The sequence below is a fragment of the Acidovorax delafieldii 2AN genome (assembly GCF_000175235.1).
Classification (GTDB): Bacteria; Pseudomonadota; Gammaproteobacteria; order Burkholderiales; family Burkholderiaceae_C; genus Acidovorax; species Acidovorax delafieldii_B.
In genome coordinates, this window is sequence record NZ_ACQT01000013.1 from 1 (window position 1) to 47,530 (window position 47,530).

The 47,530-nt window shown below is 60.3% G+C and carries 51 protein-coding genes, 1 tRNA gene and 6 pseudogenes; 43 read left to right on the plus strand and 15 right to left on the minus strand.

The annotated features are described in order from the left end of the window. Positions 1–343 precede the first annotated feature (343 nt). Positions 344–1,213, plus strand: a complete 870-nt coding sequence (ubiA, locus tag ACDELDRAFT_RS03800; RefSeq protein ID WP_005793609.1) for a 4-hydroxybenzoate octaprenyltransferase — start codon at positions 344–346, stop codon at positions 1,211–1,213. 62 nt (positions 1,214–1,275) lie between these two features. Here ubiA and proC read toward each other — a convergent pair whose 3' ends face one another. From proC to ACDELDRAFT_RS03815, 3 genes are all read right to left on the minus strand, one after another. Then, positions 1,276–2,124 carry a pyrroline-5-carboxylate reductase gene (gene proC / locus ACDELDRAFT_RS03805; protein WP_005793611.1) on the minus strand — a complete coding sequence of 283 codons (849 nt, stop codon included), beginning with the start codon at positions 2,122–2,124 and terminating at the stop codon, positions 1,276–1,278. Positions 2,125–2,708: 584 nt separating this feature from the next. Beyond that, entirely contained in the window at positions 2,709–4,202 is a 1,494-nt protein-coding gene (glpK, locus tag ACDELDRAFT_RS03810) for a glycerol kinase GlpK (RefSeq protein WP_005793613.1), read from the minus strand. A 331-nt stretch (positions 4,203–4,533) separates the two neighbouring features. After that, the gene (locus ACDELDRAFT_RS03815) at positions 4,534–5,298 is read right to left on the minus strand and encodes a DeoR/GlpR family DNA-binding transcription regulator (protein WP_005793615.1); all 765 of its coding nucleotides are present in this window, start codon (positions 5,296–5,298) and stop codon (positions 4,534–4,536) included. A gap of 183 nt (positions 5,299–5,481) precedes the next feature. Here ACDELDRAFT_RS03815 and ACDELDRAFT_RS03820 point away from each other — a divergent pair, with 183 nt between their 5' ends. The 31 genes from ACDELDRAFT_RS03820 (at position 5,482) to ACDELDRAFT_RS03970 (ending at position 29,290) form a co-directional block, all read left to right on the plus strand. Further along, positions 5,482–6,561 (plus strand): ABC transporter ATP-binding protein, encoded by a 1,080-nt coding sequence (locus tag ACDELDRAFT_RS03820; protein WP_005793616.1) that lies wholly within the window; start codon positions 5,482–5,484, stop codon positions 6,559–6,561. Continuing rightward, positions 6,562–7,638: an ABC transporter ATP-binding protein gene (locus tag ACDELDRAFT_RS03825; RefSeq protein WP_005793617.1), complete on the plus strand. Its 1,077-nt coding sequence runs from the start codon at positions 6,562–6,564 to the stop codon at positions 7,636–7,638. A gap of 85 nt (positions 7,639–7,723) precedes the next feature. Then, positions 7,724–8,620 (plus strand): carbohydrate ABC transporter permease, encoded by an 897-nt coding sequence (locus tag ACDELDRAFT_RS03830; RefSeq protein ID WP_005793619.1) that lies wholly within the window; start codon positions 7,724–7,726, stop codon positions 8,618–8,620. Continuing rightward, positions 8,613–9,425 carry a carbohydrate ABC transporter permease gene (locus ACDELDRAFT_RS03835; protein ID WP_005793620.1) on the plus strand — a complete coding sequence of 271 codons (813 nt, stop codon included), beginning with the start codon at positions 8,613–8,615 and terminating at the stop codon, positions 9,423–9,425. The genes ACDELDRAFT_RS03830 and ACDELDRAFT_RS03835 overlap by 8 nt, the downstream gene beginning before the upstream one ends. Before the next feature lie 135 nt (positions 9,426–9,560). Next, complete coding sequence (locus ACDELDRAFT_RS03840) at positions 9,561–9,869, plus strand: DUF2160 domain-containing protein (protein ID WP_005793622.1); 309 nt, start codon at positions 9,561–9,563, stop codon at positions 9,867–9,869. Between the two features lie 101 nt (positions 9,870–9,970). Beyond that, positions 9,971–11,701: an ABC transporter substrate-binding protein gene (locus tag ACDELDRAFT_RS03845; RefSeq protein ID WP_005793624.1), complete on the plus strand. Its 1,731-nt coding sequence runs from the start codon at positions 9,971–9,973 to the stop codon at positions 11,699–11,701. 186 nt (positions 11,702–11,887) lie between these two features. Beyond that, positions 11,888–13,483, plus strand: coding sequence for a glycerol-3-phosphate dehydrogenase/oxidase (locus ACDELDRAFT_RS03850; RefSeq protein ID WP_005793625.1), 1,596 nt, complete (start codon positions 11,888–11,890; stop codon positions 13,481–13,483). A gap of 190 nt (positions 13,484–13,673) precedes the next feature. After that, the gene (rplN, locus tag ACDELDRAFT_RS03855) at positions 13,674–14,042 is read left to right on the plus strand and encodes a 50S ribosomal protein L14 (protein ID WP_005793627.1); all 369 of its coding nucleotides are present in this window, start codon (positions 13,674–13,676) and stop codon (positions 14,040–14,042) included. A 9-nt stretch (positions 14,043–14,051) separates the two neighbouring features. Continuing rightward, positions 14,052–14,372 (plus strand): 50S ribosomal protein L24, encoded by a 321-nt coding sequence (rplX, locus tag ACDELDRAFT_RS03860; protein WP_005793629.1) that lies wholly within the window; start codon positions 14,052–14,054, stop codon positions 14,370–14,372. A 9-nt stretch (positions 14,373–14,381) separates the two neighbouring features. Further along, positions 14,382–14,921: a 50S ribosomal protein L5 gene (gene rplE, locus ACDELDRAFT_RS03865; protein WP_005793632.1), complete on the plus strand. Its 540-nt coding sequence runs from the start codon at positions 14,382–14,384 to the stop codon at positions 14,919–14,921. 8 nt (positions 14,922–14,929) lie between these two features. Then, positions 14,930–15,235: a 30S ribosomal protein S14 gene (rpsN, locus tag ACDELDRAFT_RS03870; RefSeq protein WP_005793633.1), complete on the plus strand. Its 306-nt coding sequence runs from the start codon at positions 14,930–14,932 to the stop codon at positions 15,233–15,235. Between the two features lie 20 nt (positions 15,236–15,255). Continuing rightward, the gene (gene rpsH, locus ACDELDRAFT_RS03875; RefSeq protein WP_005793636.1) at positions 15,256–15,651 is read left to right on the plus strand and encodes a 30S ribosomal protein S8; all 396 of its coding nucleotides are present in this window, start codon (positions 15,256–15,258) and stop codon (positions 15,649–15,651) included. Between the two features lie 24 nt (positions 15,652–15,675). Next, on the plus strand, positions 15,676–16,209 hold the full coding sequence (gene rplF, locus ACDELDRAFT_RS03880; RefSeq protein ID WP_005793637.1) for a 50S ribosomal protein L6: 534 nt from the start codon (positions 15,676–15,678) through the stop codon (positions 16,207–16,209). 11 nt (positions 16,210–16,220) lie between these two features. After that, positions 16,221–16,586 (plus strand): 50S ribosomal protein L18, encoded by a 366-nt coding sequence (rplR, locus tag ACDELDRAFT_RS03885; protein WP_005793639.1) that lies wholly within the window; start codon positions 16,221–16,223, stop codon positions 16,584–16,586. Positions 16,587–16,603: 17 nt separating this feature from the next. Beyond that, positions 16,604–17,122, plus strand: a complete 519-nt coding sequence (rpsE, locus tag ACDELDRAFT_RS03890; protein ID WP_005793642.1) for a 30S ribosomal protein S5 — start codon at positions 16,604–16,606, stop codon at positions 17,120–17,122. Positions 17,123–17,136: 14 nt separating this feature from the next. Continuing rightward, entirely contained in the window at positions 17,137–17,319 is a 183-nt protein-coding gene (rpmD, locus tag ACDELDRAFT_RS03895; RefSeq protein ID WP_005793644.1) for a 50S ribosomal protein L30, read from the plus strand. Positions 17,320–17,329: 10 nt separating this feature from the next. Continuing rightward, positions 17,330–17,761: a 50S ribosomal protein L15 gene (gene rplO, locus ACDELDRAFT_RS03900; protein ID WP_005793646.1), complete on the plus strand. Its 432-nt coding sequence runs from the start codon at positions 17,330–17,332 to the stop codon at positions 17,759–17,761. Positions 17,762–17,785: 24 nt separating this feature from the next. Beyond that, positions 17,786–19,105 carry a preprotein translocase subunit SecY gene (gene secY, locus ACDELDRAFT_RS03905; protein ID WP_005793648.1) on the plus strand — a complete coding sequence of 440 codons (1,320 nt, stop codon included), beginning with the start codon at positions 17,786–17,788 and terminating at the stop codon, positions 19,103–19,105. 138 nt (positions 19,106–19,243) lie between these two features. Beyond that, a complete protein-coding gene (gene rpmJ, locus ACDELDRAFT_RS03910) occupies positions 19,244–19,357 on the plus strand; it encodes a 50S ribosomal protein L36 (RefSeq protein WP_005793651.1) in 114 nt (37 codons plus the stop codon). Between the two features lie 23 nt (positions 19,358–19,380). Continuing rightward, positions 19,381–19,746: a 30S ribosomal protein S13 gene (gene rpsM, locus ACDELDRAFT_RS03915; protein WP_005793659.1), complete on the plus strand. Its 366-nt coding sequence runs from the start codon at positions 19,381–19,383 to the stop codon at positions 19,744–19,746. Positions 19,747–19,762: 16 nt separating this feature from the next. Next, entirely contained in the window at positions 19,763–20,167 is a 405-nt protein-coding gene (gene rpsK, locus ACDELDRAFT_RS03920) for a 30S ribosomal protein S11 (protein ID WP_005793662.1), read from the plus strand. 89 nt (positions 20,168–20,256) lie between these two features. Continuing rightward, a complete protein-coding gene (rpsD, locus tag ACDELDRAFT_RS03925; protein ID WP_005793664.1) occupies positions 20,257–20,880 on the plus strand; it encodes a 30S ribosomal protein S4 in 624 nt (207 codons plus the stop codon). Positions 20,881–20,992: 112 nt separating this feature from the next. Continuing rightward, complete coding sequence (locus tag ACDELDRAFT_RS03930; RefSeq protein ID WP_005793666.1) at positions 20,993–21,985, plus strand: DNA-directed RNA polymerase subunit alpha; 993 nt, start codon at positions 20,993–20,995, stop codon at positions 21,983–21,985. A 162-nt stretch (positions 21,986–22,147) separates the two neighbouring features. Then, a complete protein-coding gene (gene rplQ, locus ACDELDRAFT_RS03935) occupies positions 22,148–22,540 on the plus strand; it encodes a 50S ribosomal protein L17 (RefSeq protein WP_005793668.1) in 393 nt (130 codons plus the stop codon). A 22-nt stretch (positions 22,541–22,562) separates the two neighbouring features. Then, a tRNA-Met gene (locus tag ACDELDRAFT_RS03940) sits at positions 22,563–22,639 on the plus strand. A 367-nt stretch (positions 22,640–23,006) separates the two neighbouring features. Beyond that, complete coding sequence (locus tag ACDELDRAFT_RS03945) at positions 23,007–23,189, plus strand: hypothetical protein (RefSeq protein ID WP_040328026.1); 183 nt, start codon at positions 23,007–23,009, stop codon at positions 23,187–23,189. 453 nt (positions 23,190–23,642) lie between these two features. Continuing rightward, positions 23,643–24,170 (plus strand): HAD domain-containing protein, encoded by a 528-nt coding sequence (locus ACDELDRAFT_RS03950; protein WP_005793669.1) that lies wholly within the window; start codon positions 23,643–23,645, stop codon positions 24,168–24,170. Between the two features lie 661 nt (positions 24,171–24,831). Beyond that, on the plus strand, positions 24,832–26,943 hold the full coding sequence (locus tag ACDELDRAFT_RS03955) for an AAA family ATPase (protein WP_005793671.1): 2,112 nt from the start codon (positions 24,832–24,834) through the stop codon (positions 26,941–26,943). Positions 26,944–27,583: 640 nt separating this feature from the next. Then, positions 27,584–27,973, plus strand: a complete 390-nt coding sequence (locus tag ACDELDRAFT_RS03960) for a TIR domain-containing protein (RefSeq protein WP_005793675.1) — start codon at positions 27,584–27,586, stop codon at positions 27,971–27,973. Continuing rightward, positions 27,973–28,503: a RipA family octameric membrane protein gene (locus tag ACDELDRAFT_RS03965; protein ID WP_005793677.1), complete on the plus strand. Its 531-nt coding sequence runs from the start codon at positions 27,973–27,975 to the stop codon at positions 28,501–28,503. The genes ACDELDRAFT_RS03960 and ACDELDRAFT_RS03965 overlap by 1 nt, the downstream gene beginning before the upstream one ends. A gap of 4 nt (positions 28,504–28,507) precedes the next feature. Then, a complete protein-coding gene (locus tag ACDELDRAFT_RS03970; RefSeq protein ID WP_005793679.1) occupies positions 28,508–29,290 on the plus strand; it encodes a DUF4062 domain-containing protein in 783 nt (260 codons plus the stop codon). A gap of 29 nt (positions 29,291–29,319) precedes the next feature. On the opposite strand, the gene ACDELDRAFT_RS03975 is transcribed toward ACDELDRAFT_RS03970, so the two are convergent. Beyond that, complete coding sequence (locus tag ACDELDRAFT_RS03975) at positions 29,320–29,760, minus strand: transposase (protein WP_198403209.1); 441 nt, start codon at positions 29,758–29,760, stop codon at positions 29,320–29,322. A gap of 167 nt (positions 29,761–29,927) precedes the next feature. Here ACDELDRAFT_RS03975 and ACDELDRAFT_RS03980 point away from each other — a divergent pair, with 167 nt between their 5' ends. Beyond that, a complete protein-coding gene (locus tag ACDELDRAFT_RS03980; RefSeq protein WP_005793682.1) occupies positions 29,928–30,203 on the plus strand; it encodes a hypothetical protein in 276 nt (91 codons plus the stop codon). Between the two features lie 47 nt (positions 30,204–30,250). Here ACDELDRAFT_RS03980 and ACDELDRAFT_RS03985 read toward each other — a convergent pair. Continuing rightward, positions 30,251–30,700 (minus strand): annotated as a pseudogene (locus ACDELDRAFT_RS03985) (type I restriction enzyme endonuclease domain-containing protein); the annotation flags it as partial. Positions 30,701–30,723: 23 nt separating this feature from the next. On the opposite strand from ACDELDRAFT_RS03985, the gene ACDELDRAFT_RS03990 reads away from it, so the two are divergent. Both ACDELDRAFT_RS03990 and ACDELDRAFT_RS03995 read left to right on the plus strand, forming a co-directional pair. Beyond that, positions 30,724–31,137, plus strand: coding sequence for an ATP-binding protein (locus ACDELDRAFT_RS03990; RefSeq protein ID WP_005793687.1), 414 nt, complete (start codon positions 30,724–30,726; stop codon positions 31,135–31,137). 420 nt (positions 31,138–31,557) lie between these two features. Next, positions 31,558–31,908: a DUF4148 domain-containing protein gene (locus tag ACDELDRAFT_RS03995; RefSeq protein ID WP_005793691.1), complete on the plus strand. Its 351-nt coding sequence runs from the start codon at positions 31,558–31,560 to the stop codon at positions 31,906–31,908. Between the two features lie 67 nt (positions 31,909–31,975). Here the strand turns inward: ACDELDRAFT_RS03995 and ACDELDRAFT_RS04000 are convergent. The 10 genes and pseudogenes from ACDELDRAFT_RS04000 to ACDELDRAFT_RS04045 all read right to left on the minus strand — a co-directional run. Further along, positions 31,976–32,992 (minus strand): annotated as a pseudogene (locus tag ACDELDRAFT_RS04000) (DUF3363 domain-containing protein); the annotation flags it as partial. Beyond that, positions 32,974–33,090, minus strand: a pseudogene (locus ACDELDRAFT_RS24535) (conjugal transfer protein TrbF); the annotation flags it as partial. The pseudogenes ACDELDRAFT_RS24535 and ACDELDRAFT_RS04000, both read right to left, overlap by 19 nt. Before the next feature lie 14 nt (positions 33,091–33,104). Continuing rightward, positions 33,105–34,472, minus strand: coding sequence for a P-type conjugative transfer protein TrbL (trbL, locus tag ACDELDRAFT_RS04005; RefSeq protein ID WP_005793698.1), 1,368 nt, complete (start codon positions 34,470–34,472; stop codon positions 33,105–33,107). A gap of 322 nt (positions 34,473–34,794) precedes the next feature. Then, entirely contained in the window at positions 34,795–35,523 is a 729-nt protein-coding gene (gene trbJ, locus ACDELDRAFT_RS04015; RefSeq protein ID WP_005793702.1) for a P-type conjugative transfer protein TrbJ, read from the minus strand. Then, positions 35,520–36,188 (minus strand): annotated as a pseudogene (locus ACDELDRAFT_RS04020) (helicase HerA-like domain-containing protein); the annotation flags it as partial. The gene trbJ and the pseudogene ACDELDRAFT_RS04020, both read right to left, overlap by 4 nt. Further along, a pseudogene (locus ACDELDRAFT_RS04025) lies at positions 36,181–36,654 on the minus strand (conjugal transfer protein TraG); the annotation flags it as partial. The pseudogenes ACDELDRAFT_RS04025 and ACDELDRAFT_RS04020, both read right to left, overlap by 8 nt. A 233-nt stretch (positions 36,655–36,887) precedes the next feature. Next, positions 36,888–37,148 (minus strand): EexN family lipoprotein, encoded by a 261-nt coding sequence (locus ACDELDRAFT_RS04030; protein WP_005793708.1) that lies wholly within the window; start codon positions 37,146–37,148, stop codon positions 36,888–36,890. A gap of 46 nt (positions 37,149–37,194) precedes the next feature. Continuing rightward, a pseudogene (locus ACDELDRAFT_RS04035) lies at positions 37,195–38,088 on the minus strand (LysR family transcriptional regulator). 188 nt (positions 38,089–38,276) lie between these two features. After that, a complete protein-coding gene (locus ACDELDRAFT_RS04040) occupies positions 38,277–39,662 on the minus strand; it encodes a heavy metal sensor histidine kinase (RefSeq protein ID WP_005793714.1) in 1,386 nt (461 codons plus the stop codon). Then, positions 39,663–40,346, minus strand: a complete 684-nt coding sequence (locus ACDELDRAFT_RS04045) for a heavy metal response regulator transcription factor (protein ID WP_005793716.1) — start codon at positions 40,344–40,346, stop codon at positions 39,663–39,665. A gap of 329 nt (positions 40,347–40,675) precedes the next feature. Between ACDELDRAFT_RS04045 and ACDELDRAFT_RS04050 the strand changes: the two genes are divergently transcribed. The 8 genes from ACDELDRAFT_RS04050 (at position 40,676) to ACDELDRAFT_RS04080 (ending at position 47,452) form a co-directional block, all read left to right on the plus strand. Beyond that, positions 40,676–41,020, plus strand: a complete 345-nt coding sequence (locus ACDELDRAFT_RS04050; protein ID WP_005793717.1) for a copper-binding protein — start codon at positions 40,676–40,678, stop codon at positions 41,018–41,020. Between the two features lie 89 nt (positions 41,021–41,109). Next, a complete protein-coding gene (locus ACDELDRAFT_RS04055) occupies positions 41,110–41,583 on the plus strand; it encodes a hypothetical protein (RefSeq protein WP_005793719.1) in 474 nt (157 codons plus the stop codon). A 25-nt stretch (positions 41,584–41,608) separates the two neighbouring features. After that, positions 41,609–41,911, plus strand: coding sequence for a DUF2933 domain-containing protein (locus ACDELDRAFT_RS23915; RefSeq protein WP_081470081.1), 303 nt, complete (start codon positions 41,609–41,611; stop codon positions 41,909–41,911). Continuing rightward, complete coding sequence (locus tag ACDELDRAFT_RS04060; RefSeq protein WP_005793721.1) at positions 41,908–42,576, plus strand: methyltransferase family protein; 669 nt, start codon at positions 41,908–41,910, stop codon at positions 42,574–42,576. Before ACDELDRAFT_RS23915 ends, ACDELDRAFT_RS04060 begins: the two co-directional genes overlap by 4 nt. 50 nt (positions 42,577–42,626) lie before the next feature. Beyond that, on the plus strand, positions 42,627–42,920 hold the full coding sequence (locus ACDELDRAFT_RS04065) for a heavy-metal-associated domain-containing protein (protein ID WP_005793723.1): 294 nt from the start codon (positions 42,627–42,629) through the stop codon (positions 42,918–42,920). Between the two features lie 84 nt (positions 42,921–43,004). Next, complete coding sequence (locus ACDELDRAFT_RS04070; protein ID WP_005793725.1) at positions 43,005–43,256, plus strand: DUF2933 domain-containing protein; 252 nt, start codon at positions 43,005–43,007, stop codon at positions 43,254–43,256. 3 nt (positions 43,257–43,259) lie between these two features. After that, a complete protein-coding gene (locus ACDELDRAFT_RS04075) occupies positions 43,260–45,593 on the plus strand; it encodes a heavy metal translocating P-type ATPase (RefSeq protein WP_005793727.1) in 2,334 nt (777 codons plus the stop codon). A gap of 20 nt (positions 45,594–45,613) precedes the next feature. Then, positions 45,614–47,452, plus strand: a complete 1,839-nt coding sequence (locus tag ACDELDRAFT_RS04080; protein ID WP_005793728.1) for a DUF3141 domain-containing protein — start codon at positions 45,614–45,616, stop codon at positions 47,450–47,452. The last annotated feature ends 78 nt before the right edge of the window (positions 47,453–47,530 follow it).

The following is a 47,530-nucleotide window of genomic DNA, read 5'->3' on the forward strand; positions in this document are numbered from 1 at the left end:
CAGCGCGGTACAGGCCGACGTGGGCCTTGCGCGCGACGTGCTGCAGGCGGGCGTGCTGGCAAACCGCCTGGGCGCCGGTTCGGGCATCGTGGAGTTTTTGCGTGGGTTCGCTGCGGGACGTGACAATGCGCCACTGCGGGCGGCGTCGTACCCTGCACGCGCCTGATGTCTGACTGCCTGTGTGCCTGAGCGTCGGCTCTCGGGCGCCCGGACCCGGGGTGGCGTATAACGCGCGGTTTGCCTGCCTTTGCGCCGCCTGCCCGCGGCCTGGCAAGGGCCCGCGCCGGTGGGTTTTGCGCTGGTGCCGTTCTTCTGATTCTTTGCTTCGTTTGCCTTGTTTCGCATGACTTCTTCTTCGCGCAGCCGCCTGTCCCTTTACCTCGACCTCGTCCGCTGGGACCGGCCCGCCGGCTGGCTCGTGCTGGTGTGGCCCACCCTGAGTGCCTTGTGGCTGGCGGCGGGTGGCTTTCCGGGCTGGCATCTGCTGGCGGTGTTCGTGCTGGGCACCGTGCTCATGCGCAGTGCCGGCTGCTGCATCAACGACGTGGCCGACCGCGACTTCGACCGCCACGTCAAGCGCACGGCGCAGCGGCCCATCACCTCGGGGCAGGTGTCGGTGAAGGAGGCCCTTGCCGTGGGCGCGGTGCTGTCGCTCATTTCGCTGGGGCTGGTGCTGACCACCAATGCGGTAGCGGTGGCCTGGTCGGTGCCGGCGCTGCTGGTGACGATTCTGTATCCGTTCACCAAGCGCTTTTTCGCCATGCCGCAGGCGGTGCTGGGCATTGCCTTCAATTTCGGCATTGTGATCGCGTTTGCTGCCGTGCAGCGGCAGGTGCCGGCCACGGCGTGGCTGCTGTGGCTGGGCAACCTGTTCTGGGTGCTGGCCTACGATACCGAATACGCCATGGTGGACCGCGATGACGACCTGAAGATCGGCATGAAGACGTCGGCCATCACGCTCGGGCGATTCGATGTGGCCGCCATCGTCGTGTTCTACCTGCTGTTTGTGGGTTTTTGGCTGGTAGCGCTTGCGCCCTATGCGCTGGGCGCTATTTTTTACGTAGCAATCGCCGTGGCGCTGGGGCAGGTGGCGTGGCACTGGTGGCTGATCCGCACGCGCACCCGCGAAGGGTGCTTTCGTGCGTTCCGCATGAACCACTGGGTGGGGTTCACGCTGTTCGCCGGCATTGCCGGCAGCTATCTGCTGCGCTGATGTGCAATGCTTTTGATAGCTATAGGTGCTTGACCAGCAAGCGCCAGAGCCTGATTTGGCATTTATTTGCCGAACTCGTCACCCAGTTCACGCGCCCGCTGGCAGGCGGCCTGCATGGCCTGCACGAACTTGTCGCCCACCGCGTCGTGCTCCATCGACTGGATGGCCGCGTAGGTGGTGCCGCCCTTGGAGGTGACACGCTGGCGCAGCACTTCGGGCGGCTCTTGCGAGCGGCGTGCCAGTTCCGATGCGCCCACGAAGGTGCCCACCGCCAGCCGGTAGGCCTGTTCGGCGCTGAGGCCCATGCCGGTGCCGGCGCGCGCCATGGCTTCAAGGAAATAGAACACGTAGGCCGGGCCCGAGCCCGACAGCGCCGTGACGGCGTCGAGCTGCTGCTCTGCCTCCACCCACAGAAACTCGCCGGTGGTGGCCATGATGGACTCGATGTTCTGGCGGTCTTGCGCGCTGACGGCGGGGCGAGCGTACAGCGCGCTCATGCCCTTGCCGACCAGGGCGGGGGTGTTGGGCATGGTGCGCACGACGCGCTCGCTGCCCAGCCACTGGGCAATGCTGTCCGAGCGGATGCCGGCGGCCACGCTCAGGTGCAGGGCTTCCTGGGCATAGGGCCTGGCTTGCGCGGCAGCGTCCTTGAAGGTCTGGGGCTTCACGGCCCAGACCACGATCTGGGCGCGCTGCAGCGCGGGGCCGGGCTCTGCCTGGGCCTGCAGTCCGTAGTTCTGGCGCAGGGCTTCGCGGGCCTCGTCCCACGGCTCGACCACTTCGATCTGGCTGGCCGGGTGGCCCTGGTGAATCAGCCCGCCAATGATGGCGCTGGCCATGTTGCCCCCGCCGATGAAGGCGATGGTGGGCAAGGAGGAAGAAGGGGTGGAAGGCGAAGCGGCGGTGGTCATGTCGGGCGGGCCCTGGGGTCAAAGCCCGCAAGTTTAGGGCGGATGCGGGGCTTTGGGGTTTGCCGGGCCTGCAGACAGCATCTGCCAGGCGTGGCGCAAGGCGCCGGCCTTGACGGCTGCGGGGCCGAGGGATTGCCGCTGCGAGGTGTGGCGCGGGCGAGCCCGTCGGCGGCGCAACGGTGCCCATCGTTGGCGTGAGCCCAGGCGCGGGGTATGGTCCGCCCCATGGCCATCCGGATGGGCAGAGGATGCCTCGCGCCGGACACGGTGCACTGGTGCCGTGCATGGGAAGTGAGCTTCATAACGATGCCGATGGTCTCCGCCATGCTGCGTTGCAAGTCCTCGCGATAGCTACGGCTATCGCTGCGGTTTGCGGCGTGCCTGACGGCGACTTCGACATCTTTGTTTCTTCAACGAGCTTCCAATGCGGGACACTGGATTCAACACCTGCAGCGGGGTGCGTCCCGCCCCATGCCGCGGTTCCGATGCGGATGGAGCGGCGGGCGCTCCCCAACGCTGCGTGACGTTCGGGTGCTGCCCGGGCCGGTGCCCGTGTGGGCGTTGCCGTGGCAGACCGGCGGCGACTACCCGGCCGTCGCCTGCCGCACCGCGTGCTCCCAGCCCGCCATGAGTTCCTGGGCGCGGGCGCTGCCAAGGGTGGGCACAAAGCGGCGGTCGGCGCGCCACAGGTGCGAGAGTTCGGCGGTGCTGCGGTACACGCCGCTCGACAGCCCAGCCAGATAAGCGGCGCCCAGGGCGGTGGTTTCGATCACGGCGGGGCGCACCACGGGAATGCCGAGCAGGTCGGCCTGGAACTGCATGAGCAGATCGTTCACACACGCGCCGCCGTCCACGCGCAGCTCGCTCACCGGCGCGCCGCCCGCGGCCACGGCGTCGCGGCTCATGGCCTGCAGCAAAGCGGCGCTCTGGTAGGCAATGCTCTCCAGCGCGGCACGTGCGATGTGGGCAATGGTCGTGCCGCGCGTGAGCCCGGTGATGGTGCCGCGCGCGTCGGGCTTCCAGTAGGGCGCCCCCAGCCCGGTGAAGGCGGGCACCATCATCACGCCGCCCGAGTCGGGCACGGTTTGCGCCAGGGATTCGACCTCGCTGCTGTTGGTGATGGCGCGCAGCCCGTCGCGCAGCCACTGCACCACGGCGCCGCCCACGAACACCGAGCCTTCCATGGCGAATTCGGGCTGCGTGGTGGCTTGCGCGGCACTGGTGGTGAGCAGTCCGTTTTGCGATGTCTGGAACGTGCCCCCTGTGTGCATCAGCATGAAGCAGCCCGTGCCGTAGGTGTTCTTGGCCATGCCGGCCGTGAAGCAGGCCTGGCCGAACAGTGCGCTTTGCTGGTCGCCCGCCACGCCGCCGATGCGCAGGGGGTGACCCAGCAGGTCGGCCGCCGTGTCGCCGAAGTGGGCGCTGGACGGCAGCACCTCGGGCAACAGCGTTTTCGGAATGCGCAGCAGCGTCAGCAGATCGTCGTCCCACTGGTTGGTGTGCACATTGAACAGCATGGTGCGCGAGGCGTTGCTGACGTCCGTCACATGCACCTGGCCATGGGTGAGCTTCCACATCAACCAACTGTCCACCGTGCCAAAGGCCAGCTCGCCGCGCTCGGCGGCTTCGCGTGCGCCGGGCACGTGGTCCAGCATCCACTGCAGCTTGGTGCCGGAGAAGTAGGCGTCCACCAGCAGGCCGGTCTTGGCCTGGATGGTGGCGGCATGGCCTTGTTCGCGCAGCTGGGCGCAGGCAGGCTCGGCGCGCCGGTCCTGCCACACGATGGCGTGGTGCACGGGCTCGCCGGTTTGGCGGTTCCACAGCACCGTGGTTTCGCGCTGGTTGGTGATGCCCACGGCGCGCACGGCGTTCGCGGCAATGCCCGCCTTGGCCAGCGCCTCGCGCGCGGTGGCCAGCTGCGTGCGCCAGATCTCCAGCGGGTCGTGCTCCACCCAGCCGGGCTGGGGGTAGATCTGCGGCAGTTCCACCTGCGCCTGCGCCACGATGTGGCCGCCTTCGTCAAAGACGATGCTGCGGGAGCTGGAGGTGCCTTGGTCGAGGGCGAGCAGGTAGGTCATAGGGCCACGAGGATAAGACAGGTGGAGCGCTGCCCTGGGCTGCGAAATTCATGGGCGCTGCGCTTGCCGTGGTTCTTCAGGTAGCTGGCGCGTTGAACACGCGCTGCCTGGGCGAGCGACGGCCGCGCAAGGGCCGCCCCCGCTGCGCAGCGGCGTTTCACTTGCGTGCGCTGGCGATGTCCCTGTTCCCACATTGCGCAGCAATTGGAGCGAAGGGGCTGAGGGCCGCGGCTCCAAGCCTGTCCGCGCAGGCTTGAACGTGCCCGAAGAGCAGTCGCATCTGGCGGTGGCGCCGAGGCGCGAAGCGACTCAAGGGGATGCACTCTGTCTGTCATGCAGCGACGGTGCAGATGACTTCGGCGTCCTGCAACAGAGCCGGAAAAGGCTCGGGCGGCGGCGCGTCGGTGAAAAGGCGATCGATTTGCTGCAAGGTGGCCAGCTGCACCATCGCCGGGCGGTTGAACTTGCTGTGGTCGGCCGCCAGCCACACCTCGCGCGCTTGCTCGATGATGGTTTGCGCCACCTTCACCTCGCGGTAGTCGAAGTCGCGCAGCGAGCCGTCGGGTTCGATGCCCGAGATGCCGATGAGAGCGATGTCCACCTTGAACTGGCGGATGAAATCCACGGCCGCCTCGCCCACGATGCCGCGGTCGCGTGCCCGCACCACGCCACCGGTCACGATGACTTCGCACCCGGGGTTGCCGCTCAGGATGGCGGCCACATTGAGGTTGTTGGTGATCACGCGCAGGCCCCGGTGGTGCAACAGCGCCTTGGCGATGGCTTCGGTGGTGGTGCCGATGTTGAGGATCAGCGAGCAGTCGTTGGGCACTTGCTGTGCCACGGCGTGCGCAATGCGGGCCTTGCCTTCGGCATTGAGCGTTTCGCGCTGGGTGTGCGCCAGGTTCTCCACCGTGGAGCTGGGCACCCGTACGCCGCCGTGGAAGCGCGTGAGCAGGCCTGATTCGGCCAGGCGCTGCACGTCGCGGCGCACGGTCTGCAGGGTCACGCCCAGGGTGTCGGCCAGTTGTTCCACGGTGGCGGATTTGCGCGCGCGGACCTCGTCGAGAAGGCGCAGTTGTCGGGGGTTCGTATTCACGCGAATGGGAAGGAGATGGGTTGGCGATTACTTTAAATCGAACAAAAACGAACCTGATCAGGGTAAACCTTGATTCGATACGATCAAAAAGGAACAAAAATGAACGCAATCGAAAACAGCAGGGTCTGCTGTGCTCCGGTGCTGCCGCACCGGGGCGACCCCTGCACATAGAAAGGTTGCGTGATGCAGCTGGCATTGGACAGCATCAGCAAGAAGGTGGGAGCGCAAACGTGGCTGCACGAGATGGGCCTGGCGCTCCACAGCGGCGCGGTGACGGTGCTGCTGGGCGCCACGCAGGCGGGCAAGACCAGTCTCATGCGCATCATGGCGGGGCTGGATGTGCCGACGGCCGGGCGCGTGCTGGTCGATGGGGTGGATGTCACTGGCGTGCCTGTGCGCGAGCGCAACGTGGCCATGGTGTACCAGCAGTTCATCAACTACCCCTCGATGAAGGTGGCCGCCAATATCGGTTCGCCCCTGAGACTGCGTGGCGAGAAGAACATTGAGGCGCGTGTGCGCGACATCGCCAGCCGCCTGCACATCGAGATGTTCCTCGACCGTTATCCCGCCGAGCTGTCGGGTGGCCAGCAGCAACGCGTGGCGCTGGCGCGTGCGCTCGCCAAGGGCGCGCCGCTGATGCTGCTGGACGAGCCTCTGGTGAACCTGGACTACAAGTTGCGCGAAGAACTGCGTGAAGAGCTGACGCAGCTGTTCGCCGCGGGCCAGTCGACCGTGGTCTATGCCACCACGGAGCCTGGCGAGGCCCTGCTGCTGGGGGGCTACACCGCCGTGCTCGACGAAGGTCGGCTGCTGCAGTACGGCCCCACGGCCGAGGTGTTCCATGCACCCAACTCGCTGCGCGTGGCGCGCGCTTTCAGCGACCCGCCCATGAACCTGGTGGCGGCATCCGCATCGCCGCAGGGTGTACGCCTGCATGGCGGCGCGGAGCTTGTGCTGCCGCTGCCCGCAGGCGTGGCAGCGGCGGCCGGCCTCACTGTGGGAATGCGAGCCAGCGCTCTGCGCGTTCAGGCCCGTCCTGGCGACGTGAGCGTGGGCGGTGTGGTGGAGCTGGCCGAGATTTCCGGCTCGGACACCTATGTGCACGCGTCGACCCCTTGGGGCAGCCTGGTTGCGCAGCTCACCGGCGTGCATTACTTTGAATTGGGCGCGGCCATCACTTTGCACCTGGATCCGGCGCAGGCCTACGTGTTTGGCGCTGATGGGCGGCTGGCGCGGGCCCCCGCGCACCGGGGAGGACGTTGAATGGCTCGCATCAGTCTTGATCTGGCGCACTCGTACAAGCCCCATCCGCAGCAGGACAGCGATTACGCGTTGTTGCCGCTCAAGATGGATTTCGAAGACGGGGGCGCCTATGCGCTGCTGGGCCCTTCGGGCTGCGGCAAGACCACCATGCTCAACATCATGTCGGGGCTGCTGGTGCCTTCGCATGGCAACGTGCTATTTGATGGCCGCGACGTGACGCGGGCCAGCCCGCAGGAGCGCAACATCGCCCAGGTGTTCCAGTTCCCGGTCATCTACGACACCATGACGGTGGCCGAGAACCTGGCGTTTCCGCTGAAGAACCGCAAGGTGCCTGAAGCGCAGATCCGGCAGCGCGTGGGCGCCATTGCCGAGATGCTGGAGATGAGCCACCAGCTCAATATGCGTGCCGCGGGCCTGTCGGCCGACCAGAAGCAAAAGATCTCGCTGGGCCGGGGCCTCGTGCGTTCGGACGTGGCGGCCGTTCTTTTCGACGAGCCACTCACCGTGATCGACCCGCACCTCAAGTGGCAGTTGCGGCGCAAGCTCAAGCAGATTCACCACGAACTCAAGCTCACCCTGATCTATGTGACCCACGATCAGGTGGAGGCGCTCACCTTTGCCGACCAAGTGGTGGTGATGACGCGTGGCCGCGCGGTGCAGGTGGGCTCTGCCGATGCATTGTTTGAAAAGCCGGCGCATACCTTCGTGGGGCATTTCATTGGATCGCCGGGCATGAACTTCCTGCCCGCGCAGGTGGAGGGCACGGCCCTGGACGTGGCTGGAAGCCGTCTCACCGCCCCAGCCGGGCGTGCCTTGCCCGGCGGCCCGTTGAAGCTAGGCATCCGGCCCGAATACCTGGCCCTGGCCCCTGCGCAGCAGCCGGGCTCCGTCGCCTGCACGGTGGCCCAGGTGCAGGACATCGGCACCTACCTGATGCTCACGGCCAAGGTGGGCGAGCACACGCTCAAGGCGCGATTCACCCCGGAAACGCGCTTGCCATCCGCTGGTGATGCCATCTGGCTGCAGGTGCTGGGGGAGCACACCTGCTTCTATCAAAACGAGGAGCTCGTGGTATGAGCGCAGCGCAGACCCGCTTCAAGCAAGCTCGCACCCCCTCGGGGGGCAACGAGGACACGCCGTGCCAAGTGTGGAGGCAAGAAGTATGAGCGCCACCACCAAACCCGTGAACCAGAAGGCCTGGTTCCTGATCCTGCCCGTGATCCTGTGTGTGGCCTTCTCGGCCATCCTGCCGCTGATGACGGTGGTGAACTACTCGGTGCAGGACATCATCTCGCCCGAGCGCCGCGTGTTCGTGGGCACCGAGTGGTTCGTGCAGGTGATGCGCGACGAGGAACTGCACGCCGCCCTGCTGCGCCAGCTCACTTTCTCGCTGGCCGTGCTGGCCGTGGAGATTCCGCTGGGCATCCTGCTCGCGCTGTCCATGCCCGCGCAGGGCTGGAAGTCGTCCGCCGTGCTGGTGGTGGTGGCGCTGTCGCTGCTGATTCCGTGGAACGTGGTGGGCACCATCTGGCAGATCTATGGCCGTGCCGATATCGGCCTCATGGGTCGGTTGCTCCAGGAGATGGGCATCGACTACAGCTACACGGGCAACGCCACGCAGGCGTGGCTCACGGTGCTGCTGATGGATGTGTGGCACTGGACGCCGCTGGTCGCGCTGCTGGCCTTTGCCGGCCTGCGGTCCATTCCGGATGCCTACTACCAGGCCGCGCGCATCGACGGCGCCAGCAAGTTCGCCGTGTTCCGCTACATCCAGCTCCCCAAGATGCGCGGCGTGCTGATGATTGCCGTGCTGCTGCGCTTCATGGACAGCTTCATGATCTACACCGAGCCTTTCGTGCTCACGGGCGGCGGGCCGGGCAATGCCACGACGTTTTTGAGCCAGTACCTCACCACCAAAGCGGTGGGGCAGTTCGACCTGGGGCCCGCGGCGGCGTTCTCGCTGATCTATTTCTTCATCATCCTGCTGCTGTGCTTCATCCTCTACAACTGGATGCAGCGCGTGGGTACCGCCAGCGACGAAGGGGCCGGCCATGAATGAAAAGCGCTTTCAGAAGCGGTCGATCTTCCTCTCCCTCTACCTGGTGTTCGCGGTGTTGCCCATCTACTGGATGGTGAACATGAGCTTCAAGACGAACGCGGAGATCCTGTCCACGTTCTCGTTCTTTCCCCAGCACTTCACCTGGGACAACTACAAGACCATCTTCACCGACGAGTCGTGGTACTCGGGCTACATCAACAGCCTGATCTATGTGGGCATCAACACGGTGATCTCGCTCACCGTGGCGCTGCCGGCCGCCTATGCGTTCAGCCGGTACCAGTTCCTGGGCGATAAGCATGTGTTCTTCTGGCTGCTCACCAACCGCATGACGCCGCCTGCGGTGTTCCTGCTGCCGTTCTTCCAGCTCTACACCACCGTGGGGCTGATGGACACGCACATCGCCGTCGCTTTGGCGCACCTCTTGTTCAACGTGCCGCTGGCGGTGTGGATCCTGGAAGGCTTCATGAGCGGCATCCCGCGCGAGATCGACGAGACGGCCTACATCGACGGCTACAGCTTTCCGCGCTTCTTTCTCACCATCTTCCTGCCTCTGATCAAGGCCGGCGTGGGCGTGGCGGCGTTCTTCTGCTTCATGTTCAGCTGGGTGGAACTGCTCTTGGCCCGCACGCTGACCAGCGTGAACGCCAAGCCCATCGTGGCCACCATGACGCGCACCGTGAGCGCCAGCGGCATGGACTGGGCGACGCTCGCCGCCGCCGGCGTGCTGACCATCGTGCCCGGCGCCATCGTGATCTGGTTTGTGCGGCACTACATCGCGAAGGGCTTCGCGATGGGACGGGTGTGATGCTCCCCCTGAGCCGCCTGCGGCGCCTTCCCCCTCCAGGGGGACGACGCCCTCACTGCGGGGCGGCCCTTTCCCGGCGTCTTTGGCCTGGGCCGCGCCAGTTTTGGGCGCTCTCAACGGAAAGGAACGTATCAGATGTTTGATTGGATGGCCTGGACCACGCCCGTGGCCGTGTTCTTCACGTGCATCGTGCTCATGCTCATCGGCATGACGGTGTGGGAGATCAAGTCGCCCACGGTGATGCGCAAGGGTTTTTTGCCCATCGAAACCACGCGTGGTGACCGGCTCTTCATCGGCCTGCTGACGGCGGCTTATGTCAACCTGATTTTCGTGGGTCTGGGCGGCAAGTTTGCCCAGTGGTTTGGCCTGGACGGCGACCCTTCGGTGTGGATCAGCTTCGCTCTGTCGATGGGGCTGCTGGCACTCATCATGCGCAAGGGCTGAGACCGCCACCGCCGTGATTTCTGTTGTGCGGCCCAACCCTTCCCCGGGGCGGCGCAACCCTTGCATCCTAAAGGGGAGATGACCATGAGGAGACAGGCACTATGAAGACGCGGTACACAGCGCTGGCACTGGCAGTGGCAGTCATGACGGGCCAGGCCGCCATCGCAGGCGAGGCGGAAGCCAAGAAATGGATCGACAGCGAGTTCCAGCCCTCCACGCTGAGCAAGGATCAGCAAATGGCGGAGATGAAATGGTTCATCGACGCGGCCAAGAAGCTGCAGGCCAAGGGCGTGAAGGAGATCTCGGTCGTCTCCGAAACCATCACCACCCACGAGTACGAATCCAAGACCCTCGCGAAGGCCTTCGAGGAAATCACGGGCATCAAGGTCAAGCACGACCTGATCCAGGAGGGCGATGTGGTCGAGAAACTGCAGACCTCCATGCAGTCGGGCAAGAGCATTTATGACGGCTGGATTTCCGATTCCGACTTGATCGGCACGCACTACCGGTACGGCAAGATCATGAACCTCACCGATTACATGGTGGGGGCGGGCAAGGAATACACCAACCCGGGTCTGGACTTGAAGGACTTCATCGGCACCAAGTTCACTACCGCGCCGGACGGCAAGCTGTACCAGTTGCCCGACCAGCAGTTCGCCAACCTGTACTGGTTCCGTGCCGATCTTTTCGACCGCAAGGACATCAAGGACAAGTTCAAGGCGAAGTATGGTTACGAACTGGGTGTGCCGTTGAACTGGAGCGCCTACGAGGACATCGCCGAGTTCTTCACCAACGACGTGAAGCAGATCGACGGCAAGGCTATCTATGGCCACATGGACTACGGCAAGAAGGACCCGTCGTTGGGCTGGCGCTTCACCGATGCATGGCTCTCGATGGCCGGCTCGGCGGATATCGGCAACCCCAACGGCCTGCCGATCGACGAATGGGGCATCCGAGTGGCCGACGACAAGTGCACTCCGGTGGGTGCCTCGGTGGCCCGTGGCGGCGCGACGAACTCGCCCGCAGCCGTCTACGCGCTGACCAAGTACGTGGACTGGATGAAGAAGTACGCGCCCAAGGAAGCCACCGGCATGACCTTTGGCGAAGCCGGCCCAGTGCCGGCGCAGGGCCAGATCGCCCAGCAGATCTTCTGGTACACCGCCTTCACCGCCGACATGAACAAGCCCGGCCTGCCCGTGGTGAATGCCGATGGCACACCCAAGTGGCGCATGGCGCCCGGCCCCAACGGCCCGTACTGGAAGCAGGGCATGCAGAACGGCTACCAGGACGTGGGTTCGTGGACCTTCTTCAAGAACCATGATGCCGACAAGACGGCTGCCGCCTGGCTGTATGCCCAGTTCGTGACGGCCAAGACCGCCTCGCTGAAGAAAACCATGGTGGGCCTGACGCCGATCCGCGAGAGCGACATCCAGTCCAAGGCCATGACGGACATGGCGCCCAAGCTTGGTGGTTTGGTCGAGTTCTACCGCAGCCCGGCCCGCGTGGCCTGGTCGCCCACCGGCACCAACGTGCCCGACTACCCCAAGCTGGCCCAGCTGTGGTGGAAGAACGTGGCCCAGGCCGTCACGGGCGAGAAGACGCCGCAGGGCGCCATGGACACGCTGGCCGACGAAATGGACCAGGTCATGGCACGGCTGGAGCGCGCCGGTATGGAGCACTGCGCGCCCAAGCTGAATCCCAAGAGCGATCCATCGAAGTGGCTGAGCACCAAGCAGGCGCCCTGGGCCAAGCTGGCGAACGAAAAACCAAAGGGTGAAACCATTGCCTACAACAAGTTGTTGCAGGCGTGGAAGGACGGCAAGGTGCGCTGATCAGTACCGTACCGCGGTGCTTGCCCCCTCGCTGCCGTGCCGCCCGGCGGCAGGGGGGGGGGGGCTTCCTCGCCGGCCTTTGGCTCCCGCAGAATTTGGCGGCGGCAGTGTGGGCCATTCCAGTTGGCGGGACAATATCAAGGGTTTACCCTTATTTTTATGGTGACCCATGGACAATGGACTCCCATGACTTCTGTTTCTGCTCCCCTGCCTACGCGCCGTGATGAACTGCTCGCCCGTCTGGGCGAACCTCGCACCTTTGATCTTGCCGTCATTGGCGGAGGGGCGACCGGACTGGGGGTGGCGCTGGACGCAGCAGCCCGGGGTTTCAGCGTGGTGTTGGTGGATTCGCATGACTTCGCCAAAGGAACCTCGTCCCGGGCGACCAAGCTGGTGCATGGCGGCGTCCGGTACCTTGCCCAGGGCAACATCGCACTGGTCAGGGAAGCCTTGCATGAGCGCACGACCCTGCTGCACAACGCCCCTCACCTGGCGCAGCCTTTGCCTTTCGTGATGCCTTCCTATAAATGGTGGGAAACCCCGTTCTACGGGGCGGGCCTGATGACATACGACGTCCTCGCGGGCAAGGCTGGGCTCGGCGCCACCGAGTTTCTGGGGGCGAGGCGCACCTTGCAATGCCTGCCCACCGTCCGAACTGAGGGCCTCAAGGGTGGCGTCAAATATTGGGATGGCCAGTTCGATGACGCCCGGCTGGCCCTGGCCCTGGCCAGAACCGCAGCCAGCCTCGGCGCGCTCGTGCTGAACTATTGCCCTGTGCGTGCACTGATCCACGAGGGCACCAGCGTGGCGGGGCTGGTCTGCGAGGATGCCGAAAGCGGGCGCCAGTACACGGTGCGGGCGCGTTGCGTTGTCAACGCCACCGGCGTGTGGGTGGACACCTTGCGGCAGATGGATGGGGAGGCCCTGGGGCGACCGGTGACTCCCATGGTGGCGCCCAGCCAGGGCGTCCACATCGTGGTGGATCGCGAATTCCTTCCCTCGGACCACGCTTTGATGGTTCCCAAAACAGCCGACGGGCGGGTCTTGTTTGCCGTGCCATGGCTCGGGAAGCTCATTCTGGGCACCACGGACAGCCCTCGGCAGGATGTGGTGCGAGAGCCCGAGCCCTTCCGGGAGGAGGTGGACTTCATCCTCAGCGAGTCGGCGCGATATCTGACCCGTGCCCCCAAGGCGCAGGACATCCGCAGCATCTGGGTGGGGCTGCGCCCTTTGGTGAAGCCGCAGGATGACGATGGCGAGAACACCAAACGAATCAGCCGCGAGCACACGGTTTTGGCAAGCCGCAGCGGCCTGGTGACGGTGACCGGTGGGAAATGGACAACCTATCGCGCCATGGCAGAGGATGTGTTGCAAAAATGCTTCGCTCTGCAACTCCTGCCCGAGAAGCCTGCGGGCGTTACAAATCATCTCCCCATGGTGGGGTCGCCGGCGCCGCAGGCGCTTCCTCGTATCAGCGAGCCTCAGGGAATGCACTCGTATGGCGCTGAAGCCAGCTTTGTGGGCAGTCTGCCCGGCGGGACCCATCAGATGCGCGAAGGGCTGACCGAGGCGATGGTACGGTTTGCAGCGCGTTACGAGTACGCCCGAACAGTGGAAGACATGCTGGCGCGCCGCTCGCGGCTCCTTTTTCTGGATGCGAAGGCGGCCATGGAACTGGCGCCCCAGGTTGCGGCAATCCTTCAGGAAGAGTTGGGCATCAACCCCCGGTTGGAAGAATTTCTGGTCCTGGCGCAACAGTATTTGCATGCGCCGGCTTGCTAGTGCTTGACTTGCCTCGCGGCCTTTGCAATAATCGAGGGCTTCGCGTTCAAACCGCGAAGTTTCTGCCCAGCGGGAAGTGCTGCAAATGGTTTGCGGCGCGGACGACGGGCCCAAGACTGACTGGCTGATCTGCAGCCCTTGAGAAGTTCTCTGGGGCTGTTGTCTTCTGGTGCAAGTTGGGAATATTGAAATGATCCAGACAGAATCTCGGTTAGAGGTTGCCGATAATACCGGCGCTAAGTCCGTCCTTTGCATCAAGGTGCTGGGTGGCTCGAAGCGTCGCTATGCAAGCGTTGGCGACATCATCAAGGTGAGCATCAAGGAAGCAGCTCCGCGTGGCCGCGTCAAAAAAGGCGAGGTTTACAGCGCAGTGGTGGTCCGTACGGCGAAGGGTATTCGTCGTGGCGATGGCTCGCTCGTTAAATTCGACGGCAACGCTGCGGTGTTGCTCAACTCCAAGCTGGAGCCTATCGGCACCCGCATCTTTGGCCCCGTGACGCGTGAACTGCGTACCGAGCGGTTCATGAAGATCGTGTCCCTGGCTCCCGAAGTTCTCTGAGGACGCGCCATGAACAAGATTCGCAAGGGCGACGAAGTCATCGTGCTGACCGGCCGTGACAAGGGCAAGCGTGGCACCGTCACGCTGCGCAAGGATGACTCGCATGTGGTCATCGAAGGCATCAACCTCGTCAAGAAGCACGCCAAGCCAAACCCCATGAAGGGTACGACCGGCGGCATCGTTGAGAAAGCCATGCCGATCCATCAGTCCAACGTGGCGATTTTCAATGCCGCCACCGGCAAGGCTGATCGCGTGGGCATCAAGGTGCAGGCTGACGGTTCGCGCGTTCGCGTGTTCAAGTCCAGCGGTGCCGAAATCAAGGCGGCCTAAGGGGTAAACATGGCACGACTGCAAGAAATTTACCGCGACAAGATCGCCCCCGAGCTGACCAAGCAGTTCGGTTACACCTCGCCAATGCAGGTTCCACGTCTGACCAAGATCACCCTGAACATGGGTGTGAGTGAGGCCGTGTCGGACAAGAAGGTGATGGACAACGCCGTGGCGGACCTGACCAAGATCGCGGGCCAGAAGCCTGTGGTGACCAAGGCCAAGAAGGCTATCGCTGGTTTCAAGATCCGCGAAGGCCAGGCCATCGGTTGCATGGTCACGCTGCGTGGCGTGCAGATGTATGAGTTCCTGGATCGTTTCGTGACCGTGGCTCTGCCCCGCGTTCGTGACTTCCGTGGTATCTCTGGCCGCGCCTTCGACGGCCGTGGCAACTACAACATCGGTGTCAAGGAACAGATCATTTTCCCTGAAATCGAGTACGACAAGGTTGACGCCCTGCGCGGTCTCAATATCAGCATCACCACGACGGCCAAGTCTGACGAAGAAGCCAAGGCGCTTCTCGCCGGTTTCCGTTTCCCGTTCAAGAACTGAGGCGAAGCATGGCTAAAGTAGCTTTGATCCAGCGCGAACTGAAGCGCGAAAAATTGGCAGCCAAGTACGCAGCAAAGTATGCAGAACTGAAGGCTATTGCTGGCGACGCAAAGCGCAGCGACGAAGAGCGTGACGCAGCCCGTCTGGGCCTGCAGAAGCTTCCTCGCAATGCCAACCCGACGCGTCAGCGCAACCGTTGCGAAATCACCGGTCGCCCACGTGGAACGTTCCGTCAATTCGGTCTGGCCCGCGCCAAGATCCGCGAACTGGCTTTTGCAGGCGACATCCCCGGTGTCACCAAGGCCAGCTGGTAAGCAGGCAGGAGAGATACAACATGAGCATGAGTGATCCCATCGCTGACTTGCTGACCCGCATTCGCAACGCACAAATGGTCTCGAAGGCCACGGTGCTGGTGCCTTCTTCCAAGGTGAAGATTGCCATCGCACAGGTGCTGAAGGACGAGGGTTATATCGACGGTTTCCAGGTGAAGACCGAAGCCGGCAAGTCCGAACTTGAAATCGCCCTGAAGTACTACGCAGGTCGTCCCGTGATTGAGCGCATCGAGCGCGTCAGCCGCCCTGGACTGCGTGTCTACAAAGGCCGTGATTCCATTCCACAAGTCATGAACGGCCTGGGTGTGGCAATTGTCACGACACCCAAGGGTGTGATGACCGATCGCAAGGCGCGCGCTACCGGTGTTGGTGGCGAAGTGCTTTGCTACGTGGCCTAAGCGCGGCATTGAGGAGAAACTGAAATGTCCCGAGTAGGAAAAATGCCCGTGACCATCCCCGCTGGCGTGGATGTGTCCGTGAAAGATGACCAGATCTCCGTGAAGGGTTCTGGTGGTTCCCTGTCGTTGGCGCAGAACGTGCTGGTGAAGGTGTCGAGCAATGATGGCAAGCTCAGCTTTGAGCCCATCAACGACTCGCGCGAAGCCAATGCCATGAGCGGCACGATTCGCCAGCTCGTCAACAATATGGTGGTTGGCGTGAGCAAGGGCTTCGAGAAGAAGTTGACACTGATCGGCGTGGGCTACAAGGCTGCTGCGTCCGGTGCCAAGCTGAACCTGGCCGTCGGTTATTCTCACCCCGTCAATATCGAGATGCCCGCAGGCATCACGGTTGCAACCCCCACGCCCACTGAAGTGGTTGTGAAGGGTGCGGACCGTCAGCGCGTGGGTCAGATTGCCGCCGAGATTCGTGCTGTTCGTCCGCCCGAGCCCTACAAGGGCAAAGGCATCCGCTATGCGGACGAAAAAATCACGATCAAAGAGACCAAGAAGAAATAAGGAGCTGCAACATGTTGACCAAGAAAGAGCAGCGTCTTCGTCGTTCGCGTCAAACGCGCATCCGCATTGCACAGCAAGGCGTTGCACGTCTGACGGTGAACCGTACGAACCTCCATATCTATGCGAGCGTGATCTCCGGCGACGGCAGCAAGGTGCTGGCCAGTGCATCCACGGCAGAAGCCGACGTGCGCAAGTCGCTCGGCGGCTCGGGCAAGGGTGGCAATGCCGCTGCAGCCCAGATCATCGGCAAGCGCATCGCTGAAAAGGCGAAGGCTGCCGGCGTCGAGAAGGTTGCATTTGATCGCGCAGGCTTTGCCTACCACGGTCGCGTCAAGGCTCTGGCCGACGCAGCCCGTGAAGCCGGCCTGCAGTTCTAAGCGGAGCGGAATACAAAATGGCTAAATTTCAACCCAAAGTGCAAGACGAAGGTCGTGACGACGGTCTGCGCGAAAAAATGATCGCGGTCAACCGCGTGACCAAAGTCGTGAAGGGCGGCCGCATTCTCGGCTTCGCTGCATTGACTGTGGTTGGCGATGGTGACGGTCGCGTGGGCATGGGCAAGGGCAAGTCCAAGGAAGTGCCTGCAGCTGTGCAGAAGGCCATGGAAGAGGCCCGTCGCAACATGGTGAAGGTTTCGTTGAAGAACGGGACGATCTTCCATAACGTGACCGGTCACCACGGCGCTGCTGTAGTGATGATGGCTCCGGCTCCCAAGGGTACCGGCATCATCGCTGGTGGTCCCATGCGCGCGGTTTTCGAGGTGTTGGGCGTGACGGATATCGTGGCCAAAAGCCATGGTTCGTCGAACCCTTACAACATGGTCCGTGCAACGTTTGATGCGCTTGTCAATTCGACCACTCCGTCGAATGTGGCAGCCAAGCGCGGCAAGACAGTCGAAGACATCTTCGCCTGAATCGGAGCTGGAATATGACAACGCAACAAACCGTCAAGATTCAACTGGTGCGCAGCCCCATCGGCACCAAGGAATCGCACCGCGCCACTGTCCGTGGCCTGGGTCTTCGCAAGCTGAACAGCGTCAGCGAACTGAAGGACTCGCCCGAAGTGCGCGGCATGATTAACAAGATCAGCTATCTGGTCAAAATCGTCTGAGAGATCGATCATGGAACTCAATAGCATCAAGCCCGCAGACGGCGCCAAGCATGCCAAGCGCCGTGTAGGCCGTGGTATCGGCTCCGGCCTGGGCAAGACCGCTGGTCGTGGTCACAAGGGTCAGAAGTCGCGTTCGGGCGGGTACCACAAGGTAGGTTTCGAAGGCGGTCAGATGCCTTTGCAACGTCGCTTGCCCAAGCGTGGTTTCAAGTCGCACCAACTGAAGTTCAATGCAGAAGTCACCTTGACGGCTTTGGACCAGCTGGGTCTGGCAGAGGTTGACGTCCTGGCGCTGAAGCAAGCAGGCTTGATCGGTGAACTCGCCAAGGTGGTGAAGGTCATCAAGAGCGGTTCCCTCACCAAAGCTGTCAAGCTCAATGGTGTGGGTGCTACGGTGGGTGCCAAGGCGGCTATCGAAGCCGCTGGCGGCAGCGTCGCCTGAGTGTGGCTCTGAAGGAAGGCATCTGTGGCTACTAGCGCGGCTCAAATTGCAAAGACCGGCAAGTTCGGCGATCTGCGTCGCCGTCTGGTTTTTCTGTTGCTTGCGCTGGTCGTGTATCGCGTCGGGGCTCATATCCCCGTGCCTGGTATCGATCCAGCCCAACTCCAGCAGCTGTTCAGTGGCCAGCAAGGCGGCATTCTGAACCTGTTCAACATGTTCTCCGGCGGTGCGCTCTCGCGCTTCACGGTGTTTGCTCTGGGGATCATGCCGTACATCTCGGCATCGATCATCATGCAGCTGATGACCTATGTGGTGCCAACGTTTGAACAGTTGAAGAAGGAAGGCGAAGCTGGCCGCCGGAAGATCACGCAGTACACCCGTTATGGAACGCTTGGTCTGGCTCTTTTTCAGTCGCTCGGCATTGCTGTGGCGCTGGAAAGTTCTGTCGGCTTGGTATTGAGCCCGGGTTTCGGGTTCCGCATGACGGCTGTGGTCAGCTTGACGGCCGGCACAATGTTCCTGATGTGGCTGGGTGAGCAGATCACCGAGCGCGGCTTGGGGAATGGGATTTCGATCCTGATCTTTGCGGGCATTGCAGCCGGTCTGCCAAGTTCCATCGGGGGTCTTCTGGAACTGGTTCGTACCGGCGCCATGAGTATCCTGGCTGCTATTTTCATCGTTCTCGTCGTTGGTCTGGTGACCTACTTCGTAGTCTTTGTGGAGCGTGGCCAGCGCAAGATTCTGGTGAACTATGCGCGCCGGCAGGTCGGCAACAAGGTCTACGGTGGTCAGTCGTCGCATCTTCCGCTGAAGTTGAACATGGCGGGCGTGATCCCTCCTATCTTTGCTTCGTCGATCATTTTGCTGCCGGCGACGGTGGTGAATTGGTTCAGTGCAGGTGAGTCGATGCGCTGGTTGAAAGACATTTCGGGTGCGCTGACCCCTGGCCAGCCGATCTACGTGATGTTTTATGCCGCAGCTATCGTGTTTTTCTGTTTCTTCTACACGGCGCTGGTGTTCAACAGCCGTGAGACGGCGGACAACCTGAAGAAGAGCGGTGCGTTCATCCCAGGCATTCGCCCCGGTGAGCAAACGGCACGTTACATCGACAAGATTTTGGTTCGACTGACTTTGGCAGGTGCCGTGTACATCACGTTCGTTTGCCTTCTGCCAGAATTCCTGATCTTGAAGTACAACGTTCCGTTCTATTTTGGCGGGACCTCGCTGCTGATCATCGTGGTGGTGACCATGGATTTCATGGCCCAGGTTCAAAACTACATGATGTCGCAACAGTACGAGTCGTTGCTCAAGAAGGCCAATTTCAAGGGCAACACGGGCAGTTGATGAGGCGGCAGCCGCGCTTGCGGTTGCCGGCTGCGAAGATCTCGATATCGTTAAGTTGAAGCCCCACGGTTTTCGCGGGCACACAATGTGTTCCGTGCAAAGCAGCCGGGACGGATGGAAAAGTTTTAGGAGAATGCAATGAGAGTTTCGGCTTCGGTCAAAAAAATCTGCCGCAACTGCAAGATCATCCGCCGCAAGGGTGTGGTGCGTGTGATCTGCACGGATCTGCGTCACAAGCAGCGCCAAGGTTGATTGGAAAGTATTAGAGGACGCATATGGCACGTATCGCTGGCATTAACATTCCGCCGCACAAGCACGCGGAAATCGGTTTGACCGCCATTTTTGGCATTGGTCGCACCCGCGCTCGCAAGATCTGCGAGGCAACTGGTATCGCTTACAGCAAGAAGATCAAGGATCTTTCTGATAGCGATCTGGAAAAAATCCGTGAGCAGATCGAACAGTTCACCATCGAAGGTGACCTGCGCCGCGAGACCACGATGAACATCAAGCGCTTGATGGATATCGGTTGCTACCGTGGTTTCCGCCATCGCCGCGGCCTGCCGATGCGTGGTCAGCGTACCCGTACCAATGCCCGTACTCGCAAGGGTCCGCGCAAGGGTGCAGCGGCACTGAAGAAATAAAGATTGAGAGATCAATATGGCTAAATCACCTGCCAATAACGCCGCCCAGCGCGTACGCAAGAAGGTTCGCAAGAACGTTTCTGACGGCATTGCACACGTGCATGCTTCGTTCAACAACACCATCATTACGATTACCGATCGCCAGGGCAATGCACTGTCGTGGGCATCGTCTGGCGGTCAAGGATTCAAGGGTTCGCGTAAATCCACTCCGTTCGCTGCTCAGGTGGCATCGGAAGTGGCAGGTCGCGCTGCCATCGACCAAGGTATCAAGAACCTGGATGTAGAGATCAAGGGCCCTGGTCCTGGACGCGAATCCTCTGTGCGCGCTCTGGGCGCACTGGGCATCCGCATCACTTCGATTTCCGATGTGACGCCGGTGCCCCACAACGGTTGCCGCCCTCAGAAGCGTCGTCGTATCTAATTCTCTAAGCCCACCGCCACCTGTCCACGCCTCGGCGCTGCAGGTGGCTCCCGCAATGTTTTGCGGTAGATGACATAAAGGAAGCTCAAGTGGCACGTTACCTCGGCCCCAAGGCCAAACTCTCCCGCCGTGAAGGCACGGACCTGTTCCTCAAGAGCGCTCGCCGCTCGATTGCCGACAAGTCCAAATTCGATTCGAAGCCTGGTCAGCACGGCCGCACTTCGGGTGCTCGCACCTCTGATTACGGCCTGCAACTGCGCGAAAAGCAGAAGGTCAAGCGCATGTACGGCATTTTGGAGAAGCAATTCCGCCGTTACTTCGAAGCAGCAGACGGTCGCAAGGGGAATACCGGCGCCAACCTGCTGTTCCTGCTGGAATCCCGTCTGGACAATGTTGTGTACCGCATGGGTTTCGGCTCCACGCGTGCAGAAGCTCGTCAGCTGGTGTCCCATAAAGCCATCACCGTGAACGGCCAGTCGGTCAACATCCCTTCCTATCTGGTGAAGGTTGGTGATGTGGTTGCCGTGCGCGAGAAGTCCAAGAAGCAGAGTCGTATTGTTGAAGCCCTTCAACTGGCAGCCCAAGTGGGTATGCCTGCCTGGGTGGAAGTGAACGCCGACAAGGCCGAAGGCATCTTCAAGAAGGTGCCTGACCGTGATGAATTTGGCGCCGACATCAACGAATCCCTGATCGTTGAGTTGTACTCGCGCTAATCGCACGGTACGTATTTCGAGAAAACCGTCCCTGAACCGCGAGGCATCGCGGTTTAGGCGCTTCACCAGCCTTACCGGTGTAACGAGCTGGGGGTATTGAGAGGAAGTCTGAATGCAAACCAATTTGCTGAAACCCAAGGCGATCAATGTCGAGCAGCTTGGCCACAACCGTGCCAAGGTCGCACTGGAGCCGTTCGAGCGTGGGTACGGCCACACGCTGGGCAACGCCATCCGGCGTGTCCTGCTCTCGTCCATGGTGGGTTACGCAGCGACGGAAGTCACGATTGCAGGGGTGCTGCACGAGTATTCGTCCATTGATGGCGTTCAAGAGGACGTGGTCAACATCTTGTTGAACCTCAAGGGTGTGGTGTTCAAGCTCCACAACCGTGACGAAGTGACGTTGAGCCTGCGCAAGGATGGCGAAGGTGTGGTCACTGCCCGCGACATCCAGACCCCTCATGACGTGGAAATCGTCAACCCTGATCATGTGATCGCTAACCTGTCGGCAGGCGGGAAGCTGGACATGCAGATCAAGGTCGAGAAGGGCCGTGGCTACGTGCCGGGTAACCTGCGCCGTTATGCGGACGAATCGACCAAGTCGATTGGCCGCATTGTGCTGGACGCGTCGTTCTCGCCCGTAAAGCGCGTGAGCTACACCGTGGAAAGCGCTCGCGTGGAGCAGCGTACCGACCTGGACAAGCTGGTTGTCGAGATCGAAACCAATGGTGCTATCACTGCCGAAGATGCAGTGCGAGCCTCGGCCAAGATTCTGGTGGAACAACTGGCTGTGTTTGCACAGCTGGAAGGTGGCGAGCTGGCCGCGTTCGACGCACCTGCAGGTCCACGCGGCAATGCCACGTTTGATCCGATCCTGCTGCGCCCCGTGGACGAGTTGGAACTGACCGTGCGTTCCGCCAACTGCCTGAAGGCCGAGAACATCTACTACATTGGTGATCTGATTCAGCGCACCGAGAACGAGCTGCTCAAGACGCCGAACCTGGGCCGCAAGTCACTCAATGAGATCAAGGAAGTGCTCGCATCACGTGGTCTTACGCTGGGCATGAAGCTTGAGAATTGGCCACCAGCTGGCCTGGACAAGCGCTGAGCGGGCCCTTTATAATAAAAAGCTTCCCCCAATTTAAGGGGGAAGCCTAAATTTAGTCCTCCGCAAGGGGGACTTTTTGTTCCCTGTATGGGGGACTGTGCCTCGGGAAGTACCTGACACGGCTGCCCGATTTAATTACATAGACAGTAGAAGGAAAGCACCATGCGCCACGGACACGGCCTCCGCAAACTCAATCGCACCAGTTCGCACCGCCTCGCGATGCTGCAGAACATGATGAACTCGCTCATCGAGCATGAAGTCATCAAGACCACCGTTCCCAAGGCCAAGGAATTGCGCCGCGTGATCGAGCCCATGATTACCCTGGCCAAGGAAGACTCCGTCGCCAACCGCCGTTTGGCATTCAATCGCCTGCGCGACCGCGACAGCGTGACCAAGCTCTTCAATGACCTCGGCCCTCGCTTCAAGGTTCGTCCTGGTGGTTACACGCGCATCCTGAAGATGGGTTTCCGCGTGGGCGACAATGCTCCCATGGCGGTGGTTGAATTGGTGGATCGTGCTGCTGAAAGTGAAAATAATTCGGCAGCAGCTGAATAATAGGGTATAATTTATTTCTTGCCGCGCGATGGAGCAGTCTGGTAGCTCGTTGGGCTCATAACCCAAAGGTCGGAGGTTCAAATCCTTCTCGCGCAACCAATAAAATAGCGGTTCTCGCTAATAGTAAACGCCCACTTCTTAGTGGGCGTTTTTGTTTGTGCCCAAGTTGTGCCCATTCTGTGCCCGTCTTGTGCCCACGCAGATTTAGCCGATCACGATTGTGACCATTGGGTGGGGTTGGCTAATTTCGCTGGAACTGCTGACTTTCCAAGGCTGGATGCTGTCATCCGCTGATCGCCAGACATGCGTCCCATCGCGATATAGCCGCCATCATCGATCTCCCGGTAACCAAGCGCCTTCCCCAGGGTTGCCGCCGAGCGGATGTGTTCTCCCGCGAGGCATTGGCCCCCGCAAACCAATCTTGGGCAGTGTGGATCACGGAGCCTAACCGTCGGCAGGCAGCGGCTTGAAGGACACGTCGCGCTGCCAGCTGCACGCGTCCTACGTCCTGATGCACCGAGTGGTCGTTTTCCGTCCCGACCAGCGCCAGGCGCGGGTTGACGGCCAAGCCTTCCCACTTTTCGACCAGACACCGCCCAGGCCGGCCAGCGAGGGCGAGGCCAGCGTGGCGGCCCGCAGCCAGGTCTAGGCAGGGCGCGGCCTGCTTGGCCGTTGGATGGCCGGCGCTCGACGATGCCGAGGCGGGCCCAGGGCTTGAAGTGCCTACAGACCGCTACGCGAGAGCAGGCCCGCGATGCCCACCGACTGCTACGGGTCTACAGGGACTTTCCGGCAAGTCAACCGTTGACCTTGCATATTTCGGCCTCCTTTGCTGTTCAACCAGCAAGTGTTGGGCGCGAATCTTGAAGCATTGACCGAGCAAGGGCAGACTGCACATCTACAGGCGGGCTTGTTTCGGTGGTGTGCACCGAGGCCCCAGATACGAACCGCTCAGCAGGGCTCCATTCGAGAGGAGTGGTCAGGTGACGCCTGCCACGGACCCAAAGCCCCAGACCAACTAACGCCAAGCAGAATCCCTACGGCAATGCCCTCAGGCCAAAATTCCCCATATCTTTCAGCATCCACTCCGCGCAGTGCGGACATGGTTCTGTACCTGGACCTTGACGGTGTTGTCCACCACGAAAAAGTGCTCTGGCATCCCCGCAAGGGCATTTACATGAGTCCGTACGAGGCGGCTGGACATTCTCTTTTCGAATGGGTTCCTATCTTGGAGTCTGTGCTTGAACCCTACCCAACAGTCGCCTTGGTACTGAGTAGCACCTGGTGCATCCGTCCCGGATACAGCGCAACCCTCAAACGGTTTCCGGCCTCCCTGCGTGCCCGGTTCATTGGTGGGACGTACCACGGACGCGTGCATGGTGTGGACCCCTGGAACCTGTCCATGTTCCGCACCACCCCCCGGGGCGTGCAAGTTCAGGAAGACACGCTGCGCCGAAAGCCCCGGCAGTGGATAGCTCTCGATGACGACCTGGAAGATTGGCCTGACTCCTGTCGTCAAAACCTCGTTGCATGCGATGGAACGACAGGCTTGTCCAACCCCGACGTCCAACAGGAACTGAGGGAAAAGTTGCACTGCTGCTTTGTGGATTTGTCAGCCAAACCCGCTTAGGACTGCCATCGACAGGTGGTAGGGGGCTTGGCTGATCATTGAGTCCGGCAGGCTTGCCACCGATCCGTTCAATTGACTCTGAGATTGGGCGCACTCGACTGGCACGTATAGGCACCCTGCATTGGGCCATTGCGCTGCAGGCAGGGAGGGGGCAGCCATGCTTCGGTTTGACCCGAGTCAAGTCAAAGTCTGAATCAGGCTGATCCCTGACCTTGGGTTCGCATTGATCTGTGACTCCATTCGGATCATAAGCAGTCGACGCAAAGTCCATTTGCCCCGTTCGATCCAAGTCAGCCTTGTCTGCAGAGACTTGTTGGGTATGCCAGAGCGCTGCACGCTGATCTATGGCTCTGGCAAGGTTAAATTTGTAGATGCGCCGAGCGCTGAGCAACTTGAGAAGCTCAAGCGAAGCTGACGCGCATGGAGGTGAAGCTTCCTCTGCCTAGCCACGGCGCAATGGCCTCGCCTCGAGCGCTCAAAAATGGCCCCCGTAAAACGCGCCGACGGGGCGGCAGCTCGGCCATGGTCATCGTCAACCGCAGGCCCGCTCATTGGCCGCGTTGCTGCGTCATCTAGTCGTCGACTGGCGACATCAGTCATGTATGGCTTGCCGCACCCTGCTGTGCTACAAGAATCCAGAAATTCTGCAGGGAGGAACAAGATGAAGCTCAAGCACATCGCAATATCAAACTTCAAGGGCATCCAGGCCGACAACCTCAGTCCGGAGTCCTTCACATGCCTCGTCGGCGAGAACAATGCGGGCAAGTCGTCGGTCATGCAAGCCATCGTCTTTGCGTTGAACCGACCCAAGAACATACCGTCCGCTCACTTCTATGACTCGAGCCAGCCGGTGTCCTTCGATTTTGAGCTCTCAGGCGTCACGGAGGCGCACCTGGCTCGCCTGTCTGACGAAGCGAAGGGCAAGATTGCGGGACTCATTGTTGATGAGGAATTAGCGCTCCGCGTGGCCTATGCACCAGGGGAGTCGGTCAGCATCCAGGTGAAGGCGCAGCAGCCGAAGGAGGAGCGCTACAGGTCAGACGCGATTGACGCAGCGCTGTCCGGCAAGAAGGGGCAGGCGGCCATTGAGGAAGCCCTTTGGTCGGCTTACCCCGAGTTCAAGGCAGCGTACTCCGAGCCGCTGAAGCTGCTCGGAACGGCCAAGGCATTCGTCAAGGAGCAAGTTGCCAAGCTTCCGCCCGAACAGTTCACGTCGGGATACACCGCCCTGCCCTCCGGCATCAGCGCCTCGATTTCGCCGCTCCTGCCTGAGCCCATCTACATCCCGGCCGTCAAGAATTTGAACGACGACCTGAAGACATCCCAGTCGACGTCGTTCGGTCGCCTATTGGGTCTCCTGTTGGAAGACATGGCCGAAGACCTTGTCCACGTAAACACAGCGCTGGAAAAGGTGAACTCGCTCTTCAACCGCGTCACCATAGAAGGGAAGGTGGTCGATGGCCGCCACGCCAAAGTCCGTGACCTAGAGAGTGAAGTGGAAGGACTGCTAAGCGCGAACTTTCCAAATGTGAGAGTGCAGCTCGAGATTCCGCCGCCGGAACTGAAGACCATCCTCAATGCCGCTCAAATTTTCATCGACGACGGCTCGCACGACCTCATCGACAACAAGGGCGATGGCATCAAACGGTCGTTGACGTTCGCCCTGCTGCAGGCCTACGTGAATCGGCAGGATAAGCAGAAGGTTCAGGTCGACGCTGGTGGTAAGGCGCCGCGTCCACTCATTTTTCTCTTCGAGGAGCCTGAGCTCTACCTGCATCCGCGGTCGCAACGAGTCCTCTTCAACACGCTGGCTCGCATCTCAGAGAACTATCAGGTCCTCGTGACGACACATTCGCCCCTGTTCTTCGCCCCAGGCGTCACCGCATCGTTCGTGCGGGTCGCAAAACAGGCAGCAGCGCCAAAGCCAATCGCCAAGCTGTTCCCAGTGAACTTTGCGCTCAACAAAGCTGATGCAGAGACATTCCGCCTTGCCCGGTTCGAGCACGCAGACGCGGCGTTCTTCAGCCAGAGCGTGGTGCTCTTCGAGGGCGAATCGGACGATGCCTACTGCAAGCACGTCGCCCAGTTGTTCAAAGATGAGTGGGATTTCGAACGGCGGAACGTCGCGCTTGTTCGGGTGTCCGGCAAGGGGAACTTCCTGAAGTTCCGTAACTTCTTCGAGAGCTTCGGCATCTCGGTTCGCCTGGTCGCCGACTTGGACGCAATCTTCGACGGCTTCAAGCACTTGGGCACTGACAAGAAGTCCTCAGACCTTCGCGACAAGCTGCTGCAGACGCTTGATGGACGGATTGCGGCATTGGGAACGAAGGCAGAACCCAAGCCGCGCCAAATTCAGCGGCGTGCGAACCAGGATTCATGGAAAGACAGGTACGAAGCCGCCAAGGCGGCGCTCCAAGCCGTACAGGCAGGCGCCCCGGTGGACGCCAAGACCTACGAGGCCCTCGAAGGTCTATTTGTTTGGGAGAAGGAAATTGCCCGGATGCGGGTCTGCACTGAAGACGCGGAAGCCGCTGCGGCCCTCGTTCCCTTGTTGGACTGCCTGCGCGAGCAGGGAGTCTGCGTTCTCTCGAGAGGCGCGATTGAGGACTACTACCCCGCTGCAGCGCCCGGGTCCGGCCCCAAACCCGACCGTGCGCTTGCAGCATGTGCGGCTGTCCTGACGCGCGAGGAGGCGACAGCCCTGTCAAAACCGTTGGCGGCCGGCCGGCCGACTGAGCTTGAAGATGTCTTCGAAGCTCTGTTCAAGCATTGAGCCGGAGGAAACCAGTTCGATGCCTGACACCCTTCCTAATGATGACTGCAGTTGGTCAGACGCTTGATTTTCAATCCGAAGAGCCCAGGACCTGCTGGGCCGTGCCGACGTGACAGACCATGATCTACAGCCAAGTGCTCAAGATTAGCGGTAGCGGCGTGCGCAGTCCCATGGATACGCTCGCGCGGGTAAATCGATGCCGCGGAGCGGCAGAAGGCCGTCGTTCACCAATGACTTCTCATGCGCTCGGGCGAGGCCGCCTCGACGCTTGGCCAACGACTGCACTCGCTGCAGAACTGACCTCCGGCATGGCAGCTCCAGGCTGGTTGCGGTCAGTCGGGTGCGCTGCTTGAGTGGCTGCTCTTGCCGGAACCGGTCGTTGAACCCTCGATCAGCATCGTGTTGCTTCGGAGTACGAGTCAGAAATCGTGTCGCCGTTAGCGGGGGCACTCAAGCTACGCAGCTTCTCGATCAGTTTTATGGCACGCCGTACTCGGGTCAGGTTCGCCATGGCGGTCTCCCGTTGGTTGGGTAGCTCAAGTGCAACTTTGCATTACTCGATTTCGAAGAAATGCCAGAAAATCGGACCACCTTTTGAAGCCCCAACCTGTAAAACGAATCCCCCTGAGAGGAGACTGGCATGCCGACTAGGAAACGCCTGTTCGTCAGCTTTGACTACGACAACGACGAGACCCTTAAGACATTCCTGATCGGGCAGTCGAAGCACGAGGACACGCCGTTCGAGGTAACGGATGCCTCGGTCAAGGAGCACCTGACCGGCGACTGGCAGGACAAGGTCAAGGGAAGGATCAGCCGCGCTGACGTGGTCTGTGTGCTGTGCGGCACCAAGACTCACACCGCAAAGGGTGTATCGATAGAGTATTTGATCGCCAAGCAGCTCGGCAAACCGCTGTTCCTGTTGAAAGGCTATAGGGATGCTGAGTGCACACGCCCGAGAGGCGCTGAGAACGAGAAAATGTATAACTGGACTTGGGAGAATCTCAAGACCTTGATCCATGGCGGTCGCTAATGCCACAGATTGATCTAGAAACGCTATGGAACGAAATCCCGATTAAGGATGGCGCCGAGTACCCGCACAACGAGAAATGGTACAGCCACCTGCTCGATCAGTACAAACTGTATGTGGAAATGGCTGATCGCATCAGCCAGCGAAGAACGACGGCGAATCAGTATTTCCTGGCAGTGAACACAGCAATCCTTGGTTTCGTCGGGTACCTCACAGTCAAGGACACGAATGAGCATCATTGGCTCATAGCGCTCGCAGGGGTCGCACTGACATACCTCTGGTACGTGATCATTACGTCGTACCGGAACCTGAACACCGCCAAATGGGCCGTGGTGCATGAGATTGAGAAGCGGCTGCCGATTCGCCCGTATGACGCCGAATGGAAGTATGTTGATCGTGGAACGAACCCGATACTCTATCGGCCGTTATCTCACGTCGAGTCACTGGTGCCTTGGATTTTCATGGTCCTGCACGCCATCGTGTTCTTGAAGTCGGTAAATTGGCCCGCAGTGCGAGCGGCCTTGTGCACGTGAGCATATGAAGCAGACGATATTCGTCAGCAGCACGTTCATCGATCTTGAGGTGCACCGGCGTCTTGTGCGCGATGCCATTGCCCGATTGGAGCTTACCTTCAAGGCGATGGAGTTCTTCGGGGCACTTCCTGACACGCCCAAGGCCGAGTGCCTCCGACTGGTCCGCGCCTCGAACATCTTCGTCGGCATCATTGGCATGCGGTACGGTTTCGTCGACCCTAACGATGGGAAGTCGATGACTCAGCTCGAATACGAGGAAGCGCAAGCCATTCGGCTGCCAACGCTGATGTACCTGATCGACGAGGAGCACCACCCTGTGCTTCCAAAATTTGTTGACACTGGCGCCGGCGCAGAGAAGTTACTCGCGTTCAAGGGGCAGCTCAAGACAGCACACGTGGTGAATTCTTTCTCGTCGCCAGAGGACCTCGCGGCGAAGGTCACTCAAGACGTTGTGCGATTTGTTGGTGCGATGGAGAAGGCGCCCGGAGCCCAAGTGCTGCCTCAACTTGCCACGACCGCGACGCGAATGCATCGGCTGACACCACCACGGTTCACGTTCCTGAAAGGCAAGGTCGCGGGGACCTGCACGCAAGAGGTACCAGATTCAGTTCTGCAGGAGAGTCTCGGGTTCTTGCTGGGTGGCGACAACATGGCAGCGGCGTTCACTCTCAGTCGTGGCACGCCCATGCCGCTGGATGATGCGATCGATAGCCTGATGAAGATTGAGAAGATCCTGATGGAACTGGTGAAGAACCCTCAGGTAGCGCGTGAAGGCGATACGCCGTGACGATCACATCTCCTGGGCCTACTATGACCTTACCCCTGCGCGGCATCGCAGAGAACTCCGCCCAATGCGGCAAAGCAGTTGATATGGCATTGCTGCCAGTGTTCAACCTTTTGGCTCGGGACCGCCTCCAAATAGGTGAGATTTGAATAGCCGAGGACGGCCACAAAAATCTGTGCAAATGAGGACGGCCCTCCAAGAGGGTCTCTTACCTCTACTGTTCGGCCCGCGAAGTCTACAAACAGTTTGTCGCCTGGTGCGTGGTGCTGCCGCATCACTATGTGTAGTGACTTCCTCCAGCGTCGATAGTGTTCTGTGAACGCGCTGTAGCCGACCCCATGGGGGCACCCCTCGCGCCACTCGCACCAGATGACTTCCAGCGTGCCGTCCTCGCGCTGCATTTGTTCGTGGACCCAATTCCAATCGGGAGTGATCTTTTTCTGAGCCACCGATTTGTCATGGTTGTTAAGCACTGATCTCCACTCATGATCATCGAGCGAGGACAGTTCGGGCCAGAGTCTTCCGCTCTTCAGCAAGACTTCCCGGAGAGCTTTAACGGAGTTGTGCGAGACGCCAACCATCCTGCCGATTGATCGGCTGCTGCTGCAAACCTGGCGGGGACGTAACCTCGGATGGTCTTGTGAAGGCTGCCAAGATCATGTCCACGGCACATGGGCACAACTTGTCGGATGTGTTTGCGTCTCTTGAACTGCCCACTCAGGCTGCTATTGAGTCTGAATTTTTGGCGGCGTCAGGAGAAGAGCTGGCACCGATTCTTGCCGAGTGCTCGAACCACTTCATTCAAGCCCGCTACGCCGATGAACAAATCGGTGGCAGCTACAACTTGAGCGGCATCCGCACGCTCGCAAAGGGCTTGCTTGATGCCGTGAAAGCCTTCGGTACCAAGAATCCCTGAGCGAAGTGCTCACCAATACTGGCGATTCGGTCTGCACCGGAGTCAGGCTAGCCGCCACCCCAGTTCTCCCCAAACACCTGCGCCTGCCGCAACACCAGGTCCACAGCCTCTTCCTGCAAGTCCGGCGGGTACTTGTACTTGCGCAAGACCCGCTTGACCATAAGCCGCAGCTTGGCCCGCACACTCTCACGCTCGGACCAGTCCACCGTCAGGTTCTGACGCAGGTTCTCGGTCAGTTCGTGGGCGATCTTCTTGAGGGTTTCGTCGGTCAGTTCTTTGACCGCTGATTCATTGGTGGCCAGGGCGTCGTAAAAGCGCACCTCGTCCTCGGTCAGGCCCAACATTTCGCCACGGCTGGCGGCCTCGCGGAACTTCTTGGCCATCTCGACCAGTTCTTCCATCACCTGCGCGGTTTCAATGGAGCGGTTCTGGTAGCGCTTGATCACGTTGCCCAGCAGGTCAGAGAACTTCTTTTCCTGCACCACGTTGCTGCCGAAGCCTTGCGTCTGTAGCTGTAGACGTGTTGGACTACCACGAGGCGTCTCTGGCCGAGGCAGGGCTCACTGCCATAGTGGTTGGTGACGTGCAAGGTGCCTTCGACTCACCACTGCTGCGTCGTGCGTTGTCAAACTTGCTGGGAAATGCCACGCAGTACGCGAGAGAGGGTTCGATCGTTCAGGTTGGTTTCAAGACCATTGGCGAGGACCGCGTGCTCATCACCGTCACCAATTGCGGCGACACCATTGATCCGGAAATACTTCCCCATTTTTTCGATCGATTCTTTCGCGCCGATCCCGCTCGCAGCCATGGGCAAAGCAACCATGGCCTAGGCTTGGCCATCGTCGGTGCGATCGCCCGCATGCACCATGGCAAGCCAGTCGCATGGTCAGAGTGCGGGGTGACAAGTGTGGGAGTGGAGATCCGCGCCCAGTAATGTCGGTTATAGAGTGGCATCTCGTGATGCAATGGATCAGGACGTCAAGAAGTCTGTCATATGGCGAGAGCGTTAGATGGCGGGGTTGAGCCTCGGATGCTGCTCCTCCCACCAGAGGAACAAAACGGCACCAGATATCAGCATCGCAACGATGACAAACCAGAAGGCACTTTCGGCAGGTTCGCGCCGATCCGCTGGTGACTTCTGTCTACTCGTGTGGTCGGTCCTACATCCTCCGCATTGGCCCCCCCGCGCAGGTCCACCAACTTGCGCTCCAGTTCGCGCCGCTCCCTGACAAAAATATCATCGGGCTGTCTAGATTCTGTTGGGGTGCGCTCCCTACGATGAACACATCTCCTCAACGCCCAAGCAAGGCATGAGAGATGCAAGTTTTATTCACTATCGCTAGGAGCTTCAACCATGATCCAAAAACGCCTCTCCCTTTCTTCCATGATTGCCGCCGCGGCCGCAGTGGTTACCCTGGGCCTTCCAGGGATTGCTTCGGCAGCGTACGAGCATCCCGCCAACAACGAAAAGGGCGTCATCGTTCACCCGGAACACTTCAAGAGCGATAAAACCCGTGCTCAAGTCAAAACAGAAGCCGAGGCTGCCATGCGGCAAGGCCTCCTTTCTTACGGCGAAAGCAACTACCCTATCCGCACACCTGATGCGGCAGGTCCAGGCAAGACGCGTGAGCAAGTAGTCAACGAGTTGCGGAACGAGTCACCTGCCGAACGCGACGCGCGTCTGCGTCTCTACTACCCGGGTTGATTGCCCACGTTTGGGGTGCGGAAAATTGCTTGGAATCCATTCTGTGGGATTGTTGACGTCGGCCTGACTAACCTCGGGACAGCCCAGGCCGCCGTCCAATTTCCCATGACACCCCGCCGCCGCGCACCGTCGCGGCGAGCTGCTGTCCCAGCCGCTGCTCGATCACTGGCTTCCACGGCACCAGGCTGAATCCCATGCCGTCATCGAGCATGGCGTAGCGCCCACTGGCGAGCATGACGTTGCGCCGATAGATGCCGGCCACTCGGTGGCCATCGGCCACGGGGCGATGCTCCAGGCCGGTATCAGCCGCTATGTCCTGCGCGGCCTGCACCACTTCCCGATTACGCAGCGTCGTCAGCAGATTGCGCACCAGAATCACACGCTGGCCGCGCTTCTCGGCCAGTCCTTGTTCGGCCAGGAAGTCGGCACGTTTCTGTAGCGCCTCCTTGACCTCGCTGCCAAATCCCAAATCGCCCAATCCCTTGCCCCCACCGATCAACTGCTGGTCCAGCCAGGTGGCGCCGATCACGCGGGCCTGCCGCTCGATGGGCAGGTGCGACTTCAGTTCCACCGCCACGCCGCCCAGGCGCTGTGCGTCGTACTGCCGTCCACGCTCGGGCAGATCGTCGGGCACCTTCCATAGCCCCTCGGCCACGCGCTCCACGATGCCGGCGCGGCGCAGGGCTTCCAGCCTTCGGACATGGGCCGCGACTACCTCCTGCGGGTCGCGCCCAGCTTGGGTCTGGCCCTGTGCAATCGCCAGATGATGGTCGGTGCGGTACAGGCCATCGCTTGCCAGCGCAGCGATGTTGTGATCCGCCGTCCGCACCTTGGCGGAACCGCGTAGTTCCACCACCGCGCCGGTCGGGTAGTTGCCGGGTTCGTCGCGGGCATTGAGCCCGACATAGTGCGCCTTGCCGTCCACGCCGTCGATGACCAGATAGCTCCGGTCTCGCAGCTCGTCGGCCAGCCCCTTGGCGGCCACGCGGCCAATGATGGTGCGGCCGTCGTCGCCCGGCTCAAACACCGCCAGTTCTCGCGGCTGGCCGCTCATCGCCCGCTGCATCGTTCGGATACGCGGGCCGAGCCAATGCGCTCATCCCAGACCAGAGCAGCGGATTGGTAGGGAGTGGCAGGCTGCGGCGTATCGGCATAGCGCACCTGAGGTCGTTTGAATCGCATGGCAGGTTCTCCTTTCAATCGTCAGGACTACGCAGACTCGGGCCTTGACTAGAGCTACCGGCGTCGCCGCCACGTAGTGTGTGGGCGGCGGTCGTGGCGGCATGGGTGATCTGTTGCCTGCGATGCAGGCGTTTGGCCCAAGCGGGTTGTCCGGTGGATGTGGGCGACGCTGCGGCATCGCTTGTGCCCTGGGCAGCAGCACTGGCCCCGGATGCCGTCATGGCGTCATCGGGCCGCAAGGCAGAGGCCGCACGCTCCTTGAGCGAGCGCGCTACATCGGCAATCTTTTGCGCTGCTGCCTGCGCGCCGGTCTTGGCGACATTGCCCACGCCAGCGGAAGTGCCCTTGAGGCCGCCACCGGCCGAAGCGGAACCAGCTTGGTATGCGGACCTGGCACTGCTGGCGTTCGATGCCATCGAACGCGCACCGCTGGCTGCTGCTCTCGCAGCTGCCGGGGCCATGCGTGCCCCGGCGGCCACAGCACTACCAATGCCAGAAGCCGCGGCACCGACTGCGACAGCGGTTCCGGCCGCGCCGATGGCAGCACCGGCCATCGCGCCCGCGCCGAGTTGCGGTCCACCGGATACCAACCCGGTCGCGATGCCCGGCCCGAAGATGCCCAGGGCCAGCATGGACAGCGAGGCCAGCATGATGACCAGCGCCTGGTCGATGGAGGGCTCGGCTCCGGCCGGTATATTGAACTCGGCGAACAGTCCCGAGCCGATGCCCACGATGACGGCGAGCACTAGCACTTTGATGCCCGAGGACACCACATTGCCCAGCACTTTCTCGGCAAGGAACGCCGTCTTGTTCCAGAGCGCGAACGGCACCAGCACGAAGCCGGCTAGCGTCGTCAGCTTGAACTCGATTAGCGAGACGAAGAGCTGCACCGCCAACAAGAAGAAACTGACGATGACCACGATCCAGGCGAGGAACAGCACAACGATGGGCGCGATGTGGATGAACACCTCCGGGAATCCCGCAAGCTCCCTAATCTGGTCGAGGATCGGCGACCCGGCGTCGATGCCGACCTTGGCCAACCGCCCCGGTTGCAGGAAGTTGCCCATGCTCAAGGTCGAGCCGCTGGCCGTCAGGCCCAGGCCGGCGAGGGAGCGAAACAGGATGCCCGCCAGAGTGTTGAAATTGCCGATGATGTAGGCGAAGGCTCCGACGTAGAGCACTTTACGGATCAGCTTTGCGATCACGTCCTCGCCCTGCCCGGTGACATGGCCCATCGCCCAGAACAGTCCGGCAATTGTCATGTCGATGACGATCAGCGTGGCGGTCAGAAACGCCACTTCGCTTTGCAGCAGCCCAAAGCCCGAGTCGATGTAGCGCGAGAAGACGTCGAGAAAGCGGTCGATGACGGAAACGTCGTTCATGGCGAGTCGTCCTGTTCAGAGAAGGCTACCGCCTCGGAGCAGTCGGCGGGCTCATCGAAGCTCGGTGGAATCAGCGGTAGATCGGCTGGCGTCTGGTTCTCGCTGGGCCCGGACTGCCCGGAGAGAAAGCGCCGCAGGTCGGCTTGGATCACTTGCGCGCAGAACGGGGCGTCATGCTGACCTGCGCGGCACTGCGTACGCAGTGCGTACAACCGTGACGGATCTGTGGCCAGCGAACGTACGGAGAGCGCCGGTCGATCGCAACCGGCCAGCAGGGGAGCGAAAGCGAACAGGACAGGCACGCGTTGCATGGTAGCCCCTGTCAGCGGTTGTAGAAATTGACGGACTGCGGCATGTACGGCGTGCCCTCACCAAGAAAGCGCCGTGTCACCTCGCGGCCCCGTTCGACAGCGGCGGCCTGCCGTGCCAGCTCCAGCGAGGCCGCCCGATCCTGGGTGATCTGCAGCCGCTGCATCTGGATGGACTGCTTGGCCTGCAAGGCCAGAAGCTGGTTCATGGCCTGCATCGCTTGCAGCGCGCCCTGGGCCGATTGGCTCTTGCCCACGAGGTCAGCCAGCACGCCTTCGTCGTCGCTCAAGTTCTGCGATGCCTGCGCCTGCATCTGCATGGTGGTCTGTAGGCCGTTGAGCGCGTTCTTCCAGCGTTCCTGTGTATGGCGGTACATCTGGTCGCCGCTCACCGTGGTGGTGTACTGCTCGGGGTACAGGCGCGCGAATTCCCGATCCAGGTTCGTCACGTCATAGGCCAAGCCCCGGGCCTGGGCGATCAACCGATCGGTCGTCGCTAGGTTGGCGCGCAACTGGCCGACCACGCTGGACGGTAGACGGGCCAGGTTGCGCGCCTGGTTCGTCAGCATCTGCGCTTCGTTCTGGAGCTGCTGGATCTGGTTGTTGATCTGCTCCAGCGTACGGATGGCCGTGAGTGTGTTCTGCACGAGGTTCGTAGGATCAATCACGACCCTTTGTGCATAGGCAGTCGTCGCCGCGCAAAGCATGGCCGAGACGGCGGCGGCGAGAAGACGCTTTTTCATGATCGGTTCTCCTGTGGGTGGGGGGACGGAAACGAAGGCAACAAGTCAGCGGCCCAATGCAGGCCGCGATGGCGCAGCCAGGCGGCTGCGAATGCGGAGGACGTCGAAGAGGTCGCAGCGAGCACCGCGTCCATGTCGCGCTGGTCCTGCGGCTTCGATGCACCCGCGAAGGCCAGCGTGGCCGCCCCCAGGTCGAGGTCGAACAGCCGATTGCCTAGGCGGGATTGGTAGTAATAGTCGCGCTTCGGCACTGCCGTCGCCACGATCTCGATCTGGCGCGAGTTCAGCCCGAAGCCTTCGTAGATGGCGCGAATCTGCGGCTCGGTCGCCTGCGGGTTGGGCAGAAAGATGCGGCTGGCGCAGCTTTCGATGATCGCGGGCGCGATGGTCGAATCCTTGATGTCGGCCAGCGACTGCGTGGCGAAGATGACGCTGACGTTCTTTTTGCGCAGCGTCTTGAGCCATTGACGGATGCGCGCGGCAAACACCGGGTCATCGAGGAACAGCCACGCTTCGTCGAGGATCAGCAGCGTTGGCGCACCGTCGAAGCGTTCATCAAAGCGGGCAAAGAGGTAATGCAGAACGGCCATGACAGCGGCCTTGCTGTGCATCAGTTCCTCCATCTCGAAGCACTGCACAGTACCGGAGCCCAAGCGATCCGAATCCGGAGCGCGTTGGCGCGAAGGTCAGGATGTGTTCCGGCCCCTCGTGGCGCAGGTACTGACCGTCATGCAGGCCGAGGAAAACGCCGGATAGCTGGGTCAGGCCGGCCTTGCGGATTTCCGCGGTATCGGCCCAGCGGGCCGAGCCATAGGTGGTGACCAAGCGCGATTGGCGCGAGCGCCAGATGGACATGCCAATGGCGACCAGCACGGCCACTAGGCCACTGCCGGCGGCAATGGCGCCGCCGGTGTCAAAGACGTGCGACGCATAGGCGTCGAAGAAGAACCACCACTCGAACAGCTTCCACGGGTGGTAGATCGGCGCGCCCAGCAGATCGAACCAGGGCGAGCCAAGGCGTAGCTGATAGCCCAGGGCCGCTGCCGTCCACTGTGTGGCGCTCCACACTCCGGCGATCACGATGCCGAATACCACGGCAATCTGACCGAACAGCACGTTCGTTCCTTGCATCTCCCGGCCTCCGATTTTTCCTGCGCGCATTCCGCTCAAAAGCGGCACAACAACGTGCGGCTGACGTCAGGATCGGTGCCTGGTCAGTGCCGGTCAAAGACCGTTATCAGAACGAAGATGATGCAAAAAGCATCGATTCAGGCAAGAGCGAAGACAGTAAAAACGCCGCAAGCAAAGGCGCGTTGCGGCGTGGCGAGCAAAAAAGCGACCGATGCGTGGCCTACCGGCCTCGGTTAGAACTTCGGCGGTTCCTTGGGCGGTGTATGCGGCACCTTACCATTGCCGAAGAAGCGGCGGTTCGTTGCTTCGGCCACGCGGTTGCACAGTTCGTCGCCCAACTTGGCACGGTCCAGCTTGCACTGCTGGCGCAATTCTTTCAGCCGCTCGGGATCGGCTGCCAAGGATTCCACCGTCTCGCCTGGAGCAGAAGATTGACCGCAGGAGGCTAGTAGCGTGGCTAACGACAATGAGGCTAAGATGTTGAACGGGCTCATGACCTGATTCCTCGAAGGTGTGGCACTTGAGAAGCGGGTTTGGGCGTTAGGTGTCATCGGACCACTGGGATGCCAGTCGCTCAATAAAGCGAGCCAGTGCCTGCGACGGTTCGGTATCCCGGCGCAGCAGATAGGTGGTCAGCATGGGGGAACGCCCTGCGAGCGGGCGGCCCACGACCCCCGGTTCGCGGCTGGCAGTAATATGCGCAGCGCCCGCAAGACCTAACGCCAGACCGGCCGACACAAGCGCCATCATCACATCAAATGTAGCGACGTGCTGAACCACCAAGGGCTACTTTTCCTGCTTGCGCAGGATTCGGTCGATTTGGCGGGCATGGCCTTCCCAGACGGCTGGATCGCCCAGCACAAGAGGGTAACGTAGCACTTCCTCCAGCGGGATTCGCTTATAGGCTAGAGCCGGATGGCGTGCGGGCACGGCCACCATCAATTCGTCTTCCCAGGCCCGCTCGACGATGGTGTCGTCGCCCACTTCGTCTGCCATCGAGAAACCCGCGTCATACAGGTCATCATTCAAGCCCTTGAGTTGTTGGGCCAACGGAACCTCGAAGAGTCGTATTTCTATTTCCGGGTCTTCCTCGCGGCAGCGCGCCAGCAGAGCAGGCAAGCGCGACGGCGTGATGCCATCGGATAAGGCAATACGCAATTGCCCATGGAAGCCATTGGCGGCCGATTTCACGCTTTCGCGGGCTTGCTCTAACGCGGTAAAGACACGAGGGACATGCGTCAGGAATAGCCTACCTGCAAGGGTCAGCCGCGTGCTGCGACTGGTGCGGATGAACAACTGCGCCCCCAACTCTTCCTCCAGTTCCTTGACGGTACGCGAAAGAGGCGACTGTTCTATATGAAGTTTCTCGGCCGCGCGTGCAAAATGAAGTTCTTCCGCGACCGCCAAAAAGCAGCGGAGATGACGCAATTCCATGGGGCGATGTGGGTTGCATGAATTGCGTATTCATTATTCCGTTCATTCGTGACGAAGTGATGAGTAGTCGGTTACATTTTGTTGGAAACCCTTCGTAAGGAAGTCTCTACAGAAAAACTGATCCCGATCAGTAAGTAGATAAGGTGCTGTTACGCTGGTGGAAGTTCTGTTGGCGTTAGTTGTTCCTATTACGCCAACTTGCTAGGAAATTCCAGACTGAACTTTGTTCTCCCCGCACCGGATTCAACCGTCACACGTCCTCCGTGCGCTTGTGCGATAGCACGGGTTATTGATAGTCCCAGACCAGCACCATCGGATTGTGGGTGCGACCGAGACGGGTCGGCACGGTAGAAGCGGTCAAACAGACGAGGAATGATTTTGGGATCAATGTCCTCCCCTTTGTTCTCGACCGTTACGACAATGGCTTGCGCTCTCTCGCTGATGTCAATCGTTACATCGCTATGGTCTTTGGTATGACGCAATGCGTTCGACAGCAGATTGCTCAATGCTCGGCGAAACATCAGTCGGTCGCCCATGATGTCTCCATCACCGAACTGGCGCAGTGTGACGCTCTTTTCTTCAGCAACGGCTTCGTAGAACTCCAGTAACGCCTGGACTTCTTTCGCCGCGGAAAACTGCTCCTTGTTCGGCAAGTCAACCCCACGATCTGTCTTGGCCAGGAACAACATATCCGACACCATGCGCGCCAAGCGTTGAAACTCCTCCGCGTTCGACGCCAGAATGTCGCGGTAAGTGTCTGCGTCTCTCTTGCTGGCGAGTGCGACCTGGGTTTGCGTCAGCAGGTTGCTGATGGGCGTGCGAATTTCATGCGCCAAGTCCGATGAGAACTCTGAAAGTCTTTGAAAGTCAGTTTGCAGCCTGTCCAGCATTTTGTTGAGTTCCTGCGCCAAGTCAGCCATTTCCACAGGAACTGCTTCGATGGGCATTCGCTCATCGAGACGATGGGAGCTGACCGTTGTGGCTTGGGTCTTCATGGCGCGCAACGGTGCCATCCCTTTGTAGGCTGCGAACCACCCCAGCATCCCGCTGACGAAGATGGCACAAATGGCATAGAGCGCAAGCGTACGCTGCAATTGCGCCATGAATTGCATGTGATCTTCCATGTCAATAGCAATCAGGGCATCCAGGGGTGGCGCCGCACTATTGGCAGGGTTGAATCGCAAATTCAACGCGCGAAATTCACGGCCTTGGTTTTTCCAACTCTGAATCTCGGAAATCCGATGCTCTGGTGTTGGCGCGTCCAAAGTGGCTGGAGGTTGAAACCCTTCAGTCTTGAAAAGAACATCCCCATTAGCGTTTTTGACAATGACAAACAAGCCGTGATGATTGTTCAATGACTCGCGTAAGCGCGATGGGATTTCATCGGTGGAGTTGGCATTGACTACTATGCTTTCGATTAGGTGCTGCTTATCTTTCAGAGTGATTCGATCCAGTTCCAGGAAGTGGCGTTCGGTCGCAACCAGAAACAACATTCCAAGCCCCAACACGACGCCTGCAGCCACCATCGTGAAAAAGATAGCCAAACGATGGGTGAGCGAAAAGAACCGGAACATTTAAACGCTCTCCGGCGCTTCAAGCACATAGCCCATGCCTCGCACGGTCTGGATCAACTTGACGTCCTGGCCTTCGTCGATCTTCAGACGCAAGCGGCGCATCGCCACTTCGATCACGTTGGTGTCGCTGTCGAAGTTCATGTCCCACACCTGGGAGGCAATCAGCGAGCGAGGCAGCACCTCTCCATGCCTGCGCAACAGCAACTCCAACAAACCAAACTCCTTGGCTGTCAGGTCAATGCGGCGGCCACCCCGCGAGACCCGTCGACGCAGCAGATCAAGTTCCAGGTCAGCCACGCGCAATGTGTTGGTTTCGGTGCCTCCTCGGCCCCGGCGCAGTATGGTGCGTACGCGGGCCAGCAACTCGGCAAATGAAAAGGGCTTGACCAGGTAGTCATCAGCGCCCAATTCCAACCCCTTAACCCGATCTTCCACCTGATCCCGGGCCGTGAGGAACAGCACAGGCATCTGCAATCCGCGATTGCGCAGGGACTGCAGCACCTGCCAGCCATCCAGTCCGGGCAGCATGACATCCAGGATCACGAGGTCGTATTCACCTTGGAGTGCCAGGTGCAACCCATCGCTACCGTTTTGCGCCAGGTCGGCCACAAATCCGGCCTCGCTCAATCCCTGGCGAAGGTATTCACCGGTTTTAGGTTCATCTTCGACGATCAATATCTTCATGGTCACTCTCCGCTATCTGGCGTAGACGTGAGTTTGACGAGTTTCTGCGTGCCTGACATGAAGATAACAAATATGTAATTTGACGCACAGGTTCCTGACATGTTTGCTCTTCAGAATCTCTTTCATGAGATCGATCATTTGTCGTGATGTGCCCAGCAAGGTCACCCGGGCCCCTGGCAAGCAAGGTGAGCTCGTCTGGCAATTCGCCACGAAGGCGGGCACTGCCAAGTTCGCGTGCCTGATGTCTGGTCATTCGAGGCCGGCATGAAGGGCGCTGTCAAAGTGGCCAAGAAGTAATCAACTTTTTTACTCGCATTTCTGAGGAAATCATGAACACCATCAAAAAAATTCTTGCCATCTCCGCTCTTGCCATGGGCACATCCATGCCCATGGGCAGTTTCGCCCAGACCATGATGGATCACGGCAAGATGGATATGTCCCAAGCATCGGCATCCATGACCGACGGCGAGATCAAGAAGGTCGATCAGGCCACTGGCAAGGTCACCATCAAGCACGGAGAAATCAAGCACATGGACATGCCCGGCATGACCATGGTGTTCACCGCAAAAGACAAGAGTCTGCTGGGCAAGGTGAAGCCCGGCGACAAGGTCAAGTTCATGGTCGTCAACGAGGGCGGGAAGATGGTTGTCACTGACATTCAGCCCGCTCAGTAAGAACACGCTGCTCGTGCGTGCTGTGTCGTCGCGGACGTATGGGTTGAATGCTGACTGCGACGGTTTTTCACCGTAAGAAGGAGAACACTATGTCAAAAATTCGCCATACCCTGGTTGGTATTTGTATCGCTTCGGCCTCGCTGAGCGTGATGGCGCAAACCGCCGATGAGCACAAGGCCCATCACCCTGCAGGAAGCCCATCGCCTGCGCCCTCGCAAATGAAGGCGGCCGCGAAGCCAACGGGTGCGGGGCAAATGGGTGGAATGGCCAAGATGGACGAGCAGATGAAGGCCATGCAAGCGATGCACGAAAAGATGATGGCGGCCAAAACGCCGGAAGAGCGGCAGACGCTCATGGACGAGCACATGAAGCTGATGCAGGACGGTATGGGAATGATGCAGCAGATGGGCGCAGGCATGCAGGGCATGGGTGGCATGCAAGGTGGCAAGGGCATGCCCACCAACATGGCCGAGCGTCAACAGATGATGGAAAAGCGCATGCAAATGATGGAGTCCATGATGCAGATGATGCTGGACCGTCTGCCAGCTACGCCAGCCAAGTAACGCATCCACCGAATTGGGAGTCACCATGAACCATCAACACGGCGGGCACGAGTCGCCCCCCAGCTTCTGGAGTTCTCGCTATGCCATCGGTCTCGTGGTGATTGGTGGCGTAGCAGCGTATTTCCTGTTGACAGAACACCTCGCGCATGTCGTCGGGGCGCTGCCATTTCTCTTGCTCCTCGCCTGCCCGTTAATGCATATCTTCATGCACGGCGGACATGGCGGACATGGCGGACATGGCGGACATGGCGGACATGGCGGACATGGCCAGATTAAGCCTGATGCAACGAAAACTACCGAATCACGCAATGAAGGGGATTCACGATGAACCATACGGAATCCGCTTATGGTCTGTGGTCGCTGGTCATCATAAATTCGGCGATCTTCATCATGTTCGCGTTTAGCTTTTTCAAGCCTGCGACGGCCCGTGACTGGAGGACGTTTGGCGCATTTGCAGCCTTCATCGTTGCCTTGTTCGTGGAGATGTATGGCTTCCCGTTGACGATTTATCTGATGTCAGGATGGCTGCAAACCAAGTTCCCTAACCTGGATATCCTCTCCCACAACTCAGGTCACCTGTGGTCTACCCTCTTGGGCGAAAAGGGCGACCCGCATTTTGGCGTGCTGCACATCGCTAGCTACGTTTTTCTGGGCTATGGTTTCTACCTGTTGTCCACCGCGTGGAATGTGTTGTACCACGCTCAGCGTCGCCAGTCGCTCGCCACAGCAGGCCCCTACGCACGCATTCGCCATCCGCAGTACGTGGCTTTCGTGATGATTCTGCTGGGTTTCCTGCTGCAGTGGCCCACGTTGCTGACCTTGGTCATGTTCCCTGTTTTGCTCCTGATGTACGGGCGTCTGGCCATCACCGAAGAGAACGAAATGCGCAAGCAATTCGGTGCTGAGTACGACAGCTACGCCCAGCGAACACCCCGGTTTATTCCTCGCATGGGCAAGTCCGAGTCGACGAATGACTCCGTATCAAAAAGATGATCTGGATTTCTTCCCTGCGGTACACGTTTCACTTTTTCGGAGTTTGAAATATGAGCACGATTGATCTGCAAGTCGAGGGCATGAGCTGTGGTTCATGCGTTAAGCACGTCACGCAGGCATTGCAGCCGCTGCCGGGGGTCCGCGGGGTGGAGGTCGATCTCCCGTCTGGCCGTGTCCGGGTGAGTGGGGAACTGGCGCAGGGCAGCGCTCCTTTGTTGATGGCCTTGACGGATGCGGGCTACCCCGCGAAGTTGGCCACAGACGCGTCCATTCCCGCTGCGACTTCGCAGCCTAAAGCATCGGGCTGCCACAGTGGCGGCACGGGGGGCTGTGGTTGCCGATAACGGCTACGGCATTTGATTGCGGATTGATCGGCCGGGCGATTCCGCACCCCCGTACTTTTTTGGTAATTCTGAAGGAGTAACGCCATGGATCAGCCTGACAACGACTCCCATGCACCATCGTTCTGGCGCCGCCCATCCGGCATGGCGCTGGCAACGGCTGCCTTGATCGCCGGTTTTTACCTGCTGCGAGAGCATTGGGGCCATGTTCTGGGCTATTGGCCCTACCTGTTGCTCCTCGCCTGCCCGCTGATGCACCTGATGCACGGCCACGGCGGCCATGGTGGGCATGGCAACCATGCGCAGACACCCCGGCGCACCAATAACGACAAGGAATAAGCAATGAACATGCATGCACACCATCATCACGGCAGTCACCCTCCAGCCGAGCCAGCCCCGCCATCGGAGCTGAAGGATCCGGTGTGCGGCATGACCGTCACGGAGCAGTCTGAACACAAATTGACGCACGAAGGTCGGCCCTATTATTTCTGTAGCGCCAAGTGCCAAGGAAAGTTCGCGGCAAACCCACTGCAGTACCTTGTACCTACAGCACCCGCGGACACCGCGCCAGAGCCTGCCGGCACCATCTATACGTGCCCCATGCACCCCGAGGTGCGGCAGGATCATCCTGGCACCTGTCCCAAGTGCGGTATGACATTGGAGCCCATCATTCCGCTGGACGGGGAAGAAAACCATGAGTTGAAGGATTTTCAGCGCCGCTTCTGGTGGACGCTGCCCTTTACGGTCATCGTCACCGTTCTTGCCATGTTCGGCCATCGACTCGGATGGTTTGACATGAAAGTGCAAACCTGGGTTGAACTGGCGCTGTCGCTGCCTGTTGTTTTGTGGACTGGCTGGCCATTCTTCGTACGCGGTTGGCAGTCACTCGTCCATCGCAGTCCCAACATGTGGACATTGATTAGCTTAGGTACGGGCGCGGCCTTTCTCTACAGCCTCGTGGCCACCGTGGCGCCGGGCGTTTTCCCGGATTCGTTCATCTCCCTGGGGCGTGTGGCGGTCTACTACGAGGCGACAGTGGTCATCATCTCGCTGACCATGCTGGGCCAGATCATCGAGTTGAAGGCCCGTTCACAAACTTCTGCGGCGATCAAGGCGCTGCTCGGTTTGGCACCCAAGACGGCACGTCGCATCAATGCGGACGGCAGCGAAGAAGACGTACCGCTGAGCAATGTTCACGTCGGTGACCTGTTGCGCATCCGCCCCGGCGAGAAAGTGCCGGTCGACGGCGTTGTGACTGAAGGCAGCAGTGCGGTCGATGAATCGATGCTGACCGGCGAGCCTGTGCCGGTGACCAAACGCCTTGGTGACAAGGTGATTGGCGCCACGATGAACACCAGTGGTGCCTTGGTGATGCGCTCCGAGAAAGTCGGTGCGGCCACCATGCTGTCGCAGATTGTTCAGATGGTGGCCAATGCCCAGCGCTCGAAGGCGCCCATGCAGCGCATGGCGGATGTGGTGGCAGGCAAATTCGTGGTGGTGGTGGTGCTCATCGCCATTGCCACCTTCTTTGTCTGGGGCGTTTTCGGTCCGGAACCTAGCTGGGTGTTTGGATTGATCAACGCAGTGGCCGTGCTGATCATCGCGTGCCCCTGTGCGCTGGGACTGGCCACGCCCATGTCGGTGATGGTGGCCACAGGGCGTGCTGCGACACAGGGAGTGCTGTTCCGTGACGCTGGCGCCATCGAGAAAATGCGCGAGGTGGACACGCTGATAGTGGACAAGACAGGAACGCTGACCGAAGGCAAGCCCGCTTTCGATACGGCAGTGGCTGCCCCTGGCTTTACAGCGGATGAAGTGCTGCGTCTTGCGGCCAGTTTGGACCAAGGCAGCGAACATCCTTTGGCAGAGGCCATCGTCAGCGCAGCACGCGCCAAGGGCCTGGAACTGATCAAGCCGCTTGATTTCGAGTCCGGCAGCGGCATCGGCGTGCGCGGCATGGTCGATGGCAAGCATCTGGTGTTGGGCAACACCGCATTGATGCAGCAGGAGGGCGTGGCCACTGATGCGCTCAAGATCGATGGCGAGCGTCTGCGCAGTGAAGGCGCCAGCGTGATGCATCTGGCCGTGGACAGACAACTGGCTGGAATCTTGGCCGTGACCGATCCCATCAAGGCCACCACGCTTGAAGCTATCAAAACATTGCACGCCAGCGGCTTGCGCATCGTGATGGCGACTGGCGATGGTTTGACCACCGCCAGGGCCGTGAGTGCAAAACTGGGAATCGACGAGGTGCATGGCGAAGTCAAGCCCGCCGACAAACTGGCGCTTGTGGAGCGGCTCCAAAAAGAGGGCCGCATTGTCGCCATGGCCGGCGATGGCATCAACGATGCGCCTGCGTTGGCCAAGGCCGATGTCGGCGTGGCCATGGGCACGGGAACCGATGTGGCCATGAACAGTGGGCAGGTCACGCTAGTCAAAGGCGACCTGCGCGGAATCACTGCGGCGCGTGATATTTCCACTGACACTGTCCGAAACATGCGCCAGAACCTCCTGTTCGCCTTTCTCTACAACGGCCTCGGGGTACCGATTGCGGCAGGCGTGCTGTACCCGTTCACCGGGTGGTTGTTGTCCCCGCTGATCGCGGCACTGGCCATGAGCCTGAGCTCGGCCTCGGTGATATTCAATGCGCTGCGTTTGCGGCGCGGAAAAAGATGACCTCGTAGTTCGGAGGAATGATGAAAACCCCCACGTCACCACAAAAACCTCGGACCTCTCAACGCACCACGGCGGGGGGTAAGGAAGCAGCGGTGCAAGGGACGCACCGCCAGGCAGAGGATCTACCACCGACCGTCTTGGATCATTCCGAGGAGTTGTTGAAGTCTGCGCCACAGGATGCGTCCAGTGGCATGAAAAGAGCAGCTGAAGCACCCTCGACGCAGGACTATTTCGATTACCAGCGCGATTTCTTCGAACGCACCATCCTGTTCTGGGACACGCTTCGCCAGCGCGCGAACAACATGCTGGAGCACGAGCGAGCCGGATTGCCGCCGCTTCTGGACTTCAAGTATGAAACGCTGCTGGACGCGCGCAGCTTCGATCGGCCCGTCAACTATGCACTGCTACGCATCACGGAAATCGACGGGCATTGCTGGGAAGACTGCGTGGACTCTGACAAACCGCCGGTCATCATCGTCGATCCACGCGCCGGGCATGGCCCCGGCATTGGCGGCTTCAAGCGCGACTCCGAAGTCGGGATGGCCATGCGCGAAGGCCATCCGGTTTATTTCGTGATTTTCTTTCCAGAGCCGGCTTTGGGGCAGACCTTGGCAGACGTGTTGCATGTGCTGCGGCGTTTCGTCGAAGAGGTCGCATTACGCCATCCTGGCAATCCTCCTGTTCTTTATGGCAACTGCCAGGCCGGGTGGGCGGTGACGCTGCTGTCCGCAGACTGCGCCGGTCTGGTCGGACCGGTGGTGCTCAATGGCTCACCTTTGTCGTATTGGGCGGGCGAGTCCGGTGTCAATCCGATGCGTCTTTCCGGAGGTCTCCTTGGCGGCAGCTGGTTGGCGCATCTGACGGCCGACCTGGGCAATGGCCGGTTTGACGGGGCCTGGCTAGCGCAGAATTTCGAGAACCTCAAGCCCGAAAAGGCCATTTGGGAGAAGTACGCCCAACTCTTCACCAACGTTGACAGCGAGCAGGCGCGCTTTCTGGAGTTCGAACGCTGGTGGAACGGTTTTTATTTCCTGAGCCGAGAAGAGATTCTCGCGATCGTTGAGAATTTGTTCATCGGCAACCAGCTTGAGCAGGGTGTTTTCCAGATTTGCTTGGGTTGTACTGCTGACCTGAGGCGGATCAAGAATCCAATCGTCATCTTTGCATCTTACGGCGACAACATCACGCCACCGCACCAGGCGCTTGGGTGGATCCCCGCTGTCTATAGTGACACCGAGGATCTCAAGCGGGCAGGGCAGCGAATCGTTTACCTCACGAACCGGCATGTCGGCCATCTAGGCATTTTTGTCTCTGCTGGGGTGGCTCGTCTGGAGCACCGGGCGATCCTGGAGAGCCTGGCTGAGATTGAGGCGCTGGCACCGGGCCTCTATGAGATGAAGATCGACAACCCGTCCGGGAACCCGGACTGCCATAAGCCCACTTACAGCATTCGCTTTGAATCCCGTCAGGTTGAAGACCTGAAAACGGATTACCCGCAAGAAGCTTTTGAGCGCGTGAAACAGGTCTCGACATTCAACGAGGTGCTTTACCGGGCATTCGTCAGTCCCTGGGCGCAAACGCTGTCCACGCCCTGGACAGCCGAAGTGCTCAAGTGGCTCCATCCAATGCGCAGCAGCAGATATTTGTTTTCAGAAACACTTAATCCGTGGATGAAAGGGGTCAGTGTGTTGGCCGAACCCCTCGCCAGGAGCCGACAACCGCTTGCGCCGCATCACCCGTTGATTGAGCGTGAGCGTGAAGCTGCAGGACAAGTTACTCATGCGCTGGGACGACTGCGTGAAGGCCGCGACGCTGCGGTTGAGCAAGCGTTTCGTCTGATGTTTCAACGCCCTGATTAGTTTTTATACGTCCTGGACATGATGGAATAAAACGGTGACGGCAATACCGGACGCCCAAAGCAGACATAACCCTGTTCT

Coding starts and splice junctions, on each gene's coding strand:
- ubiA (WP_005793609.1), top strand. CDS start 344: ATGACTTCTTCTTCGCGCAGCCGCCTGTCCCTTTACCTCGACCTCGTC.
- proC (WP_005793611.1), bottom strand. CDS start 2,124: ATGACCACCGCCGCTTCGCCTTCCACCCCTTCTTCCTCCTTGCCCACC.
- glpK (WP_005793613.1), bottom strand. CDS start 4,202: ATGACCTACCTGCTCGCCCTCGACCAAGGCACCTCCAGCTCCCGCAGC.
- ACDELDRAFT_RS03820 (WP_005793616.1), top strand. CDS start 5,482: ATGCAGCTGGCATTGGACAGCATCAGCAAGAAGGTGGGAGCGCAAACG.
- ACDELDRAFT_RS03825 (WP_005793617.1), top strand. CDS start 6,562: ATGGCTCGCATCAGTCTTGATCTGGCGCACTCGTACAAGCCCCATCCG.
- ACDELDRAFT_RS03830 (WP_005793619.1), top strand. CDS start 7,724: ATGAGCGCCACCACCAAACCCGTGAACCAGAAGGCCTGGTTCCTGATC.
- ACDELDRAFT_RS03835 (WP_005793620.1), top strand. CDS start 8,613: ATGAATGAAAAGCGCTTTCAGAAGCGGTCGATCTTCCTCTCCCTCTAC.
- ACDELDRAFT_RS03840 (WP_005793622.1), top strand. CDS start 9,561: ATGTTTGATTGGATGGCCTGGACCACGCCCGTGGCCGTGTTCTTCACG.
- ACDELDRAFT_RS03845 (WP_005793624.1), top strand. CDS start 9,971: ATGAAGACGCGGTACACAGCGCTGGCACTGGCAGTGGCAGTCATGACG.
- ACDELDRAFT_RS03850 (WP_005793625.1), top strand. CDS start 11,888: ATGACTTCTGTTTCTGCTCCCCTGCCTACGCGCCGTGATGAACTGCTC.
- rplN (WP_005793627.1), top strand. CDS start 13,674: ATGATCCAGACAGAATCTCGGTTAGAGGTTGCCGATAATACCGGCGCT.
- rplX (WP_005793629.1), top strand. CDS start 14,052: ATGAACAAGATTCGCAAGGGCGACGAAGTCATCGTGCTGACCGGCCGT.
- rplE (WP_005793632.1), top strand. CDS start 14,382: ATGGCACGACTGCAAGAAATTTACCGCGACAAGATCGCCCCCGAGCTG.
- rpsN (WP_005793633.1), top strand. CDS start 14,930: ATGGCTAAAGTAGCTTTGATCCAGCGCGAACTGAAGCGCGAAAAATTG.
- rpsH (WP_005793636.1), top strand. CDS start 15,256: ATGAGCATGAGTGATCCCATCGCTGACTTGCTGACCCGCATTCGCAAC.
- rplF (WP_005793637.1), top strand. CDS start 15,676: ATGTCCCGAGTAGGAAAAATGCCCGTGACCATCCCCGCTGGCGTGGAT.
- rplR (WP_005793639.1), top strand. CDS start 16,221: ATGTTGACCAAGAAAGAGCAGCGTCTTCGTCGTTCGCGTCAAACGCGC.
- rpsE (WP_005793642.1), top strand. CDS start 16,604: ATGGCTAAATTTCAACCCAAAGTGCAAGACGAAGGTCGTGACGACGGT.
- rpmD (WP_005793644.1), top strand. CDS start 17,137: ATGACAACGCAACAAACCGTCAAGATTCAACTGGTGCGCAGCCCCATC.
- rplO (WP_005793646.1), top strand. CDS start 17,330: ATGGAACTCAATAGCATCAAGCCCGCAGACGGCGCCAAGCATGCCAAG.
- rpmJ (WP_005793651.1), top strand. CDS start 19,244: ATGAGAGTTTCGGCTTCGGTCAAAAAAATCTGCCGCAACTGCAAGATC.
- rpsM (WP_005793659.1), top strand. CDS start 19,381: ATGGCACGTATCGCTGGCATTAACATTCCGCCGCACAAGCACGCGGAA.
- rpsK (WP_005793662.1), top strand. CDS start 19,763: ATGGCTAAATCACCTGCCAATAACGCCGCCCAGCGCGTACGCAAGAAG.
- ACDELDRAFT_RS03930 (WP_005793666.1), top strand. CDS start 20,993: ATGCAAACCAATTTGCTGAAACCCAAGGCGATCAATGTCGAGCAGCTT.
- rplQ (WP_005793668.1), top strand. CDS start 22,148: ATGCGCCACGGACACGGCCTCCGCAAACTCAATCGCACCAGTTCGCAC.
- ACDELDRAFT_RS03950 (WP_005793669.1), top strand. CDS start 23,643: ATGGTTCTGTACCTGGACCTTGACGGTGTTGTCCACCACGAAAAAGTG.
- ACDELDRAFT_RS03955 (WP_005793671.1), top strand. CDS start 24,832: ATGAAGCTCAAGCACATCGCAATATCAAACTTCAAGGGCATCCAGGCC.
- ACDELDRAFT_RS03960 (WP_005793675.1), top strand. CDS start 27,584: ATGCCGACTAGGAAACGCCTGTTCGTCAGCTTTGACTACGACAACGAC.
- ACDELDRAFT_RS03965 (WP_005793677.1), top strand. CDS start 27,973: ATGCCACAGATTGATCTAGAAACGCTATGGAACGAAATCCCGATTAAG.
- ACDELDRAFT_RS03970 (WP_005793679.1), top strand. CDS start 28,508: ATGAAGCAGACGATATTCGTCAGCAGCACGTTCATCGATCTTGAGGTG.
- ACDELDRAFT_RS03995 (WP_005793691.1), top strand. CDS start 31,558: ATGATCCAAAAACGCCTCTCCCTTTCTTCCATGATTGCCGCCGCGGCC.
- trbL (WP_005793698.1), bottom strand. CDS start 34,472: ATGAACGACGTTTCCGTCATCGACCGCTTTCTCGACGTCTTCTCGCGC.
- trbJ (WP_005793702.1), bottom strand. CDS start 35,523: ATGAAAAAGCGTCTTCTCGCCGCCGCCGTCTCGGCCATGCTTTGCGCG.
- ACDELDRAFT_RS04030 (WP_005793708.1), bottom strand. CDS start 37,148: ATGAGCCCGTTCAACATCTTAGCCTCATTGTCGTTAGCCACGCTACTA.
- ACDELDRAFT_RS04040 (WP_005793714.1), bottom strand. CDS start 39,662: ATGTTCCGGTTCTTTTCGCTCACCCATCGTTTGGCTATCTTTTTCACG.
- ACDELDRAFT_RS04045 (WP_005793716.1), bottom strand. CDS start 40,346: ATGAAGATATTGATCGTCGAAGATGAACCTAAAACCGGTGAATACCTT.
- ACDELDRAFT_RS04050 (WP_005793717.1), top strand. CDS start 40,676: ATGAACACCATCAAAAAAATTCTTGCCATCTCCGCTCTTGCCATGGGC.
- ACDELDRAFT_RS04055 (WP_005793719.1), top strand. CDS start 41,110: ATGTCAAAAATTCGCCATACCCTGGTTGGTATTTGTATCGCTTCGGCC.
- ACDELDRAFT_RS23915 (WP_081470081.1), top strand. CDS start 41,609: ATGAACCATCAACACGGCGGGCACGAGTCGCCCCCCAGCTTCTGGAGT.
- ACDELDRAFT_RS04060 (WP_005793721.1), top strand. CDS start 41,908: ATGAACCATACGGAATCCGCTTATGGTCTGTGGTCGCTGGTCATCATA.
- ACDELDRAFT_RS04065 (WP_005793723.1), top strand. CDS start 42,627: ATGAGCACGATTGATCTGCAAGTCGAGGGCATGAGCTGTGGTTCATGC.
- ACDELDRAFT_RS04070 (WP_005793725.1), top strand. CDS start 43,005: ATGGATCAGCCTGACAACGACTCCCATGCACCATCGTTCTGGCGCCGC.
- ACDELDRAFT_RS04075 (WP_005793727.1), top strand. CDS start 43,260: ATGAACATGCATGCACACCATCATCACGGCAGTCACCCTCCAGCCGAG.
- ACDELDRAFT_RS04080 (WP_005793728.1), top strand. CDS start 45,614: ATGAAAACCCCCACGTCACCACAAAAACCTCGGACCTCTCAACGCACC.